This window comes from Novosphingobium sp. (assembly GCF_031417815.1).
Classification (GTDB): Bacteria; Pseudomonadota; Alphaproteobacteria; order Sphingomonadales; family Sphingomonadaceae; genus Novosphingobium.
In genome coordinates this window covers 1-54,254 of sequence record NZ_JANOWI010000037.1, presented here as the reverse complement: position 1 = coordinate 54,254, position 54,254 = coordinate 1, and the positions used below count along the sequence as shown (strand labels likewise).

The window sequence follows — 54,254 nt, the reverse complement described above, 5'->3', positions numbered from 1 at the left end:
ATCACCTGCCCGCCATTGGCTTCGACCAGGGCTTTGGCGGCGATGATGCTGTCCACCCAGAAATAGTGAGACCAGGCCGAAACCGGAGCCGCATCGGGCTTTTTCATCATGGCGCCGACCATCACTTCGTCGTGCGCGATGAACTGGTATTTGCCCATCGGCCCCATGTCCATGGCATCGGGCAGAGTCCACCCGAACTGGCCGGTGTAAAAGGCCAGCGCCTTGTCGAGATCGCCCGCGTAAAGCTCGTTCCAGCCGCAATGGCCGGGGTTGGGCAAAGGGGCAAAGGCGGTGCTTTGCCCGCCGCCGGGGGGCGGGGTGGGGGCCATGATATAGAACGGTGCGCCGCAGCAATCGGCCACCATCGCGATCCGGCCGGCCATTGGCACATCGCGCGGCGGCATCAGCATGGTGCCGCCCGCCGCAGTGATCGCGGCAAGGCTGGCATCGACATCATCGACCCCGACATAGCCCACCCAGCACGGCCGCGCACCGTGATCGGTCATGTCGCTGGTGAGCCGCAGCAGTCCGCCCACCATCGCGCCATCGGCCGCGGTGATGAAACCGTAGTCGGTGCTTTCGCCGTGCCCGGTGGTCATCGTCCAGCCCAACACCGTATCGTAAAAGGCCTTCGAGCCTTCGGGATCGGGGCTCATCAAATCGTACCAGAGCCAGCTGCCTTGCACGGTTGTCATTTTTTCTCTCCTTCCGCAGTCAGCTCAAACACCGGAACAAACCCGCCGAAGATCATCCGTTTGCCGTCAAACGGCGGCGGATTTTTGGCCATGTCCATGCGCGGATCGGTGTTGGCCGGGTCGATCATTTTGGCATAGGCGGCATCACGTGTCGTCTTGTCGGGCCACTCGATCCAGCTGAATACCACGCTTTCATCGGCCTCGGCCTTCACCGCCATAGGAAAATCGGTGAGCTTACCTTGGGGGACATCATCGCCCCAGCATTCAACCACCCGGATCGCACCCCATTCGATAAACATCGAATCGGCCGTGCGGGCATGATCGATGAAGGCCCGCTTCTTGGCGGTCGGCACCGCAATGATGAACCCGTCGATATAGCTCATGATGTATGCTCCTTGGCGTCAACGCTGCCCAATGCTGCAGCCTGATCCATCCAGAACGGTTCCCACACATGGTCGTCAGGATCGCAGATCGTGCGCTGGAACATGAAGCCGTGATCTTCGGGCGGATTGACATCGGCAGTGCCGCCGGCTGCCGCGCCGGCTTCGACCAGGCGGTTGACTTCGTCCTTGCTGCCAACAGTCAACGCCAGCGAAACCTCGCTTGATCCGGGCGGGCAGATCGGCCGGGTGGTGAAGCCCTGCCACTTGGCGTGGGTCAGCAGCATGACGTGGATCGTTTCGGACAGGACCATGCAGGCCCCCGTTTCATCGCTGAACTGCGGATTGTTGGTGAAGCCCAGTGCTTCGTAGAATTTCATCGCGCGGGGCAGGTCGGCCACCGGCAGGTTGACGAAGATCATTGGCGACATGGCGGGACTCCTTGGTATCAGGCGGGGACGGGATCGGGATCGAAATCGGCCAATTGCGCAGCCATTGCCGCCTGAAACGCCGGGCGCGCGGTGGCGCGCGCAACATAAGCGGCGAGGTTTTCGTGAGCATTGACCAGCGCCGGTTCGCTGATCGCGCGCAGCACGTCGGCCATCACCAGATCGCCGATGGTAAAGCGGTCTTCCAGCCATTCGCGGCCACCCAGCGCGTGCGAAAGCTGTTCAAGCCGCGTCTTGGCAAAGGGCCGCATGGCATCCTGCGCGGCGTCTTTCCAGGGCTGGCCTTCGCCGACCATCCCGGCCACGAAAACCATCTGGGTCGTCGGCTCGACACTGTTGAGCGCGGCGATCATCCAGCCAACCGCCCGGGCGCGCGCAGCGCCATCGCGCGGCAGCAGCCGGTCGTCGTGTTCGCCGATATGGATCAGGATCGCGCCCGATTCAAACAGTGTCAGCCCGGCCTCCTTGTAGACCGGGACCTGGCCAAACGGCTGGTCGGCCAGATGCGCGGGCTCTTTCTGGCCGAACACCCCGCCAACCCGGCGCACGCGGTAAGGTCGGCCAATTTCCTCAAGCGCCCAGCGCACCCGCATATCCTTGACGAAACCGCGCGCCATTGGCGGCACCCAGCGATAGGCGGTGACTTCGACTTGCGCGTTGGGGTCAACCGGCATCACGCCTCTCCCGGTGTGAGTAAAAGTTGAAAATAGCGGCGCAGGTGCTGCAATTCCTCGCGCGCGAGGCCAGCCGCTTCAGCACCGCCCTCGGCCTTGGCCAGAATGAACGCGCCTTGGATAACCGCCTGAACATGGCGGGCGAGACCGGTCGCCGTGACCCCTTTTGCGCCGCTTTGCGCCAGGGCTGCGGCAAGGTCATCCTCCAGCGCGCGGGCATTGCCGGTGATGCTGTCATGGCAGGCTGCGCGGATCGCGTCGCTGGACAGGAACACCTCTTGAACCATGGTTCCGGCCACGCAGCTGAAACTTTCGGCCGGGCCCGCCAGCAGCGCGATCCGAAGGTCGATATAGCCCAGCACCCGGTCAATCGGATCCGCCGCGTGATGGAACGGCGCGGCCGCAAAGAACGCGCCGGTCGAGCTGGACCAATAGTCCGCCAGCGCCACCCCCAGGGCTTCCTTCGAAGCGAAGTGGTGAAAGAACGCGCCCTTGGTCACCCCGGCGGCTTGGCACAGCTGATCGACCGAAGTGGCGGCATAACCCTGTTCGCGCACCAGCTTCACCCCGGCCTCCAGCAACTTGTCGCGGGCCGAGACGGGGGCGGGGCGGAAGGGTTGATTCGGGATCATGAATCGAATCATACCAACCGGTTGGTATGGTGGTCAAGCCGGTTCGGTGCAGAGCCTTTCCCTTTTGGGTCGCGCTTTGAAACGCAATCCATATTGCGCCGCCGCGCCGCGCCGTATAGGCGGGGCCGGTCATGAGCGATATTCCCAACATCCAGCTGGATACCAGCGGCAACACAGTCCTTTCTGCGCCCGACATCGAAATTGATGTCCGCGAAGCCTTTGGTATCGATATCGACATGAAGGTCCCGGCCTTCAGTCAGCCAGACGAGCGCACCCCCGATGTCGATGACGCCTATGTTTTCGATGGCGATACGACGCTGGCGATCCTGGCGGGCTTTGCCTTCAACCGCCGGGTGATCGTGCAGGGCTATCACGGTACCGGCAAATCGACTCACATCGAACAGGTCGCGGCGCGGCTCAACTGGCCGACCGTGCGGATCAACCTTGATGCGCACATCAGCCGGATCGATCTGATCGGGCGCGATGCGATCGTGTTGCGCGATGGGTTGCAGGTTACCGAATTTCGCGAAGGCCTGTTGCCCTGGGCGCTGCAGCACCCGGTGGCGCTGGTTTTCGACGAATACGATGCCGGCCGGCCGGACGTGATGTTCGTGATCCAGCGCGTACTCGAAACCGAGGGCAAGCTGACCTTGCTCGATCAGAACCGGGTGATCCGCCCCAGCAAATGGTTCCGCCTGTTCGCCACCGCCAACACGGTTGGCCTGGGCGATACCTCGGGCCTCTATCACGGCACACAGGCGATCAACCAGGCGCAGATGGACCGCTGGAACATCGTCGTTGCGCTCAACTATCTGCCAGCGCTGGTCGAGTGCGAGATCGTGCTCAAGAAGGTGACCGATGCCGCGCCCGAAATGGTCGGCCAGATGGTCAAGGTTGCAGACCTGACCCGTCAGGGCTTCATCAATGGCGATATCTCGACCGTGATGAGCCCGCGCACGGTAATCACCTGGGCGCAGAACACCGCGATTTTCAAGGACCCCGGCTTCGCCTTCCGCCTCAGCTTCCTCAACAAGTGTGACGAGACCGAGCGGATGCTGGTGGCTGAATACTACCAGCGCGTGTTCGGTACCGAACTGCCCGAAAGCGTAGTGGCCAAGGGATGATGCGGCGGTTGCGGATTGCGGCTGCCTTGCTTGCCGCCCTGCCGCTGCTCGGTGCGGTTGATCCGGTTCCGGCTGACCTTGCACCAGCGGATAAAAAACTGGTTCAGCGCAAATTCTTCGTCGAAACGGCAGACGACGCGGCGATGCTCGACACCGCGCTGGCCAAGGCCAAGGCCGAGGGCAAGCTGGCGGTAATCGTGTTTGGCGGCGATTGGTGCCACGATAGCCGGGCCTTGGCCCAAACACTTACCTCCGGAACATTTGCCCGCGAATTCGGTCCGCGCTTTGCCGTGACCTTCATCGATGTCGGAGTCCCGCAGGCCGGGCAAGGCCGCAATATCGATCTCGTGAAGCGGTTCGGGATCAAAAAGCTGGACAGCACGCCCGCGCTGTTCGTGATTTCGCCCAAGGGCAAGCGGCTCAATTCGAAAAAGGATGCGCTCGGCTGGCGCAACGCGGATAGCCGCGGTGAAGCCGCGATCCTCGCATGGTTTCGCGCCTTCAAGGCTGATTGACGGCGCCTATTCGCCTTCCCAGCCGTCGAGCAGGTCGCTGAATTCGTCGGCGTGCTCTTCTTCCTGCTCAAGGATGTGCTCGACCAGCTTGCGCGTGGTCGGATCGCGTTCACCCAGATAGTGGATCAGTTCGCGGTAAGCCTGGATGGCAATCCGTTCGGCAATCAGATCTTCGGTGACCATCTCTTTCAAGGTCTTGCCTTCACGGTATTCGGCGTGGCTCTTTTTGGTCAGGTTATCGGGGTTGAGGTCGGGCTCGCCTCCCAGCTGCACGATCCGTTCGGCCAGGGCCGTGGCGTGGGCCTGTTCCTCTTTGGCATGTTCAAGGAAGTGCGCCTTGATCGGTTCGGAGACCAGCCCCGAAGCGGTGTGGTAATGCCGCATATAGCGCAGTACGCAGACCCATTCCGTGGCCAGCGATTCGTTCAGCTTTTCGATGATCGTTTCGCGGTCAGCCGGAAAATCCTTGGTCACCGCGCCATCGCCCACGTTCTTGCGGGCGTTGGCGCGCAGCGTCCGGGTGTCGGTGAAGGCGGCGGTGATTGACGGCGTTTTGGCGGCGCTGGCCATGATGCGGCTCCCTGCTGGTCCAGGATTGGAAAGACACAGCTGGAACGTTCAGCCGGCGTTCTGGTTCCGAGCCATCGGGCAGTTCCGGGTAACGCTACCCTAAATGCTATATCCGCATTGCAGGCAGGCACGCCTGGGCGATCGCGTCGATGTGGCGGTGATCGGTGCCGCAGCATCCACCCAACACGCACAGACCCGGCAGCGCGCCGAGCATGGCGCGATATTCGCCGCCAAGTTCATCCGGGTTGCCTTCGTCCAGCTCCGCCGCTTCATCCAGTTCGGCGTGGCTCATCCGCGATGCATTGGCGCGGATGCCGCCGATCCGCGCTGCCAGTTCAGCGTCGTCGAGGACAGCAGCGAAATGTGATGGGTGCGCGCAATTGATCATATGATAAGCGACATCGCCCGCCGTATCGTCGGTTCGCTTGACCGCCTCGGCCAGCGACATGCCGGTGGGCAAGCGGCCATCGGTTTCGACCGTGAAAGAGACCACCGCCGGAAGCCCGGCGTCGGCTGCGGCCAAGGCAATTCCTTGCGCCTCTTCAAGATAGGTCATGGTCAGCGCGGTGATCATTTCGGCCCCGGCATCCGCCGCCACACCAATCTGCCAGGCGTGATAAGCGCGCGCTTCGGCCGCCGTCATCATCGTGCCGGGACTATACCCATCTCCGCGCGGTCCCACCGGCAGATTGAGCACAACGGGATTTGAATGGCCCTGTTCGCGCCGCAGTTCCGCGATCAGTTCGATCCCGCGCGCGTTTACGTCGCCAAGTTGTGCTCGGTCATAACCGATTGCCGCCCCCCAATCGGGACTTGCCCGCCAGCTTGGTGCATCAAGCACGAAGCCGGCCTGGTGCTGGTCCGCCAGCGCCAGGAATTTGCGGTAGTAGGCGCAAAGCCCTTCGGTTCCGGCTGGATCATCAAGCAGCGTGAAAGAGGCGAACTGCGGAAGCTCAAACCCGTCGTGAAAGATCAGGCAGGTTTCAAGCCCCGCGTCGGTCAGGAAAGGGGCGCCGCCAAGCTTGGGCAAAGTGGTCATAACATCCTCCGTTCCCGCCAGTGCGGGATCGATTTGCGGGATGCGACCATCGTTTTGCCAAGCGTAGCGGGCAGCTGCTCAGCCGTCAATCTGACGCCAGATCTGACGGTTTAGTTTGGTACAACCAGATATTTTTCCCCAGTCCGCCGCGCGTTATACATGCTTACCGCGTCCTTGGTCAGCATGTCGTCAAGGTTGCCCTTTTTGGCGTAGTGGCTGGCAAAGGTGGTGGTCAGGTCTTTCATCACCCGCGCGCGCATCCGGCCCATCACCTCCATCCCGGCCTTGGCCATGAACGGGGTGAGCAGCCAGCCGGCGAGGTCCCAGGTGAGGCCAAAGGCGCGATTGAGGATCGTCGGCCCGATATCGAGCGCGCCGTAGATATAGACCTTCTTGGCCTCGCTCGAACCATAGCGGCTGAACGCAGCGCCGCGGCTGGCGGCGGCTTCCATCGCGGTCAGGATCTGGCCCGACAGCGTGCCGCCGCCGATCGGATCGAACCCGATCATAGCCTTCGTTTCGGCAATCGCATCGATCAGCCTGGGCATGAAATCGGGCGCGGTCATATCCAGCACGTGGGTCGCGCCAAGGCCCTTGAGCAGTTGCACCTGATCTTCGCTGCGTACGATGTTGACCAGCGGAATGCCGTCTTCAAGGCAGATCTTGACCAACATCTGGCCCAGGTTCGATGCCGCTGCAGCGTGGACGATCCCGGTGAAGCCTTCAAGCTTCATCGTTTCAGTAAAACCCAGCGCGGTCATCGGGTTGACGAACGAACTCGCGGCCTGTTCTGCAGAGACACTGTCATCCACCGCAAAGCCCATATTGGCATCGGCATAGGCATAGCTGGCATAAGCGCTGCCCGGAACGCAGGCATAACGCTTGCCAATCAGGGCCTGCGCGGCGGGATCATCGCCCGCGGCGACCACGGTGCCGGCGCATTCGTTTCCGGCCGGCATTGCCATGCCGTGGCGCGCTTTCATCGCGCGGGTCGCGTTGGCGGGCATTTGCGCGACGATCTTGCCCGGCGAATACTGGGCATTTGCGGTATCGGCGCTGGCGAACAGCAGGCCCAGGTCGGACGGATTGATCGGGCTCGCCTCAACCTTGACCAGCACTTGCGTGCCTTTGGGTGCATCCCAGGTCTTGTCATTGAGTTGCAGCGTCAAGGTGCCGTCTGCATCGAGCTGGGTGGTGAGCTGCTTGCCAGTAAAGGTCATTTGTTGTCTCCCGAATCCTTCGTTTCACATTGCAACCTAGTCGCTCAGGCGGCGGGGTAAAGCGCCCTGACGAAATACAGTCCCTCACTGGGCGCATTGAGCCCCAGCGTGGTCCGGTCGCGCGCGGCCAAAGCCTCGGCAATCTGCTCCCCGCGCCACCGGCCCATCCCGACCAGCGCGAGGCAGCCGACCATCGAGCGGACCTGGTGGTGCAGGAAGCTGCGCGCGGCGGCGTGGATGAAAATTTCCTCGCCACTGCGCACCACATCTAGCCGGTCGAGCGTTTTAACCGGGCTGACCGACTGGCAATGGACCGAGCGGAAAGTAGTAAAATCATGATGCCCGACCAGGCTTTGCGCGGCGCGGTGCATCAGATCGGCATCGAGCGGCTGCGCCAGCTGCCAGGCCCGGCTTGCATCGAGGGTGAGCGGCGCACGGCGATTGGCGATCCGATAGCGGTATTCGCGGCCAATGCAGGAATAGCGAGCGTGCCAATCATCCGGCTTGACCTGACAATCGAGCACCGCAACCGGATCGGGCCGAAGATAGTGGTTGAGCGCCTCCATTAGCCGGAACGCTTCGATGTCCTTCGCAATATCGACGTGTGCCTGCATCGCGAGGGCATGGACCCCGGCATCGGTGCGGCCCGCAGCGTGGAGCGTCACTGCCTCGCCGGTCGTGGCAAAGATTGCTTTTTCGATCGCCTGCTGAACCGACGGCCCGTTGCTCTGGCGCTGGAACCCGAAGAACGGCGTGCCGTCAAATTCAAGGGTGAGGGCGAAGCGGGTCACAGAACCACACTCTCAGCTTCGTCGCCCCGGACTTGATCCGGGGCTTGGTTTTTCTTCTCCGTCGGCGCAGCTAGTCGAAACCGAGCAAAGGCAGCCAAGCCCCGGGTCAAGCCCGAGGCGACGATGGATTTAAGGAATGAAGGCTCAGTCAAGCTGGGTTCCCTTTGGGATCGGGAATCCCCTCAACAGCTCAAGGCAACTCATAACACCGCGTCCTGCTCGCTGGACATCAACCGGTCTAATGGCCCCTGTCCCGCAGCCGACGCCCAGTTGATCATCTAACACCAACCCGGCTGGCGAATTGAATTTGATCGAGAAGTCGTCAGGGCTTGCAGTCAGGACTGCTGCCGTATGCACGCGAATTCGCTCTCCACCATGTTCGAAAAATGCCCCAGGCATGGGATTGAAAGCCCGAATTTGGAGATCAACTGCCAAGCTGCCACAACTCCAGTCGATCCGCGCTTCGGCTTTGTCGATCTTACGGGCATAAGTCACGCCGTCCGTAGGCTGGATTTGCGGCGCGTTGTCCGGTAGATCGGCTAAGACTTGAACCATCAGCTCAGCCCCCAAAAGCGAGAGGCGATGGGTCAGTATCCCTGCAGTATCGTGGTCTAGGATTGACGTCTCCTTTGTCGCCAGCATCGGCCCGGTATCAAGCCCCGCCTCCATCTGCATGATCGTAACGCCGGTCTCTGCATCGCCTGCCAAAATCGCGCGCTGAATCGGCGCCGCGCCGCGCCAGCGCGGCAGCAGGCTGGCGTGGACGTTGAGGCAGCCCAGCTTTGGCGCATCCAGCACGGCCTGCGGAAGGATCAGGCCATAGGCGGCCACCACCGCGGCATCGGCATGCAGCGCTGCGAACGCCGACTGCTCTTCGGCACCTTTGAGCGAAACCGGATGGCGCACTGTGATCCCCAGCACCTCGGCTGCCTTGTGCACCGGCGTTGGCGTCAATTCCTTGCCGCGCCGACCGCCGGGCCGGGGCGGCTGGGTATAGGCGGCCACCACATCGTGCCCGGCGGCCACCAGCGCCCGCAGCGCCGGGACAGCGAAATCCGGGGTTCCCATGAAAATGATCCGCAACAGTCTGCCCCTTGTAGCTCCCCTCCCCGGCGGGGAGCGGTTGGGGGTGGGGACACCGCGCTGGAAGGCAAGCGCCCGAACCCCCATCCCAACCCTTCCCCAGGGGGAAGGGCTTTTCAGTTCAATTGTCTCGCAAATGCCCCTATCTGTCCCCCCATGGCATCGCAAGAGATCGAAGCACTGACCACCGCGCTCTCGCGCTTGCCGGGCCTCGGCCCGCGCTCGGCGCGGCGCGCGGTGCTGTGGCTGATCAAGCGGCGCGAAACCTCGCTGGTGGCGCTGCTTTCCGCGCTGGACGCGGTGCGCGAAGGGTTGGTCGAATGCACCACCTGCGGCAATGTCGATACCGCGAATCCTTGCGCCATCTGCGCCGATCCGCGCCGCGATCCGCGCGCGCTGTGCGTGGTGGAGGACATCGCTGATCTGTGGGCGCTTGACCGGGCCAAGCTGTTTGCGGGCAAATATCACGTGCTCGGCGGGCGGCTTTCCGCGCTCGAAGGCGTGCGGCCCGAAGATCTGACGATCGGCACCTTGATCGAGCGGGTCTCTCAAGGCGGGATCGACGAAGTGGTCCTCGCCATGAACGCCACGCTGGAAGGCCAGACCACCGCGCATTACATCGCCGAGCGGCTGGAAAACTACCCGATCCGCATCACCCAACTGGCGCACGGATTGCCGGTGGGCGGCGAACTCGATTACCTCGACGAAGGCACTCTGGCGCAGGCTTTGCGCGCGCGGCGACCGATGGGTTGAGATTCGCAAGCAACCGCACTATCTGACCCTCCATGGCTATCCGCGAAATCCTCGAAGTTCCAGATCCCCGCCTCAAGGTGGTGTCCGAACGCGTCACCAAATTCGATGCCGCGCTCAAGACGCTGGTCGATGACATGTTCGAGACGATGTACGATGCCCCCGGCATCGGCCTTGCCGCCGTCCAAGTCGCGGTGCCGCTGCGGGTGCTGGTGATCGATCTCCAGCCCGAGGATGAGGATGCAGAGCCCGAAGCCTGCAATCATGATGGCCACCACCATCACCACCAGCCGACCAGGCGCGAACCGCGGGTGTTCATCAACCCGGAAATCCTCGATCCCTCGGATGACCACGCGGTCTATTCCGAAGGTTGCCTTTCGGTGCCCGAAATCTACGCCGACGTCGAACGCCCGGCCCGGATCCGCGCGCGCTGGCAGGATATTGACGGGAAAGCCCACGAAGAGGACTTGGACGGGCTGATGGCGACGTGCCTGCAGCACGAAATGGACCACCTCGAAGGGATCCTGTTCATCGATCACCTGTCGCGCCTGAAACGGCAGATGGCGCTCAAGAAGTTGGACAAGCTGCGCAAGGCGGCGTGATTTTGGACATAGGTCGCTTCGATCCCAAGCCAGATCCATCACCCTGAACTTGTTTCAGGGTCCATTTTTCGGAACAGACTGAAGCGGAGTTTGGCAGCAATGTCGCACCGGTTGGCTGATCCCCGCCTACACCGCGCTTCAGGCACAATGGACCCTGAAACAAGTTCAGGGTGACGGTTGTGGAAATTCGCAAAGAGGGCTGGCGTTCTTGCTCCGTTCCGATTAGCATCGCGAAATGGACGGACCGATTTTTACGATTGTGATCGCGCTGATCGCGTTAGCCGGCGGGGCGTTGCTTGGCTGGCTGTTCGGCTCGCGTCCGGCCACTGACTTGCGGGCGCGGCTGTCGCAGAGCGAGGGCGAAGCCCGCGAACTGGATGAGCGGTTCAAGGCGGCGATTCGTGATCTCGCCGGGGCGAGCGAGCGGGCTGAGCGGGCCGATGCGCTGGCGGATGAATTGGCCGCGGCGCGTCAGGCGCGCGAGATGTTGAGCGCCGAACTGGCCACGCTGCGGGCCAATGCTGCCAATTTTGAGGAACAGAAACGCCTGCTGCTGACCGCGCAGGATGGCCTCAAGAAAGAATTCGAGAACGCCGGAGCCAAAGTGCTGGCGCAGGCCCAGGAAGTGCTGCTTGAGCGCGCCCAGCAACGCTTCACCCAGTCCGAAGAGAAGAACGAGGCGCGGATCAAGGCGCTGCTTGAACCGGTTGGCCAGCGGCTGGCCTCTTATGAAGCACAGGTCGGCAAGCTGGAGAAGGAGCGCGTCGATGCTTTCGGCCAGCTGGGCGGGTTGATCCAGTCGCTGCGCGAAGGGCAGGAACAGGTCCGGGCCGAAGCCGCGCGGCTGGGCAATTCGTTGACCAATGCGCCCAAGGCGCGCGGACGCTGGGGCGAACGTGCGCTGCAGAACGTGCTCGAGCAGTGCGGGCTGAGTGAACACACCGACTTCGAACTGGAGCATTCGCTCGATACCGAAGAAGGCCGACTGCGGCCTGATGCGATTGTCCATGTGCCGGGGCAGAAGAAGCTGGTGATCGACGCCAAGGTCTCGCTCAATGCCTATCAGGCGGCGTTCGAATGCGCCGACGATGCGGAGCGAAAACGCCACCTCGATCTGCATGCGCGCTCAATGCGCAATCACGTTCAGTCGCTCGGCGCGAAAAGCTATCAAAGCCAGTTTGCCGAAGCGCCGGACTATGTGGTGATGTTCGTGCCGGGCGAACACTTTGTTGCCGCGGCGCTCGAACACGATCCAGAACTGTGGGATTTCGCCTTCCACAACAAGGTTTTGCTGGCAACACCGACCAATCTGGTGGCGATCGCCCGGACCGTCGCAATGGTCTGGAAACAGGATCAGCTGGCGCGCGAGGCGGTGGAAATTGGCAAGGCCGGGGCGGAGCTTTATGACCGCTTGGCGGTGGCTGCAGATCACCTCAAGGGCATGGGCGCGGGGCTCGACCGGGCGGTGCGCAAATATAACGATTTCGTCGGCAGCTTCGAACGCAATGTCCTCACCTCGGGCAAGCGCCTGCGCGACAAAGGCATCGAGATCGGCAAGCGCGAGATCGAGGAGGTGCCACTAGTCGAAACGCTGGTGCGCCACGCTGATGCGGCGGACGATAGCCTGATGTTGCCCGACGCCTCGAACGATGATCCGGCTGAAGCGGCGGAATAGCGGCTTAGTTGACCCGCTTCAGTTCGGCGCGGTGGCCGCCGCCTTCGAGCACCAATTTGTCGCCCTTCAGCGCATAGACCGGATCGGCATCGAGCAGGCCGGCCACGGCGCGCTCTTGTTCCATCACCCCGTCGCAGTACATCTGCGTCGAAATGATCGGCCCGGTCACCAGTTTGTCCTCGGTCAGCCGCAGATCGCCGCCCATGCCGTTGCACCCCGCATTCGCGCCGACCCGCTCGGCTTCGATGCTCAGCGATGCTTTGCTTGAAACTGGCGCCTTGCCGTCGATGCTGGTGAAGGCCCAGCGGGTGTCTTGCAATTGTGCGGGAGACGCCCCGGCAGTGGCGCAGGCGGCCAGCAAGGGCAGGGTGAACAGGATGGTGCGCTTGATCATTATGCAGACGCTAGGGCTGGCAAGCTTATCGCAGACTGAACGCACGGCACATCCGGGCGAAAGGTTGTTCAGCCCAGCGAGTCGAGCACCTCGTAAGCCAGCACCGCGGCAGCGACCGCAGCGTTGAGGCTGTCGGCGCGCCCGTGCATCGGCATGGTCACGCGCAGATCGCAGGCCAGTTCGTAGTCTTCGGGCAGCCCGCGCGATTCGTTACCGACGAGGATGAAGCACGGCGCAGCATAGGGCGCCCCGCGATAAGGCACCGCATCGCGCAGACTTGCCGCCACGAGTTGCGCTTCGCCGCCGCGCAGCCACGGCAGGAATTCATCCCAGCGCGCCTGGGCAATGCCTTGCGTGAAAACCGCGCCCATGCTGGCCCGCACCGCCTCGACGCTGAACGGATCGGCGCAATCGTCGATCAGGATCAGCCCGCCTGCGCCCACCGCATCGCCCGTGCGCAGCAAAGTGCCAAGGTTGCCCGGATCGCGCAGCGCCTGCGCCACCAGCCAGATCTTCGCGCGCGAACGATCAAGTGCTGCAAGGCCGGTGTCAAATTCGGCATAGACCCCACAAACCGCCTGCGGATTATCCTTGCCGGTAATTTTGGAGAGGATATCGCCCGACGTCTCGATCACTTCGCCGCCGGCCGCCCAGACCGCGCATTCGAGCTGCGCCAGCAGCGGATGGGGATCGCGCCCGGCAGCCAATACCAGCACTTCGGGAACATGGCCGGACTCGCGCGCATCGGTCAGCAGCCTAAGCCCTTCGGCCAGGAACTTGCCGGCAACCTTGCGGTGCTTCTTTTCGCGCAGGCTGCGCAAGTATTTGACCGTTGGGTTGGAAAATCCGGTGATCTGGCGGCGCTCAGCCACGCATCAATCCTCGCCGAAGCCGTCCATGACCAAGCCGACGAGTTTGAGCAGGGCCACCTCGGCACATTCGCCGCTGACTTCGATCTCGATCGTATCGCCCTTGGCCGCGCCCAGCATCATCAGGCCCAGGATCGATGCGCCGACGGCTTCGTTGCCATCCTTCATCACCTTGACCAGCACCCCGTCACCCAGCTTGGCAACCGCGTTGACGAATTTGGCGCTGGCCCGGGCGTGAAGACCGCGATTGTTGACAACTTCGACGCTTTGGCTGGCCTGGGCCATCGTTCCCCCACTCAATCGCCTGGTCAGGCGTCCTGCCCCAGAAATTCCGATGCAACCGTGATATAGTTTCGCCCAGCATCGCGCGCAGTGGACACCGCTTTTTCCAGTTCCATGCAGCCGCGCGCCTTGGCCAACCGGATCAGCATCGGCAGGTTGATCCCGGCGATAACCTCGATCCGGCCCTTCTTCATCAGCGAGATCGCCAGATTCGAAGGGGTGCCGCCGAACAGGTCGGTCAGGATGATCACCCCTTGGCCCGCATCGACAGCTTTAACCGCCGCGCCGATTTCGGCCCGGCGGGCTTCCATGTCGTCATTGGGCCCGATGCACACGGTGGCAACAGCTTCCTGCTTGCCGACGACATGCTGCATCGCGTTGACGAACTCTTCCGCCAGCCGCCCGTGGGTAACCAGGATCAAACCGATCATGCTGGGAACGCGCTCCGATTGCCCCTAGCGGCGACTCGCTGTGCCGCAAGGACCGGGGCCATGACGCCACAAGCGCACATGGTCAATGCTTTCCTTCAACCATATCCACCGCGCGGGCGGACAGGTTGCGATGAACAACGCTGGGGGCATAGCCCGCTGCGCGCAAGGCGGCGGCCAGCTGCTCGGCCGAAAAGACCGACCGGTGCCGTCCCCCGGTGCAGCCGAACGCGATGTTCACATAGGCTTTGCCCTGCGCCCGGTAGCGCGGCAACAGCATCAGCACGAGATCGCGGATCCGGCCAAAAGCCTCGTCCCAGGCCTCATCCTGGCGGATATGATCGGCCACCGCCTGATCCTTGCCGGTCTGTTCGCGCAGCAGCGAATCCCAGTGCGGATTATCGAGGAAACGCATGTCGAAGACCAGATCGGCGATCGGCGGCATGCCGCGGGCAAAGCCGAACGAAGTGATGCTGATCGTGGTTTCCTGCGCGCCGGTTTCATCACCGAAGCGTTCGCGCACCGCCTGCTGCAAATCGTTGCTGGTAAAATCGGTGGTCGAAATGACCATATCCGCCCAGCGCCGCAGCGGTTCCATCAATTCGCGCTCAGCCGCGATCCCGCTGGCCACCGGCAGATCCTGCGCCAGCGGATGTCGGCGGCGGGTTTCGTTGTAACGCCGCTCAAGCTCACGCCCGGCGCAATCGAGGAACAGCGTGGTGATCTCCAGATCGGCGCGCGCGGCAAGCTGTTTGACCCGCTGGATCACCTTGTTCGGATCGAAGCCTCTTGTGCGCGAATCGAACCCGATCGCCAGGGGGCTGCGCGGATCGGATGCGGGGCTATCGGCCTTGTCGATCAACCGGTCGAGCAGGCGGATCGGGAAGTTGTCGATCACTTCCCAGCCCAGGTCTTCCAGCACCTTCAGCGCAGTGGTCTTGCCCGCGCCAAGCAGGCCGGTGACCAGAAGCAGGCGTTGACGCGCGGGCGGGCGTGACTCGGTCATTTGGGTGCATCATAAATGGCGCTGGATAAACGCGAAGTGAAGGGCCGTGATCGCAGTGTCCCCGGATCAGACACCAAAGTGCTTCAGGGCCAACTCCGCCTTGATCGGATCGCTGTGCGGCCAGATCCGCAGCATTGGCACAACAGCCCGCAAAATATCGACCTTTTCAGCGGTTTCGGTGAAGCGCGGTGCCTCGGAATCGAGGCGCAACACCAGCGCAACCGGCACCTGGCTCAGCACCGGGAACTGCAGCAGGCCAAGATTGCGCACTTCAAGCAGGCCGGCGATCGCCGGAGCGGGGCTGGCATAGAGCCGGTTCCCCCGCACCGCGAGGCTGACCCCGTCATCGCCGACCAGAACCGCGCCGCGATCGATCAGGCCAAGCGCCAGGCTGGACTTTCCGGTGCCCGGATCCCCTTCGATCAGGATCGCGCGGTTGCCGATCGCAACGCAGCTGGCCTGATGAAGCACGCTCATTCGCTGTCCCCATGCGCGTTCTCGGCCACCGGCAGATCGAGCACCAGCCGTGCGCCGCTCTTGCCGTCCTCGCGGTCGTGCGCGGTCAGCGTACCATCGTGTGCGGCGGCGACGGTGCGGGCGATGGCAAGGCCGAGGCCGGAATGGCTGCCGAACTGTTCGCCTTCGGGGCGCAGCGAGTGAAACCGGTCGAATATCTTTTCGCGCGCATGCACGGGAATGCCCGGGCCATGATCGCTGACCGCCAGCGAAACGTGATCCTCGTGCCGCGTGATTTCCACCTCGACCGCGCCATCGGCTGGCGAGAAGGAAGCGGCATTGTCGATCAGGTTTTCGAGCACGCGCTCCAGCCGCGCAGCATCGCCCTTGACCGTCCAGGGCCCGGCGTCTTGCGGTTCAACCCTGATCTGGCGGCCGGCATTGTCACCGCGTGCGTTGCGGGCGTGGACCAGCGTTTCGGCCAGCGTCATCAGATCGACATCATCGAACTGCGTGCGGCTGAGCTCGGCATCGATGCGGCTGGCTTCGGCAATCTCGGTAACCAGCCGGTCGATCCGCCTGACATCGTGCGCGGCGATCGCGGTCAGTTCGGTGCGCAGCCCATTGTCCGTAACCTTTTCCAGGCTTTCGAGCGCAGAGCGCAGCGAGGCGAGCGGGTTTTTGATTTCGTGCGCAACATCGGCGGCGAAGGTTTCCACCGCGTCGATCCGCTGGCGCAGCGCTCCGGTCATGTCGGACAGCGCCCGGGCGAGCAGGCCGATCTCGTCGCCGCGGCCGGGGAGCCGGGGCACTTCCACCGCACGGTCGCGGCCGAGTCTTACCCGGATCGCGGCGCGCACCAGCGCGCGCAGCGGCTGGACGATGGTGCGAGCCAGGAACAGCGAGAGCTGGATTGAAATGATCAGCGTGATCGCCAGCACGATCACCAGCGTCTGGCGGGCGTCGCGCACACGCTGGGTAATATCGCGGGCATTGCGCGTGGTCAGCAGCAGATCGCCGCGCGCACCGACTTTGGCGGCGGCGGTAATCACCGGGGTTTCATCGGGCGCGGCGCGTTGCTGGACAATCGTTTCGCCGCTCGCCCGGGTGCGGACCAGCTCGGGCCATGCCGCAGCATTGTCGGGGTGCGGATCGGCATAGGTTGGCACGTCGGCAGACCCGAGGATCCAGTTCATCGACCGGTCGAGCCCGCGCGCAGTGTTGAGGTACCAGGGATCGGCAGCGGGATCGGTAAAGGCATAGGCCGGGCCGGTGATTGCGAAACTGTCATGGACCAGCTTGCCCTGGGCGTCGTAGAGCCGCAGCCGCAGGTGCTGGTCGGCTCCGATCAGGCCAATCAGGTTGCGCCGTTCGCGCGGGGTGCTGGCGGCGATCCCGGCGGCGGCGATCTGCGCTTCGCTGCGGGCCAGCTGGAAACGTTCACCCAGCAGCTGCTTGCGGTAGGAATCGATGTAGAACAGGCTGCCCGCCATCAGCCCAAGCGCGATGATGTTGACCGCCAGAATGCGCACCGTCAGCGAAGTGCGCCGGGTCCATTGGCGGCGCAGCGGCCAGCGCGGGGGCAGGGCAGCCGGTTCAGCCATCAGAGAACGAATAGCCCGCGCCGTAAAGCGTCTCGATTGCGGAAAATTCGGGATCGACCGCCCGGAACTTGCGGCGCAGGCGCTTGATGTGGCTGTCGATCGTGCGGTCATCGACGAAGACATCGTCGCTGTAGGCTGCGTCCATCAGCTGGTTGCGGGTCTTGATTACCCCGGGGCGGGCAGCCAGTGCCTCAAGGATCAGAAATTCGGTGACGGTGAGCGATACCGGCGCGCCATCCCAGCTGACCTGGTGGCGCGCCGGATCCATCTGCAGGCGGCCGCGGATCAGATCATCGCTCGCCGCGCCGGCGCTTTCCGCTTCGGTTTCGCTGCGAACCAGTTCGGCGCGGCGCAGGATCGCGCGGATCCGGGCCACCAACAGGCGCTGGCTGAACGGCTTGGTGATGTAATCGTCGGCGCCCAGCGCCAGCCCCATCGCCTCGTCGGGCTCCTCGTCCTTGCTGGTCAGGAAAATCAGCGGCAGCGCGCTCTTCTCGCGCAGGCGGCGCAGCAGCTCGAACCCGTCCATCTGCGGCATCTTGATATCGCAAACGGCCAGATCAGGCGGATTTTCGAGCATGGCCTTCAAGGCCGCCGCGCCATCCGAATAGACCCGGGTGATGAACCCTTCGGCCTGCAGCCCGATCGAAACCGTGGTCAGGATGTTGCGATCGTCGTCCACCAGCGCGATCACTTGCGGTTCGCCTGGATCGGTCGGTGAAAAATCTGGGTCAGCCATGCGACAGTCAGCGCTTTACCGGCGGGATTGCACAGGAGCCACGGGGTAGCGGTTAACTCAGCTGGGCGCAAATGATCCAGTTTTCGGCATCAAACCATTGAAATAAAGCCAACTAATGCAAGATATCAGCCCGTTTGACGGAATCGGCTGGTGCCGCTATGCGCGCCTCACAGCCCCGGCGCATTCGTATGCAAGGCTTGCATCCATTGCGCGCTGCCACGGAGAATACCTTGACCACGCTTTCCTTCCCGCTCGCTTCGCAGGGCATCGCCACGTCTGCCAATGTTCACGCCAATCTCGGCACTGCGCCGCTGGTGGAACATGCCGTGCGCAAGGATGAGGGGCGGCTTACCAAGGATGGCGCACTGTTGGTTGATACCGGCAGGTTTACCGGGCGCAGCGTCAAGGACAAGTACGTGGTGCGCGATGCCACCACAGAAAATGCGATTAACTGGGGCCCGATCAACCAGCCAATGGCGGCGCAGCACTGGGCCAACCTGAAAGCCGATTTCATGGCCGCGCTGGAAGACCAGAGCGAGCTTTATGTCGCTGACCTGTTCGGCGGCAGCCAGCCCGAATACCGCGTGAACGTTCGTGTGATCACCCAGATGGCCTGGCACAGCCTGTTCGTGCGCACCTTGCTGGTGCGCCCCACAGCCGAAGAACTGGACAGTTTTGCGCCCGAATACACCATCGTCAATCTGCCCAGCTTCAAGTCTGACCCGGAGCGCCATGGCTGCCGCAGCGATACGGTGATCGCAGTCAACTTTACCGAGAAGCTGATCCTGATCGGCAACACCGAATATTCGGGCGAGATGAAAAAGGGCGTGTTCGGCCTTCTGAACTTCTTGTTGCCGCCGCAGGGCGTGATGCCGATGCACTGTTCGGCCAACGTAGGCGCCGATGGCAAGAGCGCGATCTTCTTCGGCCTGTCGGGCACCGGCAAGACCACGCTTTCCGCCGACGCCAGCCGCACCCTGATCGGTGACGATGAGCACGGCTGGTCGGACACCGCGGTGTTCAATTTCGAAGGTGGCTGCTACGCCAAGATGATCAACCTGTCGGCCGAGGGCGAGCCGGAGATCTACGCAACGACCAAGATGTTCGGCACGATCCTTGAGAACGTGGCGATGGACGAAGCAACCCGCGAGCTTGACTTCACCGACGCCAGCAAGACCGAGAATACCCGCGGTGCCTATCCGATCGAGTTCATCCCCAACACCAGCGCGAAGAACCTCGGCCCGCCGCCATCGAACATTATCCTTCTGACTGCGGACGCATTTGGGGTTCTGCCGCCAATTGCACGGCTCACGCCCGATCAGGCGATGTACCACTTCCTCTCGGGTTACACGGCCAAGGTCGCTGGCACCGAGATCGGCGTGACTGAACCGGAAGCGACTTTCAGCACCTGCTTCGGTGCCGCCTTCATGCCGCGCCACCCCAGCGTCTATGGTAATCTGCTCAAGACGCGGATTGCCGAAGGCGGGGCGCAATGCTGGCTGGTCAATACCGGCTGGTCGGGCGGCAAGGCAACCGAACCTGGCATCAAGCGGATGCCGATCAAGGCCACGCGCGCTTTGCTCAATGCCGCACTCGACGGCAGCCTCAATAACGCCGAATTCGTGCGCGATCCGAACTTTGGTTTCGAAGTTCCGGTGGCCGTGCCGGGTGTGGACACCGCGCTGCTGAACCCGCGCGGCGCTTGGGCCGACGGCCAAGCCTACGATCAAAACGCCAAGGAACTGGTCGCCAAGTTTGTCGAGAACTTCGCCCAGTTCGCCGAATACGTCGATCAAGGCGTGCTTGATTCGGCCCCCAAGGCTGCCTGACCCGGAAGGCTCCGGGTCGCCATTGACCCGGAGTTTCTGTTTCATGACTAACCATTCAATCCGGCTGTTTGAAAGCGAAGAAGCCATTCGCCGTGCGGGCGAAGGACTGCTTTCGCGCACCTTGCCCAAGGCCGAATGGACCCACGAAGCGCATTTGGCCGCCTGTCTGTGGGTGGTGCTCGAACGCGGCGACATCGCTCCCGAAATCCAGTTGCCGGACATCATCCGCAGCTACAACGTGGCGATAGGGGGAGAGAACACCGACAGCGCTGGCTATCACGAAACGCTGACCCAGCTTTACATCATCGGCGTGCGGCGGTTTCTGGCGGGCTCTGCGCAGAACGGCCTGCTCGCCCAGGTCAACGCGCTGCTGACCAGCGAACTTGGCCCACGCGATTGGCCGCTGCGGTTCTATTCGCGCGAATGGCTGTTTTCGGTCGCGGCCCGCCGCGGCTGGACCGAACCCGATCTGGCACCGATTTAGCTTGGCCCGCGCGCACCGCAGGTCCATCATCAAAGCTTCTGATTAAAGGAGTCGCTCATGGGTATTTTTGACAGCATTCTGGGCCAGCTTGGCGGCCATGCCGACGTTGGCAACATGGCGGCGAAGCTGGGCATCCCGGCCGAAATGGCCGAAAAGGCGATTGCCGCGCTGGGCCAGTCGCATGGCGAAGACGGCGATACGATCCAGGGCGCTGCGGCCAAGACCGGGCTCGATGCTGGCGTGCTCAGCCAGATTGTCGACCAGATCGGCGGCGAAGGTTCGCTCGGCCAATATGCCCAGGCGCTGAAGGACAATCCGGCCGCGTCGGGGATCCTGGGCATGCTGGACCGCGATGGTGACGGCAATCCGCTTAACGATCTGGCTGGTCTGGCCAGCGGGCTGTTCGGCAAGAAATAAGCGCTGCTGCGCAAACGAAAAGGCCGGGTTGCCCTGGGGCAGCCCGGCCTTTCATTTTGCTGAGCGCAGACTTAATCGAGCAGTTCGGCCGGCACCATGCCGCCATTGTCGGCCAGTGCCTGCAGCACTTGCTTCTGCAGCGCGATATTGTCTTCGGCGCTGCCCGAATAATCGGCATTGCCCAATTCGTGAGCCAGCGCCTTGCGGTTGTCGTACGAAGCGTCGATCCCGACCAGCTTCATCAAATCAACCACCGATCCCTGCCAGTTGAGGCCATCGGCCCCGGGCATTGCGCCCAGCACGGCGGCAACATCGACCGGAGCGGCGGGCGCGGCTTCCGCCATCGGGATCGCCGAGGCTTCGGGTGCGGGCGCGGCTTCGGCGGGCTTGCCAAAAATGGCATTCTTGATCGAACTGAAAATAGACATGACAAGCGACTCCTTGAACGGCGGCGACTCGAGAGTGAGGCCGCATCCCCTGATTGCCTTGGCCTAGCAGGTCTGTGTGACAGTTGAAGCGGTTTGTGGCGCGCCTAGCCTGCTTTCTTTTCAGCGATATAGCGCGATACGTTGCTGCCCAGCACATCGAGCGGGACATTGCCCCCGCCGACCACAGCATCATCGAAATCGCGCAAATCATAGCGCGCGGCCAGTTCGCCTTTGGCCCGCGCGCGCTGCGCCAGGATTTCGCTGTGGCCAACCTTGTAGCCGCAGGCCTGCCCCGGCCACGAACAATACCGATCAACCTCGGGAGTCACTTCAGACAGGCCCGAACCGTTGGTTTCGGCAAACCACTGGATCGCCTGTTCGCGGCTCCAGCCTTTGGCGTGCAAGCCGGTATCGACCACCAAGCGGCAGGCGCGAAACGCGATCGACTGAAGATAGCCCAGCCGCCCGACCGGATCGCCTTCATAGGCCCCCAATTCATCGCCCAGCGTTTCGGCATAGAGCGCCCAGCCTTCGCTATAGGCGTTGAAGGCAAGCAGGGTTCGGATCAGCGGCAGGGCATTGGCATATTCGCCTTGCCAGACGTGCCCCGGAATGCCCTCGTGGAACGCCAGCGTGGCCAGCGAATAACGGCTGTGGCGGTTTACATCGCCGAGGTTGAGCCAGATCTTGCCGGGAACCGTGCCGTCCTTCGATCCTGCCCCGCCATAGGCACCCGGCGCGCCGTCTTCCTCTGCCAGCGGGAGGCGGCGGATTTCAAGCTTGCCCGGCATCAGCTTGCCAAAGGCTTGCGGCAGGCGGGTGCGGATGAAGGCGATCTTGTCCTGCATCAGCTTGATGATCTCGGCGCGGCCCGCGTCGTCGTTGGTAAAGCCGAAGCGGGGATCGTTGCCCAGCGCGGTCATCCGCTGGCCGACCGTCCCCTTGGTATAACCGATCGAACGCAGGATCGGGTCCATCTGGCCCTGCAGGTCTTTAAGTGAGTCCAGCCCCATCGCGTGGATTTCTTCGGGGCTGTGGCGCGTGGTGGTGCTGGCGCGAAGGCCCCAGGCGTACCATTCCTCACCATGCGGGCGTCTGAGCAGCCCGGCGTCCATCGTCGCAATGGCACGCTGGGCTTTGAGTTCTACCAGTTGGCGCGACAAGGCCGCTGCAACCGGGCCAGTCGCCAGGGTTCGGGCGCGCACATCCCAGTTGCCCGGGATGTCCTTGGTGCGGCGCACCAGCGAATTGACCAACCCGCCACCGGTGCTGGCATCCTTCAACGTCAGTTCCATCTGGCGGATCGCTTTGTCGAGCAGGAAGGCGGGCGGCACCAGACCCTTGCTGCGCGCATCCCTGATCCGCCCAAGTTCGCCATCAAGCAGGGCCGGGAATTGTGCGAGCCGGGCGAGATAGGCTTCGGCATCGGCGGCATTTTCGACGCGGTGTTCGCTATCGAGGAACCGCGGAGTATCGATGTATCCGCCCACGTTCTGAATCACCACGTAAGGCGTGTTGCGCCAGCCGCCCACCGCGACATCGCCATAGGGCAGGGCAAAACCATCAATCGCGGCCGAAAACGCGCTCTTCACAACAGCGATGCTGGTGCCGGTGGCGGCGTCCAGTCTGCCCGGGTCAATCTGGTTGGCCTGTTGCAGCCCCAGGCGGAGCAGGGCAGCGATTTGCGCCTGGCCCTGCGGCGAACGATTGCCAAGCCGCGCGCGCAAGTGCGCATTGGCGCCGGTATCGACCCCCAGTGAGCTTGCCTGTTCAGGGTTAAGCGCGATTATGCTGTTCGCCAGCAGTTCGAGCAAGGCTGCAGCCTTCGTCGCTTCGGCGGTGGCGGGCGCGGCGGCACGGGCGGACAGAGTCTGGCATCCGGTCAAGGCCAAAGACGAAGCCGCACCGCCCAGCAGGGCAAGCGACTGGCGGCGCGAAATGTAGTGCGGATTGTCCATCGTGCAGTGATGCGGTTGCGCGCCGCCGGTGTCAAACCTGCAAACAAATGCTCTGGCCCGCTGCGAGCAGCTTGGCTAAGTCCTTGTCCATACGCGGCCAAATCCGGCCGCAGGAGGGTTTACACCATGGCCGCAGCCGATCTCATTTCAATCCTACAACAAACCGGCGGCATTGCCGCCATTGCCAATCAGCTTGGCATTCCCCCGCAAATGGCCGAAGCTGGCGCAGGCGCACTGCTGCCGGCGATTGTCGGCGGGATGAGCAAGCAGGCCGATGCCGCTGGCGGCGGCGCAGGCGGACTGGGCAGCCTGATCGGGATCCTCGGCTCGCTGGGCGGGGCAGGCCTCGCCAACAATGTGCTGAGCGATGAGCCGACCAATGTCGATGCGGGCAATTCGGTGCTGGGCACGATCTTTGGTTCGAAGGACGTCAGCCGCACCGTGGCCGATCACGCGTCGGGCCAGACCGGGATCGATCCCGCGATCCTCAAGAAGATGCTGCCGATCCTTGCCATGCTGGTTGCCGGATACTTTTCGCACCAGGCTGACGGCGGGCAGCAGCAGGAAGGCCAGGGCGGGATTCTGGGCTCGGTGCTCGGTTCGGTCCTGGGCGGCGGGCAGGGCGGCGCAGGCGGGATTCTGGGTTCGGTGCTGGGTTCGGTCCTCGGCGGGGGTCAGGCGTCGGCCGCACCTGCGGGCGGCGGACTGGGCGGACTGGGTTCGCTGCTTGACCTTAACCACGATGGCAACCCGCTTGACGACATCCTCGGTATGGCGGGCAAGCTGGTGCGATGATCGCTGCTGATACCGTCTTGTCGCTGCTGGTGTTGGTGTGCCTGGCAATGCTGCTGGGCGCCTATGTGCTGTGGCGGCGGCAGCGCGGCAGCAAGCAGGCGGCCTTGATGCTGGTGCTGGCGGCGGTTGTCGCCGCCAACATCGCGATCTGGGTCGTGCCGGGAAGCGGCGGCAAGGCGCTGGTCAGCGCCAAGCCGGACTAGCGCACCCGGTTCAGCGGATCGGGCAATCCGGCGCGAGGCGGAAGTCGAGGTAATTGTCGACCGAGCCCATCAGGTCTTCCATCTCGTTCTCAAAGAAATGGTTCGCCCGGGGAATTTCCTCGTGGTGGATGGTGATGTGCTTTTGCGTGCGCAGCTTTTCGACCAGCTTCACCACCGAATTGGGCGTCACCACCGTATCGGCCGCGCCCTGGATCAGGATGCCCGATGCGGGGCACGGGGCGAGGAAGGAAAAATCGTACATGTTGGCCGGCGGCGCGACCGAGATAAAGCCGCGGATTTCCGGGCGGCGCATCAGCAGTTGCATGCCGATCAGCGCGCCAAAGCTGAAGCCCGCAACCCAGGTGGTGCTGGCTTCGGGGTGGATCGACTGAACCCAATCGAGCGCTGCGGCAGCGTCAGAAAGCTCGCCGATCCCGTTGTCGAAGCTGCCCTGGCTGCGGCCGACGCCGCGAAAGTTGAAGCGCAGTGTGGCGAAACCACGGTTGGCGAAGGTCTTGTAGAGGTGCTGCGTGATCCGCTCGTTCATCGTGCCGCCGGCCTGCGGGTGCGGATGAAGGATCATCGCGACCGGTGCGCGCGGCCGTCCGGCGGGCTGGAAACGGCCTTCAAGGCGGCCTTCGGGTCCGGGAAAGATCACTGCGGGCATAATATCGGTGCCTGTTCTTGCTGGCCCATGGCGCGGCGTCCGGGGAATTATCGGATGCCGGACCGCTTTGGGCTAGGATCGGGAAGCAGGCGCTATATAGAAACGAGTGACTGAAAAGCAACGATTGTGAACATGCCCGCCCAATTCATCTATCTTGACCATCAGGCGACCACCCCGCTCGCGCCCGAAGCGCGCGATGCGATGTTGCCGTGGCTGTCGGGCCCAGAATCGATTGGCTTTGCCAATCCGCACTCGATGCACCGGGCGGGGAGGGCTGCAGCGGCGGCGGTCGAGGTGGCGCGCGAGCAGGTCGCCGGGTTGTTGCCCAAAGACGGCCGGGTGATCTTTACCAGCGGCGCGACAGAGGCGCTCAACCAGGCGCTGCGCACCGTTCCGCGCGGCGGCATTGCGGTTTCGGCGATCGAGCATTCGGCTGTGGTCAATGCGGCCTTGGCGAGCGGCGCGGCGGTGCAGGAATTGCCGGTCAGCGCCGACGGCCTGGTCGATCCCGAGGTGGACTTTGCCGAGGGCACCGGCTTGGTCGCGGTGATGCAGGTCAACAACGAAATCGGCACGGTCCAGCCGGTCGCGCGGCTGGCCGAACGGGCGCACGCCGCCGGGGCGCTGTTCCTGTGCGATGCGGTGCAGGGCGCGGGCAAGCTGGCCCCGCCTGAGGAGGCCGACCTGATCGCGATCACTGCGCACAAACTCTACGGGCCCAAGGGTATCGGCGCGCTGTGGGTGCGTAACGGAGTGAAGATCGGCGAAATGATCCATGGCGGCGGGCAGGAAGGCGGGCTGCGATCGGGCACGCTCAGCCCCGCACTGTGCGCCGGGTTCGGCGCCGCGGCGGCCCTGGCGAATACGCGGATGGACGTCGATTTCCAGCATCTGTCCGGGCTAGCCGCGCTGGCCCGTTCGATCCTGGCGCGCTGGACGGTCAACGGTAGCGAGACCGCACGCTGGCCCGGCAACCTCAACCTGCGGCTGGATGGGCTGAACTTCCCGCGGCTGCTCAGCGATTGCCGCACCATCGCCTTTTCGGCCGGATCGGCTTGCGGCAGCGGCACCGGTGCGCCCAGCCGGGTGCTGAGCGCGATCGGTCTCGATGCGAAGACCGCGCGCAATTCGATCCGGCTGGGCTTTGGTCGCTACACCACCCGCGACGAAGTTGAACAGGCTTGCCGCGCGATCGAAGCGGCGGCGGCAGCGCAGGGGGTGTGATGGTCAAAGTGACATTCATCACCGCCAAGGGCGAGCGGTGCGATACCGAGGGGCAGGCCGGGGTATCGCTACTTGAAGCAGGGCAGGCAGCGGGCATGCCGCTTGAAGGCACCTGCGAGGGCCAGATGGCCTGTTCGACTTGCCATGTGGTAGTCACCAAGGAGTGGTTCGAGCGGCTGCCGCGCGCCAGTGAGGACGAGGAAGACATGCTCGACCTCGCCGCCGGGGTGATGCGCACCAGCCGCCTGTCGTGCCAGATCGAATTGACCGATCAGCTCGACGGGCTGGTGGTGCACATCCCCGGGGAAAGCCACGACATGCAGCGCCGCTAATTCCTCACCCAAGAGGGAGGAATTAGGCTGCGCAAAACCGGTAGGGCCGCATGGAATCACGCGAGTCCCCCTGCTAGGGCCTGCGGACAATGACCACCGACACAACCGAACCCGATCCCTTCGATGCCATCGTCGATGCGCCGTTCGATAGCGCGCTGTCCGAACGTTACCTGGTCTATGCGCTCTCGACGATCACCGCGCGTTCGCTGCCCGATCTGCGCGATGGATTGAAGCCGGTGCACCGCCGCTTGCTGTGGGCGATGCGGCAGTTGAAGCTCAACCCCACCGATGCCTTCAAGAAATCGGCGCGCGTGGTCGGCGATGTGATCGGCAAGTATCACCCGCATGGCGATCAGTCGGTTTATGATGCGATGGTCCGCCTCGCGCAGGATTTCTCGCTGCGCTATCCGCTGGTCGAAGGGCAGGGCAATTTCGGCAATATCGATGGCGATAATGCTGCTGCCTATCGCTATACCGAAGCGCGGCTGACCAAGACCGCGGTGCAGCTGATGGCCGGGCTGGATGAAGGCACAGTCAATTTCATTCCGACCTATAACGGCGAGGAGGAAGAGCCCGAGATCTTCCCCGGCATCTTTCCCAACCTGCTGGCCAATGGTTCCAGCGGGATCGCAGTGGGGATGGCCACCAATATCCCCAGCCACAACGTTGCCGAGATCATCGACGCGACGCTGATGCTGATCGACAATCCCACCGCCGAACATGACGAGCTGATGCAGATCTTCCACGGGCCGGATTTTGCGACTGGCGGCCTGGTGGTCGATAGCCCGGCGGCAATTTCGCGCGCCTATGAAACCGGCAAGGGTGCGTTGCGCGTGCGCGGGCGGTTCTCGGCCGGGCGCGAGGCGGATGGTGCATGGGAAGCCAGCGGGATCGAGCGGCTGGGCGGCGGGCAGTGGCAGCTGGTCATTTCCGAAATCCCCTACCAGCTCGCCAAGGGCAAGCTGATCGAGCAGGTGGCGCAGCTGATCGCCGACAAGAAGCTGCCGATCCTGGAAGACGTGCGCGATGAAAGCGACACGCAGATCCGCATCGTCTTCGTGCCCAAAAGCCGCAACGTCGATCCCGAACTGCTTAAAGAATCGCTGTTCAAGCTGACCGATCTGGAAACCCGGTTCGGCCTCAACCTCAACGTGCTGGATGATACCCGCACGCCCGGCGTTCTCTCGCTGCGGCTGTTGCTGCTTGAATGGGTCAAAAGCCAGATCGACATCCTGCTGCGCCGCACCCAGCACCGGCTGGACAAGATCGCGGCCCGGCTCGAACTGCTTGGCGGCTACATCATCGCCTTCCTCAACTTGGACCGGATCATCGAGATTATCCGCACCCAGGACGAGCCCAAGGTGCTGATGATGGCAGAGTTCGAACTGACCGACCGGCAGGCCGAGGCAATCCTCAACATGCGGCTGCGCAGCCTGCGCCGGTTGGAGGAAATGGAGCTGCGGCGCGAACAGGGCGATCTGCTGGGCGAACAGGACGAGCTCAACAAGCTACTTGAAAGCCCCGCCCGTCAGCGTACCCGGCTGAAGCGTGATCTGGCCGCGCTGCGCAAGGACTACGGCGAGGAAACCGCGCTTGGCCGCCGCCGCACGACCATTGCCGAAGCCGCCCCGACGGTCGAATTCTCCATGGATGCGATGATCGAAAAGGCGCCGGTCACGGTCAACCTTTCGGCCAAGGGCTGGGTGCGCGGCGCATCGGGCCACGTCCCGATTGGCGCAGACGGATTTGGCGATTTCAAATACAAGGAAGGCGATGGTCCAGCCTTTGCCGCCCATGCCCAGACCACCGACAAGCTGCTGATCGCCTGCGATAACGGGCGGTTCTATACCCTGGGGGCCGACAAGCTGCCCTCGGCACGCGGCTTTGGCGAACCGATCCGCACCATGCTGGATATCGATGCCGGGGCAGAGATTATCGCGCTGCTGGTTTATCGGCCCGGCGCGCAGCTGCTGCTGGCCAGCAATACCGGGCGCGGCTTTGCCGCCGAAGCGGGCGAACTGCTGGCCGAAACCCGCAAGGGGCGCGGGGTGGTGAACACCAAGCCCGGCGTGAAGCTGTCAGTGGTGCGCGAAATTCCGGCCGAGCACGATCACATCGCGGTGGTGGGCGACAACCGCAAGCTGGTGATCTTCAGCCTTGAGGAACTGCCGGTGCTGGCCAAGGGGCAGGGGGTGACGCTGCAGCGCTACCGCGATGGCGGGCTGGCCGATGCCACCACGCTCAAACTTGAAGATGGGCTGAGCTGGAAAATGGGCGGCGAAACCGGCCGCACCCGCACCGAAAGCGACATGCGGCTGTGGAAGGTCGCCCGCGGCGCCGCCGGCCGGCTGCCGCCCGGCGGCTTCCCGCGGGATAACAAGTTCTAGTTCTGCGGCTGCGGGTTTTTCGGAACCAGGATCAGTGTCTGCCCCTCGACCCGCCATGACGCGAGACGCGACAGCAGGTTCATGCCGATCACGTTTGTTTCGCCGATCCCCGGCGCGATCACCGCATCAAGATCGCGGGCAACGACGTTGCCGAAGCGGATCTGGCTGATCGAAGCCAGCTTGGCAGGGGCAGCACCGTTGGCGGTTTGCAGCATGATCGTGCGGCCCAGCTCGGCGGGCTCGATTCCCGCTTCGCGCGCGGTGGAGACGGAGAGCGCTGTGAGTGTGGCGCCGGTATCGACCAGGAAACGCCGCTCCTGCCCGTTGACCTCGGCGTTGACCCAGAAATGCCCGTCGGGGCCCATCGGGATGCGGGTTTCGCCGCCTTCGACGCGCTGCTGCTTGAGCCCTGCAATGGCCAGCGAAAAATCGCTGTTGCTGGAAAACCGGGCGGCCTGCGCGATAGTCAGCAGCAATGTGACGAGCAGGCCAAGGTTGCCAAGCGAGCGCAGCAGCCTGCTGAACTTGGGCAAAGGCCGCGCAATCATCGAGCCGAGCACTGAGACGAAAATTGCCACCAGCGCCAGCAGCAGGAGCGGCTGCTGGGCAAGAAAAGGGATCAGTTCCGTAAGGTCCATCGGGGGCTTCCTAGCACGCTACGGCTTGCTGCGCGATGCGCGCCGCATCAACCGCGCAGCACTTCGCCGAGCACTTCGTGCACCCGGTCCGCCGCAGGGAAGCCTTCAGCCAGCCAGCGCGCCTCGACCGCCCGCAGCGTGCGCGCCACGTCCGGCCCGGCCTTGACCCCGCGCGCGACGATTTCGCCGCCCTTGAGCGGGAAGACCGGGATGTCCCAACCTTCGAGCGGGGCGATGGACTGGCCGGTCAGCAGCAGCCGATCAAGCGCGGTGTTTCGGCCGAGGCGATAGGCGAGGATGCGGGCGGCTTGTTCCTCCCCGGCACGGGGAGGGGGACCGCCGCGCAGCGCGGGTGGAGGGGCACCCTCGTGGTCGCGTGAGCCTTCGGCACCAGGAATAACGGCCCGTGCCCCTCCACCAGCGTCGCTGGGCCCCCTCCCCGTGCCGGGGAGGAATTCACGCCCTGCCGCGAGGACCAACCGCTTTTTGTGTGCGCCGGATAAACGGAACCGTGCTGCGACTTGCCCGGCGAGGTCCGCATCAGGCGGCAGCAGCGCTGCCAGGCGGCGCAGCGCATCTGGCGCAGCGCCTTGCCTGACTTCTTCAGCCACCAGCGCGGCCAGTGCGCCGACATCAGCCTCGGGCAGCACCACCTGCAGCACGCCAAGTTCGGCCATCCGCGCTGCAGTAGGGGCGGGATCGGGCAGGCCCAGCAGGGTCATCATCTCCATCCCCACCCGCTCGCGCGACAGGCCTTTGAGCGTCGCGGCCAATTCCGCACAGGCAGTTTCTGACTCCGGATCAGCCGGCTGCGATCCGAACTTCGCCTGGAAGCGGAAGTAGCGCAGGATCCGCAGGTGATCCTCGCGGATGCGGCTGCGGGCATCGCCGATGAAGCGCACTTTGCGCGCCTTCAGGTCATCCAGCCCGCCAAACCAGTCAAACACCTCGCCTGTTACCGGATCGGCATAGAGCGCGTTGATGGTGAAATCGCGCCGCGCAGCATCGTCCTGCCAGTCTTGCGCGAAGGCCACCGTGGCGCGGCGGCCATCGGTGGTAACGTCATGGCGCAGCGTGGTGATTTCCACCGCCCCGCCGGGCAAGATCGCGGTGACGGTGCCGTGATCGATCCCGGTCGGCACGACCTGGATGCCTTGCGCTTTGAGCCGCCGCATCACTTCGCGCGGTTCATGCGGGGTGGCAATGTCGATGTCCTTCACCGCCTGCGCCAGCAGCGTATCGCGCACCGCACCGCCAACGTAGCGCGCATTCTTCTGCCCCAGCGCGGCGATCAGGCGCGCCAGATCCTCGCGCTGCAGCCACGGCGTATCGGGCGCAAGTCTGGTCACCACGCGATCCGCTTCGCCAGGTTGGCGATGATCCCCGCGGTAACGCCCCAGATCCGGTGTTCCTGCCACATGATCTCGATATAGCTTCTTGTCCGGCCTTGCCAAACGGCAGAATGACGGGTGTGGTTGGCAGAATCGAAAACGAAGTCGACCGGGGCTTCGAACCACTGCGCCACCTCGGTCGGGCTGGGATTGAGTTCAAGATCCGGCGGCACAACGGCAATCACCGGGGTGATCGCATAGCCCGATCCAGTGCGGTAAGTGTCGCTGACGCCGATCACATGGACATCGCGCGGATGGATTCCCAGTTCCTCATAGGCCTCACGCAAGGCGGCTTCTTCCGGGGTTTCACCCGGATCGATCTTGCCGCCGGGGAAAGCGACCTGGCCCGGGTGCGAGCGCATGTTGGATGGCCGGTGGATGAGCAGGAAGCCGGGCCGCTCGCGCTCGGTCATGGCCGCCAGTACGGCGGCCGGGCGCAAGTCCGCTGCAGCAAAGGCTGCCTCATCGCGGTGATCGATCGCATCAGCGTGGCCTTCGGCGTGGAGACGGGCCAGCCGCGTCTTGAGGCTCATGCCGGCACCAGCGAAAACCGCATGCCCTGACTGGTAACCGCCAGATCGGCATCGGCCAGATCAACCAGTTGCAACCAGGTGCTGCGGTTGATCCGTGCTTCGGTGCCGTGCCGAACCGCAAGGTAGAGCGCTGGCATATCCGGATCGCCGCGCGCGACGAGCGGATGTTCAGGCCCGGCCAGTACGACCTCGTCGGTATTAAGCCGCAAGGCCAATGAGTCGCCAGTGCGCACCACATCGACGGCGATGAAGGCGGCATCCTCGACCACGATCGATTGTTTTTCGGCCGGGGTGACCAGCCAGTTCGATCCATCCCCCTCGCGCCGCAGCAGCCCGGCAAAGGCGCGGATCATCGCCGGACGTTTGATTTCGCCGCCATCGTGAAACCAGCGACCATCGGCCTTGATCACCATCAGGCTGTCGCCACTGGCGGCCGGGTTCCATTGCTCCACCGGCGGCAATTTGCGCGCGGCGTTCAGCGCGGCAATTTCGGCAAGGCTCAGCGTTGCAAGATCGGGAAGGGGATCATAAGGCATCGGTGCTGCGATGCCAGCATCATTCCTCCCCTGCAAGGGGAGGGGAACCAGCGAAGCTGGTGAAGGGGCACGGGCGGGTTTGCCAGTCGTTGCAGCGAGGTTGTGGTTACCGGCCCGTACCCCTCCACCATCCTGCGGATGGTCCCCCTCCCCCAAGGGGGAGAACCTAGCCCCGCCAAGGGCCCAAGGTGCCTTCCTTTGGCAAAACCGCTGGATTGTCGCAGCGCACCAGCAGACGGCTGGGCTCCCATGGCCCGGGCAGCTGCCACCCGCCGGTGGGCTCGGCGCTAAAGCCCCAGAACCGGCCGTAATACTCGGCGTCGCCGATCATCACCTGCGGCAGCGGCGCTTTGGGCGATTGCGCGGCGATTGTGGCGGTCATCAGCGCCTTGCCATAGCCACCGCCCTGCGCCTCGGGCAGAACGGCTACCGGGCCGACCAGGATCAGCGGATGTTTGCGCCCGTCCGGATCGGTCAGCGCCACCGGCCAGCACTGGATCGTACCGACCAGATGCTGCTCTGGATCAAGCGCGGCGAACGATAGCACGGGCAGCCAGTCCACCCCTTCGCGCAGCTTGTAGGCGGTGCGCTGGCGGCGTTCCGGCTCAAACGCACGGTCAAGCAGGTCCTCGACCATGGCGGGATCAATGGAATCGAGCGGGATCAGGGTGGCGTCCGACATGGCGCGCGTCGCTAGGGCGATGCGCGCGGCTTGTCGAACTTATTTGTGCCCAACCTATTTGCGCGAAAGCCGCAGCAGGCGGCCGTCTGCGCCGTCTTCAAGCACCAGCAGCGCGCCATCGGCATCCTGGGTTATGGCCCGGATGCGGCGCGCCATCGGATAGCGCGCCTGCTCTGCGGCCGTATCGCCAGCGATCTTTACCCGGACCACCGCGGTCGGGCTCATCGCGCCGATCAGCACCTGGCCCTGCCATTCGGGCCACATCTTGCCGGTGTAGAACATCATCCCGCCCGGCGCGATCACCGGGTTCCAGTAAATCGCCGGGGCCGCAAGATCGGGCCGGGTGTCGTGATGCGGTATGAATACGCCGTCATAATGGCGGCCTTCCGAAACCAGCGGCCAACCATAGTTTGCGCCCTGCCGGACCAGGTTGAGCTCGTCGCCGCCAGCCGGGCCGTGCTCCAGATCCCACAGCCGCCCATCGGGCGCGAAGGCCAGACCCAGAATGTTGCGGTGGCCCAGCGAATAGCGTTCGGCCGGACCTGCCGGTTTGCCCGCGGCATCGATCGGCAGACGGATGATCTTACCAAGATCGCTGCCGGGATCCTGCGCCGGGGTGAACTTCTGCCGCTCGCCCGAGGCGATGAACAGGTATTTGCCATCGGGCGAGAAGGCGAGCCGGTGCGAAAAGTGCCCGCGGCCGGTGACCTTGGGGGTCTGCCGCCAGATCACTTCGAGGCCTGAAATCTGGCAGGCATCCGCCGCATCGCAGGTCAGCGCCCCGCGCCCCACAGCGACCCCGCGCGTGTCATCGGGCCCGGCCTCGACCCAAGTCAGGAATATCGTGCGGCGGCCGATGCTGGCAGACTGCTCAGACGGCAGAAACGCAATGTCGCCCAGCCCGCCCTGACCGCCGTAATCGACTTTGGGCGCGCCGGTGACGGTGCCCGATTTCCCGGTCTTCACGTCCTGCATTGCGATCGTACCGGCCCTTTCCGTGATCAACAGCATCGACGTGCCTGGTGCGAATGCCATCGCCCACGGCTCTAAGTAAGTGCCAAGTTCGGCGATCGTGAAGGCCCCGTCGATCTTTGTTTGCACACGGGGGCTATCCCCAGATGCAGCGCCGCTGCAGCTTGCAGCGAGAAAGACGAAAGGCGAAAAGACGGCAAGGAGTTTGGTGCGCATGAAGGTCGTTATTGGCACATTTTCTTCTGATGCCAAGTGCCTGCAAGGTCAGGTGGTGATCGGCGTCGATGAAGCGGGGCGCGGGCCGCTGGCGGGGCCGGTGGTGGCGGCGGCCTGCGTGCTGGGAACGGCGGTGCTGGCAGGGCTCGACGATTCCAAGAAACTCTCGGCCAAGCGCCGCGCCGTGCTGGAACCGCAGATCCAGGCATCGTGCCGCTGGGCGCTGGGGGTGGTCGATGCCGCCGAGATCGACCGGATCAACATTTTCGCCGCGACCATGCTGGCGATGACCCGGGCGGTTGCGGCACTGGTGACCGAACTGGGGGCAGAGCCCGGCCAGGTTCTGATCGATGGCAACAAGACCCCGCACGGACGCGTCGCCGAATGGCGCTGGAATGCCCGCGCGATCGTTGGCGGGGACGCGCTGGAACCGTGCATTTCGGCCGCATCGATCCTCGCCAAGGAATATCGCGACCGGCTGATGCGCGCCGCTGCGCTAGATTATCCGCACTACGGTTGGGAGCGCAACATGGGCTATGGCACGGCTGAGCACATGGCAGCGCTGCAGGTGCATGGACCGACGCCGCTCCACCGCCGGAGCTTCGCCCCGGTGGCACTACTCTAAATCCTCCCGGTGCCGGGAGGATTTTTTATCCGCGAGTCCGCCGGGCCACACCACCAGATGTTGAGTCCACGGTGATTCCCGGGACTCCACATCGTGTGTCGGCCCCGTTTCGTTCCGCCGTTCGTTAACCCTTCAGTTACCACGAATCTCTATGATTCCAGCGACATTCCGCTTGACGTGGACTCCGCGAGGACTCACCCTGTGGATAACTTTGAGGGGTTTGACGAACGAACATGGGCCAGATGCTGGTAGGCGAAAAGGCGCGTTTGCGCGCCGCAAAGGAGGTCGTTCGGCCTGATCTGCCGTTGGGGCGGATCCTTGATGGTGATTGCATCGCAGCGATGCGGAGCCTGCCAAGTGCCTCGGTCGACATGGTTTTTGCCGATCCGCCCTACAACCTGCAGCTCGGCGGAGACCTCTCGCGCCCCGATGGCAGCCATGTCGATGCGGTGACCGATCACTGGGACCAGTTCGACAGTTTTGCCGCCTATGACAAATTCAGCCGCCTCTGGCTGACCGAGGCGCGCCGGGTTTTGAAGCCCAATGGCGCGCTCTGGGTGATCGGTTCCTATCATAACATCTTCCGCCTTGGCGCGATGATGCAGGACATGGGCTTCTGGATCCTCAACGACGTGGTCTGGCGCAAGGCCAACCCGATGCCCAATTTCAAGGGCACGCGGTTCACCAATGCGCACGAAACACTGATCTGGGCAAGCATGGGCGAGAAGGCCAGATACACCTTCAACTACCGCCTTATGAAGACCTTGAACGACGAACTTCAGATGCGCTCGGACTGGGTTCTGCCGATCTGTTCGGGCCAGGAACGGCTCAAGAAGGGCGGCACCAAGGTCCACCCGACGCAAAAGCCCGAGGCGCTGCTTTACCGGGTGATGCTGGCCACCACCAACAAGGGTGATGTGGTGCTCGATCCGTTTTTCGGCACCGGCACCACCGGCGCGGTGGCCAAGCGGCTGGGCCGCGAGTGGATCGGCTGCGAGCGTGAGAGCGTCTACCGCGAAGCCGCGCTGGAACGGATCGAACTGGCGCTGCCGCTTGATGAAAGCGCGCTGACCACCATGCAGAGCCACAAGGCCCCGCCCAAGGTGGCCTTTGGCACGCTGATCGAAACCGGCTGGATCGAGGCAGGGGCCATGCTGACCGACAAGAAGCGCAAGATGAAGGCGCTGGTCCGCGCCGATGGCTCGCTGATTTCGGGCAGTGAAACCGGTTCGATCCACAGCCTTGGCGCCAGGTTGCAAGCTGCGCCCAGCTGCAACGGCTGGACCTTCTGGCACATCGAGCACCAGGGCGAAGTGAAGCCAATCGATGCGATCCGGCAGCTGTATTTGCTGGCGACGGAAGATTGAACGGACAACAAAACCCGCACGTATCGTCACCCAGAACTCGTTTCAGGGTCCATTTCCCGGCACGACTCGAGCTCAAAAATGCGCAAGCTTGCTTCCCGGTTTACTGACAGAAGCTATGGGATGGGCATGGGGCACCATGGACCCTGAAACAAGTTCAGGGTGACGACTTTGGTTGGTAAGGTGCTTCGATGACAATGACCCACTACCTCCGCCCAATCGCCCTATGTGAATCGCCGCAAAGCGAGGAGGGCGCGGCGCTGCGGCTGGCTGGCGGGCTGGTCTATGCCAGCCGGTTCGCGTTGATCGAACGGCAGGGCGGCAAGGTTTCTGCCCGCACCCGCTATGCGCTTCCCGAACTGCGCGCAGCGCTTCCTGGGCTGCCGCCAGCGGTGCAGGCGCAGTTCGAAAATCTTCAGCGGGTGCATGCACCGTTGCAATGCGGCGCGCGCACGGTCCGGCTCGATCAACCGCAGGTCGTGGGGATCCTCAACCTGACCCCCGACAGCTTTTCCGACGGCGGACAGTTCATGGACGACCCCGAGGTAGCGAACGCCCACGCTTCCACCATGCTCGAGGCCGGAGCAGCGATGATCGACGTCGGCGGCGAAAGCACCCGGCCCGGCGCCGCAGCGGTGTGGGAAGGTGACGAGATCAAGCGCGTGGTCCCGGCGATCGAGCGGCTGGCGGCGGCCGGTGCAGCAATCAGCATCGACACCCGTCGCACCGCCGTAATGGAAGCAGCGCTCGGGGCTGGTGCGCATGTCATCAACGATGTCTCCGGCCTGCGCCACGATCCGCGCAGCCTCGAATTCGCCGCGCGATCGGGGGTGCCGGTGGTGCTGATGCATGCACCGGGCGAGGGCGAAGACCTGCACGCAGGCGCCAGCTATGGCGACGTCGTGCTCGACGTGTTCGACTGGCTGGCGGCGCGGTGCGACGCGGCGCTGGATGCTGGCATCGCGCAAGACCGGATCGTGCTTGATCCGGGCATTGGTTTCGGCAAGTCGGTCGCGGATAATCTGGCGCTGCTCAACGCGCTGCCGCTGTTCCACGCGCTGGGCCAGCCGTTGATGCTGGGGGCCAGCCGCAAGCGGATGATCGGCGCGCTATCGAACGAGGCAGCGGCGCACCAACGCCTTGGCGGCAGCGTGATGCTGGCGGTCAAGGGCATGGAAGCAGGCGTGCAGCTTTTGCGGGTCCACGATGTGGCGGAAACTGTTCAGGCGGTGCGCGTGTGGCGGGGCCTGAAGGATGCAGCGCTGACCGATTTCAGTCAGTTGGCTTAACGCGAGACTGCCGCAGCAGGCGCAGCGCGAGGAAAGCGAGCAGTGCGGTTGCCGCCAGCAGCGCCGCCCACAGCGCCAGCTTGCGCGGCGAGAACAGGCCAGCGCCGGCCGGTTCGATCTTGAGGATTTGCGCCGGACCCGCCGTCACTTGCGCTCCGGGCAGGGTCGCATCGCTGCGCGGGCGGCCAAGCAGCTCGGCGCGTTCGAAAAAGGCCGAAGGCGCTCCCGCGTTGCCCAGTGCCAGGGTATAGGGCGGCTTGGCGTTGAAGGCGGCCAGCAGAACGATCGGCGCGGTCAGCAATTCCACCCGCGGCATGGCGGCAAAGCCCGGACTGCGCGGATCGGCAATCACCCGGTATTCGGCAAGGTGGATGGTGGGAAAATCGAGCTGCGCACTGCTGCCGTTGCGCAGCGCGCCTTGTGCCAATTGCTGCCACGGCTCCTCGGCCGAATTGCGGCCTGCCAGCGTCAGCGGCACCACCCCTTCGCCGCTTTGTCCGGTGATGCGCACGCCGATCAGGGTAACCCCCAGCAGAACGTCGAACCGCAGCGTGTGATCATCGTCCAGGTTCGCGCCGCGCGTTGCGAACATCATCGGCCGAGGCGGGGGGATCCGCGCGGTGATAGCCTTGGCGCCGCTGATCTTGACGCCATTGGTCAATTGCCAGCTGAGCCGCACGTAACGATCGGTCAGCGGCAGGCCCGGCATCGCCAGCCGCAGATCGGGTGCGGTTCCCTCTTCAGTGCCCAGCAGAACCTTGCTGGCCAGCGGTTCCCACGATTTGAGATCGCCGCTGGCCGCCACCGAAACTTCGATCAGCATGCCTTTGGGCAGCTTGGCATCGAGTTCGAGCGCGAGCACCGGATCGTCGAGCTTGCGGGTGTCGAACAAGAGCGCTGCTTCGGGCGTGGTTTGCGCAGCGGCCTGCGGGTCCACCGCATCGACCGTGACCGATTGCTGATCCTGATCGACGCGCACCGAAACCGAGCCCTTGGCAGCGGGCCTGGGCATAGCGATCGGCACTGCTTTCAGTGCCACGGTGCGCTGGCCTTCGAGGCGGCTTGCGGTGTCGGCGAGAGCCAGCGAAAGCGGCCGGCCTTCGCCATCAAAAATGCGGACATCGCCGGCATCGTCGCGCTGCAGCGCGGCCACCGCGCGTGGCGGCAGATCGACCCGGTGGACCCCATTTTCGCCGCTTGGGGTAACGGGCAGGACCATCGCATAGCCTTCGGGCGTGGCGGGATCGAGGGCGGGCTTGGAACAGGCCGCCAATAGTGCGAACGCGGCAATTGCCAGCTTGCGCATCATGGCCGCGCGCCTTCGTGCAGCGCAGCGTCCTGCCCTTTGCGCGGGGGCAGGGGCACGAAATAGCCGATCAGCAACATCAACACGCCCACTCCGATAAAGGCCACGATCCGGCCGATCCCATCGGCCCGGTCCATATCGACGAACAGCAGCTTCGCGACCACCAGCGCCAGCAGACCCGCACCGGCCAGCCACGGCAGCCGATCGGCGCGGCGCTGGGCGAACAGCATCAGGCCCATGGCGAGCAATGTCCACAGGATCGAGAAGCCGGTGGTCACAATCTGGCTTTGCAGCAGGGTATCGGGATACCATTCCACGCCCAGATAATGGTGCGCGGTGCGGGTCCAGATCGTGTTGATCCACACGAACGCCAGCAGCGCCGCCGCAGCCTGCGCAATGCGTCCGGTGAACAGCGCAGCGCCGCGCGGCATGGGATCGGCCTGCTGCAGCATTTGCCGCCACAGGCCGAGCGCAACCAGCGCCAGCGCAATCGCCAGATCGACCGGGTTGAGCAGCGGAATGTAGGGCAGTGGAGCGGTGATCCCTTCGGCCAGCATCGTACCGAACAGTGCGCCCAGCCACAGCGTAATCGCCAGCGGCGCGGCCGCGCGCCACCAGTAGGCGCGGCTATGGACATTGTGCGGCCAGCCCATCGTCAAGGACCGCTCGGCCTTCACCGCAGGCCCAGCCCAGCGAACGATCCCCAGCAGCACTGCGGTGCCCGCGACCATAAAGACCACGCCCGCCCACGAACTGTCCCACAGGTCCGCCTGATCTATCAGGTAGAACAGCGCATCGGCCAGCATCGCGGTCAGCACCAGCACCGTGCAGGCATGGATAAACCCGTTCCAGCGCGGTGCGGCGGTATCGGGGGCGCGGTCGGCGCGCCAGAGCATCCAGTAGTGCAGGCCGAATGCTGCGATCCAGCAGGAAAAGTCTGGCATATTGAGCACGTAACGGCCCATGAACAGCGTTGCCAAAAAGGCCCATCCGATCAACAGCAGGCTGACCCTGCCGGGCCAGCTTGCCACCGCCCAATCGCGCTTGCGACCAAACCAGTCAGCCAATGCCATCAGGCCCAGAACACCGAGCTCGAAGCCGAATAGCTGGGTTCTGCTGGCATAGGCACCGGTGCCGTAGTCGAAGCCAAAGGCCGGAACATTTCGGCTCATCTCTTCCATTACCGCCACGCACGCCATCCCAAAGCCGGCCAAAAACCATGGTTTACCGAGGAACGCTTCAACGCGCTGCCAGCTACGCGCCGGTGCGGACCCGCTGTGCAGCAAAGGTTCGCGCAATATCCATGCTGAAAACACCAGCGCGGCGGCAATCAGCAGCGGTTCGAGGAAGCCGGGATTGGCGAACGGGATCGCCGCGATATTGAGTTCCGTCCCATTAAGCGCGATACCCGCACCGAACGCCTGCAAGCCAAGCCCGAATGTGCGCGGCATCCAGCGTTCCTGGCGTGCACCGACCCACAGCGCCGCTGCACCTTCAAGCGCCCAGGCGACGCTGACCCATTTGAGTTCCAGCGCCAGCGGGATCGCCATTGTGACAAAACCGACGCCGATCGCCAGCAGGCTTTCGCTGAGCAGCGCCATGCCCTGCTTGCGCCGCTGGAACGCCCAGCTGGCGACGCCAAGGTAGGCTGCGCCAAATACCAGCGCCGACCAGGCCGAGGCATAGGGCTTGTCATGCACCAGCCCGGCCTGCAATCCGAAGCCCGCGATGGCGGTGCCGAACAGCAGCGTTGAATCCGCGAAATTGCCCAGCTTGCCCGGGGTGTTGTGCGCATAGAGCAGCGCAGTGCCGAGGTAGATCCCGATGTTGAGCGCCAGGAAAACCTCGCAGATCCAGAAATGCCGGTCCTGATAGGCGTCAAAACCCCATAATCCGGCCAGCGCGAACGTGCCGAAGAAACCCAGCAGGTTGAGCGGCCGCCAGCTCTTCTTCCACGCGATCCCCATGATTGCTGCGCCCAGCACAGTAATATAGCCGAACAGGCCCAGCGGCGTTTCAGCGCTGCCGCCCAGCAGGACTGGCACGGCAAAGCCGCCCGCGAAACTCGCCAGCGCAAGCGTCTGCGAATTTTGCAGCACGGCCAGCGCCGCGCCAAATCCGGCGATGACGACCATGAACGCAAAGGCCAGCCCCGGCGGCATGACATCATAGATCCGCGCCGCCGCGAAGACGGTGAGATAGAGCACGGCAACGCCCGCGCCTTGCAGGTGCAGGCCGAATTCGGGCCGGGCGAGCCGTTTCCAGTAGCCCACCCCCAGCAGCGCAGCCCCGGCGGCGGCGACCGTTGCCAGCCGCAGCTCGATCGGAAACAGCCCGGCCTGCGCCACCAGCCGGGCGAGGAACACCAGCCCAAGGAACAGCACCACTAGCCCGACCCGCAGGATCGTGTTGCCGCCCAGCAGCCAGTCACGCGCGCGGCCGATCAGCATCGCCGCTGGGCCGTGCCAGTCAGGGCCGTCGGACTGTGCTTGCGGGATGGTGCTGGGTGCTTCGGCAATGGCATGGGGCGGCGGCGTATCGGCGCGCGGCAAGGGTATTGTGGTTGCGGCTGCCACGTCTGGAGCAGCTTCGGGCATCGCGCTGGCGGGGGCTTCGGGCAGCGGTGCGGAAAAATCGAACCGCGCCAGTTGGTCTGCGACCGCACGCTCGATCTCGAGGCGGTGCACCCGCAAGAACCACAGCCCCATCGGCACGCTGAAAATGACGCCGAGAACGAAGCCGTACATTTCAAATCCGGCGCTGGCCCAACCGATCAGGGCACCCGCCGTCAAAATCCACCAGAACATCACCCCTCCACCGCCAATGGCGCTGGTGCCAGCTTGGCAGATTGGACCGAAATGGAAAGGGGTAGAGGGACTTATCCCGGTTGGCGGCCGATCAGCAGGGTTAGCGCGCCTAGCCCGCTTCGCCGATTCCCAGTTCGGTGAGTTTGCGATAAAGCGTTGAGCGGCCGATGCCGAGCCGGCGCGCCACTTCGGTCATGCGCCCGCGGTAGTGGCCGATGGCAAGGCGGATCACGTCGGCCTCGATCTCTTCGAGCGGACGCAGGTTGCCGTCGGGCGAATAGAGCATCACGCCCACGCCTTCCTGGTGCGGGGTCTGGGTATGACCCGAACCGCCCAGCATATCGGACAGTTGCGGAAAATCCTCGGCGGTCAACGCGTCGCCATCGCAGAACACTGCGGCGCGGAACAGCACCGCCTGAAGCTGACGGACATTGCCGGGCCAGTTGTAAGCACCCAGCAACGCCAGCGCGCTGTCGGTAATGCCCAGCGGGCGCAGCCCCGGCTGATCGCCGATCCGGGCCAGAAAATGGCGCGCCAGTGCAGGGATATCGCCGCTGCGCTCACGCAAAGGCGGCAGGAAAACCGTCGCGCCAGCGAGCGTCTGATGCAAGTCTGCGGCAAAGTGCCCGCTTTCGGCCATTTCCTTCAACGGCAGATTGCTGGCCGCAATGATCCGCACATCGATCCGGAACGAATGGCGCGCACCGATCGGGCGGACATCGCCCTTGCGGATGCTTTCGAGCAGACGCTCCTGCACGGGCAGCGGCAGCCGATCGACCTCATCTAGCGCAAGGGTGCCGCCATCGGCATGCTGGAGCGCGCCGATATGGCGTTCAAAGGCGCCGGGGAAGGCACCTTTTTCATGCCCGAACAGTGCAGATTCAACCGAATTGGCGGGGATCGCGCCAATATTGAGCAGACGGAACGGGGCCTTGGCGCGCGGGCTGGCGGCCTGGATCGCGCGGACCAGCGTTTCCTTGCCGCTGCCGCTTTCACCCTCGATCAGCACCGGGCTGTGACCGCGCGCTGCCTTTGCGGCAACCGCCAGCGCGGAGCGAAAGGCCGGAGACGCGCCGATCATCGCTTCGAAATCGGTGGTGCCAGACATTTTTTCGGTCAGCGGCTGCAATTCGTCACGCGGCGCTTCGCGGGTGGTGGCCATCCGCAGCGCCTGCATCAGCCGGTCCGGCGCGACCGGCTTGACCAGATAGTCGGTTGCCCCGGCGCGCATTGCCTCAACCGCCAGCAACGGCGAGGCACTGGTGGTCAGCATCAGGATCGGCAGGGCGGGGCGGCGGCTGCGCAGTTCGGCAATCAACGTGCAGGCCTCGTCGCCCGGAACCCATTGATCGAGAATGATTGCGTTTAGCGCCATGCCCTGGCGGGTGCCGAGCGTGGCAATCGCGGTTTCCGAATCGCGCACCACCAGCGTGCGCCAGCCTTCGCGCGCAGCCAGCGCCGTGATTAGCCGGCTTTGGGCCGGCTCATCATCGATCAGCATTAGCAGTCGCGTTTCGATCTCGGCCATTGGCGCTTGTGGTTTCCCTGCAGAAGTGCGGACCTTCCCTTAAGCAGATTGGGTAAAGACCCGATTAAGGTTGGGGATTGAGGCTAAACCGGGCCAACCCCCTTGAGCCGCACGGCATGCGGCGATAGGACTGCGCGCGGACCAACCCAATTCAGTGATACAGGAAGATCAAATGGCCAGCGGCAACGACATGAAGACGCACGAAGGAACCTACACCGGCTTCATCGGACTGGTGAAGTGGGGGATCATCGTCACGGCGCTGATCGCTACTTTCACCGTCTACATGATCTCCAAGTAAGCACGGCCCCGCCGATGCGCATCGCGGTGATGAAAGAGACCGCACCCGGCGAAAACCGGGTCGCGGCCAGCCCGGAAACGGTGAAGAAATTCATCGCGCTAGGCGCGCAGGTGACGGTTCAGCCCGGAGCCGGCGATGCGGCCTCGATTGCCGATGCAGACTATGCCGCGGCGGGCGCCGAAGTGGCCAAGGATGCGCTGAAAGGCGCGGATATCGTGCTGGCCGTGCAGGGGCCTGAAGCTGCCGCGCTGAAGGCTGCCAATAAAGGCGCGTGGATCGTCGCCGGGCTCGATCCGTTCGGCCAGCGCGACAGGATTGCTGCCTATGCCAAGGCCGGCTTCGAAGCACTGGCGATGGAATTCATGCCGCGCATCACCCGCGCGCAAAGCATGGACATCCTCTCCAGCCAATCGAACCTCTCGGGCTACAAGGCGGTAATCGAAGCCGCCAATGCCTATGGCCGCGCCTTCCCGATGATGATGACCGCGGCGGGCACCGTCTCCGCCGCCAAGGCCTTCATCATGGGCGTCGGCGTCGCTGGCCTTCAAGCGATCGCCACCGCGCGGCGGCTGGGTGCCCAGGTTTCCGCAACCGACGTGCGCTCTGCGACCAAGGAACAGATCCTCAGCCTCGGTGCCAAGCCGATCTTCGTGGAAAGCGTGGCCGGAATCGAAGGCGAAGGCGCGGGCGGCTATGCCACCGAAATGAGTGCGGAATACCAGGCGGCGCAGGCTGAACTGGTGAGCGCCCACATCGCCAAGCAGGATATCGTCATCACCACCGCGCTGATCCCGGGCCGCGCCGCGCCGCGCCTTGTGACGGATGCGCAGATCGCGACGATGAAGCCCGGCAGTGTGGTGTTCGATCTCGCAGTGGCGCAGGGCGGTAATGTTGAGGGCAGCAAGCCTGATCAGACCGTGGTCAAACACGGGGTCAAGATCATCGGCTACTCGAACACCCCGGCGCATCTGGCCGCCGATGCCTCGGCGTTGTTTTCGCGCAATCTCTACAATTTCCTGAGCGCGTTCTGGGACAAGGACGCCGGCCGGCCCGTGCTCGATGAGGAAATCGGCAACGCGGTGCGGTTGACCCAGGGCGGGAAGGTTGTGAACGAGAGGCTGCTTGGGTGAGGGGTGTCGGCACTCCTGTTCCTCCCCGAAACGGGGAGGGGGACCGCGCGAAGCGTGGTGGAGGGGACTCGCGATTTGTCGCAAGACCAGCGGTCAAGCGCGCGCGCCAACTGCGCAGGTCCATGACCTATCCGGAAATTCTGTTGTGGCAGCGGTTCAGGCAGCGCCCGCTTGGTTTGAAGTTCCGCCGCCAGCATGCGATCGGGGACTACATCGTCGATTTTTACTGTGCAGAGAAACGCTACATCGTTGAAGTCGATGGGATAGTTCACGATATCGGCGACCAGCCGCAACGCGATGAATTTCGGACAATATTTTTGAAAGACAACGGGTACAGGGTTCTAAGGGTAGCGGCACAGCGCGTGCTAGCCGATGCGGATGGGACCGCTGAAGCAATCGCCGCGCGGGTGGCGAGTCCCCTCCACCGTCCTGCGGACGGTCCCCCTCCCCGTACCGGGGAGGAACACAACTAAAATGGACTTCATCTCAATCCTCTCGATCTTCGTGATGGCCTGCTTCGTGGGCTATTACGTGGTCTGGTCGGTCACTCCGGCGCTGCATACGCCGTTGATGGCGGTGACCAATGCGATCTCATCGGTGATCATCGTCGGCGCGCTGATAGCCAGCGCGGCGGCGGGTAGTGCGAGCTCGAAGTGGTTGGGGCTGCTGGCGGTGGTGCTGGCCAGCGTCAACATCTTCGGCGGGTTTGCCGTCACCGCACGGATGCTGGCGATGTACAAAAAGAAGGATCGCCCGGCTTCCAAGGGCGAGGGGCAGGCCTGATGGAACACGTCGCTCCTCCCGCCTGGGTCATGCTCGCCTACCTGATCGCAGGGGTGTGCTTCATTTTCGCGCTGCGCGGTCTGTCCTCGCCCGCCACCTCGCAGCGCGGCAACCGGTTCGGCATGTTCGGCATGGCGCTGGCGGTGGGGACAACCCTGCTGCTGCGCGCACCGGTACCCGCTGGCAGCTTCCTGCCGCAACCGACCCCGGAAGACGTGGTGATCCTGCTCCAGATCCTCGCCGCGATCGGGATTGGCGGCGCGATCGGGATCGTCACTGCGCGCCGGATCGCGATGACCGATATGCCGCAACTGGTTGCAGCGTTCCACAGCCTCGTCGGCCTTGCCGCGGTGCTGGTCGGCTGGGCGGCTTACCTTAATCCGGAGGCGTTCGGCATTCTGGACGCCGACGGCCTGATCAATCCGGTCAGCCGCGTTGAGGCGGGCCTAGGCATCGCCATCGGTGCGATCACGTTCAGCGGCTCGGTGATCGCGTTCCTCAAGCTGGCCGGCAAGATGAGCGGCGCGCCGATTATGCTGCCGGGGCGGCACGTGATCAACCTCGGCTCGCTCGCCGCGATCATTGGTCTGACCGCTTACTTCACTATTGATCAGAGCCTGTGGGTGGTCGCCGCGATCACTGCGCTGGCTTTCCTGATCGGCTTCCTGCTGATCATCCCGATCGGCGGGGCGGATATGCCGGTGGTGGTCTCGATGCTCAATTCGTATTCGGGCTGGGCGGCGGCGGCGATGGGATTTACGCTGCACAACACTGCGATGATCATCACCGGGGCGTTGGTTGGCTCGTCGGGCGCGATCCTGTCCTACATCATGTGCAAGGCGATGAACCGCAGCTTCATTTCGGTGATCGCGGGCGGATTTGGCGCGGTGGCATCAAGCGGCGATGGTGCCAAGACCGATCGTCCATGGAAGCGCGGCAGCGCCGAGGATGCCGCGTTCCTGCTGGGTGAGGCCGAGCAGGTGATCATCATCCCCGGCTACGGCATGGCGGTGGCGCAGGCCCAGCACGTGTTGCGCGAAATGGGCGATCAGTTGAAAGCCAGGGGCGTGCGGGTCAAATACGCGATCCACCCGGTTGCGGGCCGCATGCCGGGCCACATGAACGTGCTGCTGGCCGAAGCCAACGTGCCCTATGACGAAGTGTTCGAGCTGGAAGACATCAACGGCGAATTCGCGCAGACCGACGTGGCCTTCATCATTGGCGCCAACGATGTGGTCAACCCGGCCGCCAAGACCGACAAGTCATCGCCGATCTATGGCATGCCGGTGTTCGATGTCGAAAAGGCCAAGACCATCATGTTCATCAAGCGCAGCATGGGCGGGGTGGGCTATGCCGGGGTCGATAACGATGTGTTCTATATGGACCAAACCATGATGCTGCTGGCCGATGCCAAGAAGATGGTCGAGGATATCATCAAGGCGCTGGCGCACTAGGATCTTGCGGCACGTATTGCTGGTGCTGGATCGCGTCGTATTCGCTTTTGAAATAGCCGCTGAGCGTTGCCACCGCGATGAACAGGACCACGACCAGCCAGAAAATGCCGAAGATGCCCAGCAAGAGCAGTGCGGCCACCCCGATAGCGATGGTCGCGCCGGTGTCGTCTTTCACACCAAGAACGCCGATCATCGCCTGCTGCCGCGGGGTCAGGTAATGCAGGTCATCGCCCCGCGCGGTTAGCTTGACCGTGCTGGCCAACTGGCCGGCAGTCAGCAGCGCGCGTCCGTCTTCGGTGGTTTCGAAAGTGTGGCGGCGGCCCAGCAGCTTTTGCCCAAGCGCGATCCAGTCAAGCCGCAGCGACGGCTGCTTTGGCAAGCTCCAGCCGCGCAACGCGGGCTTGTGCGGCGCTTCGCCCGTCTTTTCGACCACCAGCCGGCCTTCGCGCTCAACGATGTTGTATTCCGGCTTGGGTGGCTCGATCATGGCGCAAAGGTATGCCCCAAAAGCGCCGATTGACAAGCATCAGTTCAGCCCTGTGTAAGCGCGTGATCGCTATCGTCTGCGCACATGACGCTGGGCGTGAAGAGGGGCAACAATGACGTACCGCGCACGAGTGCATACCGCCGCCGGCTTGGCCATCGTTCTGGCCGCCTGCGCACCGAGCAAGCTGGCCTTCGGACAAGTCAAAAGCGCGCTGACGGAAGCCGGCCTTTCGGACAGCACGGCCAATTGCATGGCCGGGCGGATGACCGACAAGCTCTCGCTGCGCCAACTGGTCAAGCTCAAGCAGCTCAAGGGCGCGAACCGTTCGCTGGGCGAATTTGTCGATGCGGTGCGCAAGATTGGCGATGCCGAAGCGCTGCAGGTGACGATGAGTTCGGCCGCGCTGTGTGCCACCGGGCTGGCCGGGTGAATTAGCAAGAAGGGGTTCACGCAGAGGCCGCAGAGTAGACAATGAGGCGCAGAGATAAATCGCTTTCGGCGAAGCCGCGCTCAGTCTGCGTCGGTTCCGTTTTGAAGGAAGTTCCAATGTTGAAGCGGCTTCGCCGCGAATGCTCCGTCTCTGCGTCTCCGTCGCTTCTCTGCGACCTCTGCGTGAACCCATTTAACTTCTCGCTCCCGGTTGACTTGATCCGATCTCCGTCCATCATCGCACGCATGAAGATGCCCATAACCATCATCGCTGCGGCCTCGGCGCTTGCCCTGGCTGCTCCGCTTCACGCCAAGACCATTGCAGTGGGCGCAGGGGAGGGCGCGCAAACCCGCTTGCAGGAGGCGCTGATCCTGGCTGAGCCGGGTGATGTGGTCGAATTGGGCGCTGGCCGTTTCGTGTTGACTGACGGGCTGTCGCTTGACGTCAAGGGCGTCACCGTGCGCGGGCAGGGGATGGACGCCACCGTGCTCGATTTCAGCGGGCAGAAGGGCGCGGGCGAGGGGCTGCTGGTCACCTCGGACGAAGTCACCATGCGCGATTTCGCGGTGGAAAACACGCACGGCGATGGAATCAAGAGCAAGGGCGCCGACAACGTGGTCTACTACCGCGTCCGCGTCACCTGGACCGGCGGGCCGAAGGAGAGCAATGGCGCTTACGGGATCTATCCGGTGTCCTCCACCGGGGTGCTGATCGATGGCTGCAAGGTTTCGGGCGCGAGCGACGCCGGGATCTATGTCGGCCAGTCCAAGGCGATCACGGTTCGGTACAACTTCGTCGAAAACAACGTCGCCGGGATTGAGATCGAGAACAGCCGCGATGCCTTGGTGACGGGCAATTTCGTGACGCGCAACACCGGGGGAATTCTGGTGTTCGATCTGCCGGGGCTGCCGGTGATGGGCGGCGGGAATACGGTAATTGATGGCAATATAGTGGTTGGTAACGATACGCCGAATTTTGCCCCCAAGGGCAATATCGTCGCCGGCGTCCCGCGCGGAACCGGGATCATGGTGATGGCCAATGAGATGATCGACGTGACCAACAACACGCTGGTGAACAATTCCACCGCGCAGATTCTGGTGGTCGCCTATCCCAATGCTTTCACAGACAAGACCTACAATCCGCTACCACGTGAAATCCGAATTGGCTGGAACACGGTTGTCGGCGGCGGTGACGACCCGCAATTGCCCGGCGGCGACCAGCTCGCCAAGGCATTCGGCGGGTCGCTGCCCCCGGTCCTTTGGGACGGGCTCGGCGATGCACCCACCGCGATGTCCGATGACAATACGAAAGCGTTGACCCTCGGGCTGCCAAGCCAGGGCGCGGGGCTCGGGGCTGCCAAGCCCGCGCCGCTGACGCTTGTCCGCTTCAGGCCAAAGATTATGCCGATGGCGCCGGGCATGACGATGAACCATCCTCCCAAGCCCGGTGCCCCCGCCGCGCTGGACGCCCGCGCCCGGCCATGAGGCTGCTCGCCGCCGCGGTGGTGTTGATGGGCGCGGCGGTGGCGGCGAAGCCTGCGCCAATCCTGCCAGTCAACGACGCGACGTTATCCGGCACCGCCTTTCCGCAGAGCCTGGCCGAGTTTGGCTTCTTTGCCGACGCCGCAGGCACCAAGCCTGTCCCCGGCGTCACCCCCTACCGGCTCAATACGCCGCTGTGGTCGGATGGTGCTGAGAAGAGCCGGTTCCTCTACCTGCCGCCCGGGACCAAGGCCAAAGCGCAAGGCGATGGCCTGCTTGACCTCCCGGTTGGCGCGGCGCTGATCAAGAGCTTTGCCTTCGGTGGAAAGCTGGTTGAAACTAGGGTGCTGCTCCACCGCGCCGATGGCTGGGTGGCGCTGCCCTATGTCTGGAATGCCGAGCAGACCGAGGCGAAGTTGGCGCTGGCTGGCAAGCGGATCGATCTGACCACTCCGGCGGGTCAGGCGATTTCCTATGCGGTGCCCAACAAGAACCAGTGCAAGGAATGCCACGGGCGGGCGGGTCAGGTCACCCCGATCGGGCCCAAGGCTTACAACTTATCGCCGGAGTGGCTGGCTGGCATGGCCAGGGCGGGCAAGCTTGACCGGGTACCGCAAGTGGCGCGGCGCATCCCGCTGTGGGAGGATCGCGCCAGGGTTCCCGTGGCCGCTGCCGCACGCGGCTATCTCGATGCCAACTGCGCGCATTGCCATAATCCCGATGGCGCGGCCTCCAATTCGGGGCTCTACCTTGGCTGGCTGGAAAGCGATCCCTACCGCCTTGGCGTGATGAAGCGTCCGGTGGCGGCGGGGCGCGGGGCGGGGGTGTTCGAATTCGCCGTGGTGCCCGGTGATCCCGCCCACTCGATCCTGATGTTCCGCATGGCCAGCCTCGAAGGCGGAGTAGCCATGCCTGAACTGGGCCGCGAGACCCGCGACCCGGCGGGCGAGGCTGTGGTCCGGGGCTGGATTAGGGGGATGCGTTAAGGCTTGGTCTAGACCTTGCTGTCATGCTCCCGTAAGTGGCGGGCAAACGGGGGTTTGATCCCAGGGAGTTTAGACTTTGCGCAAAATCGGCCTGATCGGCGGCATGAGCTGGCTGTCGACCCGTACTTACTACGAACACGTCAACCGGCTGGTCCAGGCGCGCGCCGGGATGGATCACAGCGCGCCGTTGCTGATCGAAAGCCTCGACTATGCAAACCTGTCGCGGCTTTCGAGCGCGGAGGAATGGAAGCGCGCCGCGAGCGTGCTGTCGGCCAGCGCCAAACGGCTTGAAAAGGCCGGTGCCACGGCAATCCTGATCGGCGCCAATGCAATGCACAAGGTTTATGATCCGGTCGCCGCTGCGGTCAAAGTGCCGGTGATCCACATCGCCGATTGCGTCGCCCAGCGGATGGAGCGCGACGGCGTCAAGAAAGCGGCGCTGATCGGTACTCGCAACGTGATGCTGGAAAGCTTCTATCGCCAGAAGCTGATCGCGCGCGATATCGAACTGCTGCCGCCCGAAATGCAATTCGTCGAGGCGCTTGACCGGATCATTTATGACGAACTGCTGCTGGGCAAGGCCAGCCGCCAGGCCGAACGCGAATTGAAGACGATCATCACCAATCTGGAGCAGGACGGTGCCGAAGCGGTGGTGCTGGGTTGCACCGAGCTGGAAATGGTGGTCGATGTCGATGCCAACGTGCTGCCGATCTACGATTGCACCCGGATCCATGCCGAGGCCGCGGTCGACTGGATTTTGGACGAAGGGTGAGGAGCCACCTCGCCTCGGATCCCGCCGCCAGCCGGGGCCGGGAATTCGCGATCGAGCAGTCGCTGGCGCGGGGGCCGCGCAGCGCCTTCCAGCGCGACCGTGACCGGATCGTCCATTCGATCGCGTTCCGGCGGCTGCGCCACAAGACCCAGGTGTTCATCGCGCCCGATGGCGATCATTACCGCGTGCGCCTTACCCACAGCCTTGAAGTGGCGCAGGTCGGGCGGGTGGTGGCGCGCGCGTTGGGGCTTGATGAGGATCTGACCGAGGCGCTGTGCCTGGCCCACGATATCGGCCATCCGCCGTTCGGCCACGCGGGCGAGGATGCGCTGGATGCGGCGCTCGAAAAGTGGGGCGGGTTCGATCACAACGCCCAGTGCCTGCGGGTGCTGATGCGGCTGGAGAGCCCCTACCCCGAACACGACGGGCTCAACCTCTCATGGGAAGTGCTTGAAGGACTGGCCAAGCACAACGGCCCGCCAGGAGAGATCAACTGGGCGCTGGCGCAGCTCGATGCGGCCTATGCGCTCGATCTGGCGCGGTGGCCGAGCCTTGAGGCACAGGTCGCGGCGCTGGCCGATGACATCGCCTATGACAATCACGATATCGATGATGGCCTGCGCGCCGGGTTCCTGACCCTCGATGAAATGCTCACGCTCGATTTCGTGGCGGATCAGTGGCGCGCGATCGAAGCCAGGTTCCCCAATGCGCCGCAGGACCGGCGCTTACGCGAACTGGTGCGCAACCAGATCGGCCTGATGGTCAACGATCTGATCGATGAAACCGCGCGGCGCAGCGAAGGCCTTGGTTCGGTGGCTGATGTGCGCGCCGCAGGAAGCCCGCTGGCGGCGTTTTCCGCAGAAATGGCCGAACACGAACGGAGCCTCAAACGCTTCATGTATGCGCGACTTTACCACCATCCCCAGCAGATCGAGACCGCCGAACGCGCCCGCGCGGTTACAGCCGAACTCTATGCCGCCTATGCGCAGGATCCCACGCTGATCGGCGCGGAATGGTTGGCGACGCTGCCCGCTGAAGAGCCCGCACGCAGCCGTCATCTGGCCGATTATATCGCTGGCATGACGGACCGGTTCGCGATTGCGGCGCATGCGGCGATCTATGGCCGTACGCCCGAGGGGCTGCGCAATGTCTGACCCGACCCGCATTGCCCTCGTCGGCGCAACCGGGCTGGTGGGCATGAGCCTGATCCGGCTGGCGGTGGGCCGCAGCGACATCCGGATCATCGGCATCGCCCGGCGCGAGGCCCCCCTGCCGCCGGGTGCGCGAATGGAAATGCTGATCGCGCCACCCGAAGGCTGGAGCGACGCGATTGCTGCGGCGCGCGCCGATGTGCTGGTCTCGGCGCTGGGCACCACGTGGAAAAAGGTCGGCCAGGACGAAGCCGCGTTTCGCGCGGTCGACCAGGATCTGGTGCTGGACTGCGCCAAGGCGGCCAAGGAATGCGGGATCCGCCAGATGATCGCGGTCTCCTCGGTCGGCGCGGACCCTTATGCGAAGAATTTCTACCTCCGCGTCAAAGGCGAAACCGAGCAGCAACTGGGCAAGGTGGGCGTGTCGCGGCTTGATATTCTGCGCCCCGGACTGCTGCGCGGTCCGCGCGATGAAATGCGCCCGGCCGAACGCGCCGGGATGATCGCCAGTCCGCTGATCGATCTGGTCCTCCACGGAAAGTATGCGAAATACCGCTCAATCCGCAGCGACGTGGTGGCCAGGGCGATTGTCGGGCTGACCCGCGAGAAGATGGCCGGGCGCTTCGTGTTCGAACACGATGCAATAATGCGGGCGGCCAGCCGGGCGTAGTTTCAGTCTCTGCATTTGAGGATAGAACGAGGTCCTCTCCATTTTTGGCGAATGCCACAAATGGGGAGGTGGCAGCGGCGCCAGCCGCTGACGGAGGGGTAATGGCGCGAGGGTCGATACCCCTCCGTCATTTGCTGCGCAAATGCCACCTCCCCATTTGCACTTCGTGAAAATGGAGAGGATCGTTCTGATTCGAACCCTCCCGCCATTGACACCATAAGTCCGCCCGGTCATGACCATAAGCGTCGCTGATCGCGCGGGAGAGCTCTGGTGATTCTTCACCGGGCGCCGAAGGAGCAACCGCCCCGGAATCTCTCAGGCAAAAGGACCGCGTGGGTCGATAGCGATACTCTGGAAAGAGGTGCGGCCTGGACCGCACCCGCCGAAGGGGTAACCCTGCATCTCGCAGGGGAAAGCTCTCAGGCTTCCGTGACAGAGGGGGCACAGAATGCGCGTTTGAAGCGGAGCTGTGCCTGTGACTGATCACGATGATGCCGAATATGAAGTTCCGCTCGAAGTTCTGACCCTGCCGCTCGATGGCTGGCACCGCGCGCGCGGCGGGCGGATGGTCGAATTTGCGGGCTACTGGATGCCGGTTCAGTTTGAAGGAATTCTGGCCGAACACGAATGGACCCGCACCAGTGCCGGGCTGTTCGATGTGTCGCACATGGGGCAGCTGTTTGTTTCGGGCGAGGGCGTCGAAGCCGCGCTTGAGGCTGTGTTGCCGATCGACCTTTCGACACTGAAGCCGTTTGCCCCGCGCTATTCGATGCTGCTCGATGAGCAGGGCGGAGTGCTTGACGATCTGATGGTCACGCGCTGGACCTCCGGATTTTACCTGGTGGTCAATGGCGCGACCAAGTGGGACGATATGGCGCATTTGCGCGAAAATCTGCCCGATGAGGTCAATCTGACACACCTGGAAGATAGCGCTCTGCTGGCACTGCAGGGCCCCAAGGCCGCTGCTGCGCTGGAACGGATCGCCACGGGTGAGACGCCGATTTCCGAACTTACCTTCATGAAGGGCGGCGAATTCAAGATCGCCGGGATCGACGCCTGGATCAGCCGCTCTGGCTATACCGGCGAGGACGGGTTTGAGCTGGCCATTCCGGGCGAAGATGCCGCCGAGATAGCCGACCTGATCTGTGCCCAACCTGAGGTGAAGCCGATCGGCCTTGGTGCGCGCGACAGCTTGCGGCTTGAAGCCGGGCTGCCGCTTTACGGTCATGATCTTTCGCCCGATCACTCGCCGATTGATGGCCAGCTTTTGTTCGCGGTCAACAAACGCCGCCGGACAGAGGGCGGGTTCCTTGGCGCTAAGCGCGTGCTGCGCGAGCTGGCCGAAGGAACGCCGCAAAAGCTGGTCGGCTTGTCGCTCGAAGGCCGTCAGGCTGCGCGCGAAGGAGCCGAGGTTTATCAGGGAAACCAGAAGGTTGGCGTGCTGACTTCGGGTGGTTTCTCACCCACGCTCGGCCATCCGATCGCGATGGCCTATGTGGCAAGCGCGCTGGCCGCAGCGGGCACCGCGCTGGAAATCGACGTGCGCGGCAAACGCCTTGCCGCCGTGGTCACTGCAATGCCTTTCGTTCCCCATCGCTATCACCGTTAAGGAGCCTCTCGATGCCCCGTTATTATTCCCAGGACCACGAATGGATCGACGTTGACGGTGACACCGGGACCGTCGGCATCACCGATTACGCGCAAGGCCAGCTTGGCGACATCACCTTCGTCGAACTGCCCGCAGCCGGATCGAACCAGGGCAAGGGCGATGCCGCCTGCGTGGTCGACAGCGTCAAGGCCGCGAGCGACGTTTACGCGCCGGTCGGCGGCGAGGTCACCGAAGCCAATGCCGCGCTGGAAGGCGAGCCCGAGTTGGTCAACACCGATCCCGAAGGTGCGGGCTGGCTGTTCAAGTTGACCTTGGCTGATGCGGGCGAGCTGGACGAGCTGATGGACAAGGCCGCCTACGACGCATTCGTGGCGGGGCTGTAAGCCAAAGATCCTCCCCCTGTGGGGGAGGTGGC

Annotated in this window: 59 protein-coding genes, 1 pseudogene and 2 riboswitches (1 of these 62 running past the window's edge); of the genes and pseudogenes, 29 read left to right on the top strand and 31 right to left on the bottom strand. The window is 63.8% G+C overall.

The genetic code is table 11. The features are described 5' to 3' along the window. The 5 genes and pseudogenes from RMN99_RS09275 to RMN99_RS09255 form a co-directional block, all read right to left on the bottom strand. Positions 1–695, bottom strand: the 5' portion of a protein-coding gene (locus RMN99_RS09275) for a VOC family protein (RefSeq protein ID WP_309623030.1). 91 nt of this gene lie to the left of the window's left edge; only the first 695 of its 786 coding nucleotides appear in the window; the start codon lies at positions 693–695; its stop codon lies off the left edge, out of view. Then, on the bottom strand, positions 692–1,078 hold the full coding sequence (locus tag RMN99_RS09270; RefSeq protein ID WP_309623029.1) for a DUF1428 domain-containing protein: 387 nt from the start codon (positions 1,076–1,078) through the stop codon (positions 692–694). Before RMN99_RS09270 ends, RMN99_RS09275 begins: the two co-directional genes overlap by 4 nt. Further along, the gene (locus tag RMN99_RS09265) at positions 1,075–1,506 is read right to left on the bottom strand and encodes a VOC family protein (protein WP_309623028.1); all 432 of its coding nucleotides are present in this window, start codon (positions 1,504–1,506) and stop codon (positions 1,075–1,077) included. The genes RMN99_RS09270 and RMN99_RS09265 overlap by 4 nt, the downstream gene beginning before the upstream one ends. A gap of 437 nt (positions 1,507–1,943) precedes the next feature. Continuing rightward, positions 1,944–2,117: pseudogene (locus RMN99_RS14385) on the bottom strand (glutathione S-transferase N-terminal domain-containing protein); the annotation flags it as partial. An 80-nt stretch (positions 2,118–2,197) separates the two neighbouring features. Continuing rightward, the gene (locus tag RMN99_RS09255; protein ID WP_309623026.1) at positions 2,198–2,830 is read right to left on the bottom strand and encodes a TetR/AcrR family transcriptional regulator; all 633 of its coding nucleotides are present in this window, start codon (positions 2,828–2,830) and stop codon (positions 2,198–2,200) included. 131 nt (positions 2,831–2,961) lie between these two features. Here RMN99_RS09255 and RMN99_RS09250 point away from each other — a divergent pair, with 131 nt between their 5' ends. Next, the gene (locus RMN99_RS09250) at positions 2,962–3,954 is read left to right on the top strand and encodes an AAA family ATPase (protein WP_309623025.1); all 993 of its coding nucleotides are present in this window, start codon (positions 2,962–2,964) and stop codon (positions 3,952–3,954) included. Then, positions 3,951–4,469, top strand: a complete 519-nt coding sequence (locus RMN99_RS09245) for a thioredoxin family protein (protein ID WP_309623024.1) — start codon at positions 3,951–3,953, stop codon at positions 4,467–4,469. The genes RMN99_RS09250 and RMN99_RS09245 overlap by 4 nt, the downstream gene beginning before the upstream one ends. A 6-nt stretch (positions 4,470–4,475) precedes the next feature. Here the strand turns inward: RMN99_RS09245 and RMN99_RS09240 are convergent, their stop codons facing one another. From RMN99_RS09240 to fmt, 5 genes are all read right to left on the bottom strand, one after another. After that, positions 4,476–5,039, bottom strand: coding sequence for a ferritin-like domain-containing protein (locus tag RMN99_RS09240; RefSeq protein ID WP_309623023.1), 564 nt, complete (start codon positions 5,037–5,039; stop codon positions 4,476–4,478). Positions 5,040–5,145: 106 nt separating this feature from the next. Next, positions 5,146–6,078, bottom strand: coding sequence for a homocysteine S-methyltransferase family protein (locus RMN99_RS09235; protein WP_309623022.1), 933 nt, complete (start codon positions 6,076–6,078; stop codon positions 5,146–5,148). Positions 6,079–6,188: 110 nt separating this feature from the next. Further along, positions 6,189–7,298, bottom strand: coding sequence for an NADH oxidase (locus RMN99_RS09230; RefSeq protein ID WP_309623021.1), 1,110 nt, complete (start codon positions 7,296–7,298; stop codon positions 6,189–6,191). Between the two features lie 44 nt (positions 7,299–7,342). Next, positions 7,343–8,089, bottom strand: coding sequence for a tRNA pseudouridine(38-40) synthase TruA (gene truA / locus RMN99_RS09225; protein WP_309623020.1), 747 nt, complete (start codon positions 8,087–8,089; stop codon positions 7,343–7,345). Between the two features lie 144 nt (positions 8,090–8,233). Further along, a complete protein-coding gene (gene fmt, locus RMN99_RS09220; RefSeq protein ID WP_309623019.1) occupies positions 8,234–9,172 on the bottom strand; it encodes a methionyl-tRNA formyltransferase in 939 nt (312 codons plus the stop codon). A gap of 156 nt (positions 9,173–9,328) precedes the next feature. Between fmt and recR the strand changes: the two genes are divergently transcribed. From recR to RMN99_RS09205, 3 genes are all read left to right on the top strand, one after another. Then, positions 9,329–9,925: a recombination mediator RecR gene (gene recR, locus RMN99_RS09215; RefSeq protein ID WP_309623018.1), complete on the top strand. Its 597-nt coding sequence runs from the start codon at positions 9,329–9,331 to the stop codon at positions 9,923–9,925. 32 nt (positions 9,926–9,957) lie between these two features. Continuing rightward, a complete protein-coding gene (gene def / locus RMN99_RS09210) occupies positions 9,958–10,524 on the top strand; it encodes a peptide deformylase (RefSeq protein WP_309623017.1) in 567 nt (188 codons plus the stop codon). A 235-nt stretch (positions 10,525–10,759) separates the two neighbouring features. After that, positions 10,760–12,199 (top strand): DNA recombination protein RmuC, encoded by a 1,440-nt coding sequence (locus tag RMN99_RS09205; RefSeq protein ID WP_309623016.1) that lies wholly within the window; start codon positions 10,760–10,762, stop codon positions 12,197–12,199. Positions 12,200–12,203: 4 nt separating this feature from the next. On the opposite strand, the gene RMN99_RS09200 is transcribed toward RMN99_RS09205, so the two are convergent. The 8 genes from RMN99_RS09200 to RMN99_RS09165 all read right to left on the bottom strand — a co-directional run bounded on the left by RMN99_RS09200 (position 12,204) and on the right by RMN99_RS09165 (position 17,977). Further along, positions 12,204–12,593 (bottom strand): META domain-containing protein, encoded by a 390-nt coding sequence (locus tag RMN99_RS09200; protein WP_309623015.1) that lies wholly within the window; start codon positions 12,591–12,593, stop codon positions 12,204–12,206. Positions 12,594–12,661: 68 nt separating this feature from the next. After that, entirely contained in the window at positions 12,662–13,465 is an 804-nt protein-coding gene (locus RMN99_RS09195) for an RNA methyltransferase (RefSeq protein WP_309623014.1), read from the bottom strand. Positions 13,466–13,468: 3 nt separating this feature from the next. Further along, the gene (locus tag RMN99_RS09190) at positions 13,469–13,747 is read right to left on the bottom strand and encodes an HPr family phosphocarrier protein (protein WP_309623013.1); all 279 of its coding nucleotides are present in this window, start codon (positions 13,745–13,747) and stop codon (positions 13,469–13,471) included. 23 nt (positions 13,748–13,770) lie between these two features. Further along, entirely contained in the window at positions 13,771–14,175 is a 405-nt protein-coding gene (locus RMN99_RS09185; RefSeq protein WP_309623012.1) for a PTS sugar transporter subunit IIA, read from the bottom strand. Between the two features lie 82 nt (positions 14,176–14,257). Beyond that, positions 14,258–15,178, bottom strand: coding sequence for an RNase adapter RapZ (gene rapZ, locus RMN99_RS09180; protein WP_309623011.1), 921 nt, complete (start codon positions 15,176–15,178; stop codon positions 14,258–14,260). Positions 15,179–15,244: 66 nt separating this feature from the next. Next, entirely contained in the window at positions 15,245–15,655 is a 411-nt protein-coding gene (locus RMN99_RS09175; protein ID WP_309623010.1) for an HPr kinase/phosphatase C-terminal domain-containing protein, read from the bottom strand. Next, positions 15,652–17,238 carry a stimulus-sensing domain-containing protein gene (locus RMN99_RS09170; protein ID WP_309623009.1) on the bottom strand — a complete coding sequence of 529 codons (1,587 nt, stop codon included), beginning with the start codon at positions 17,236–17,238 and terminating at the stop codon, positions 15,652–15,654. Before RMN99_RS09170 ends, RMN99_RS09175 begins: the two co-directional genes overlap by 4 nt. Beyond that, positions 17,231–17,977 carry a response regulator transcription factor gene (locus tag RMN99_RS09165; RefSeq protein WP_309623008.1) on the bottom strand — a complete coding sequence of 249 codons (747 nt, stop codon included), beginning with the start codon at positions 17,975–17,977 and terminating at the stop codon, positions 17,231–17,233. Before RMN99_RS09165 ends, RMN99_RS09170 begins: the two co-directional genes overlap by 8 nt. Before the next feature lie 188 nt (positions 17,978–18,165). Between RMN99_RS09165 and RMN99_RS09160 the strand changes: the two genes are divergently transcribed. The 3 genes from RMN99_RS09160 to RMN99_RS09150 are packed head-to-tail and all read left to right on the top strand — an operon-like array spanning position 18,166 to position 20,707. Next, on the top strand, positions 18,166–19,806 hold the full coding sequence (locus RMN99_RS09160; protein WP_309623007.1) for a phosphoenolpyruvate carboxykinase: 1,641 nt from the start codon (positions 18,166–18,168) through the stop codon (positions 19,804–19,806). A gap of 43 nt (positions 19,807–19,849) precedes the next feature. Next, positions 19,850–20,290: a hypothetical protein gene (locus RMN99_RS09155; protein ID WP_309623006.1), complete on the top strand. Its 441-nt coding sequence runs from the start codon at positions 19,850–19,852 to the stop codon at positions 20,288–20,290. 57 nt (positions 20,291–20,347) lie between these two features. Next, positions 20,348–20,707, top strand: coding sequence for a hypothetical protein (locus RMN99_RS09150; protein WP_309623005.1), 360 nt, complete (start codon positions 20,348–20,350; stop codon positions 20,705–20,707). Positions 20,708–20,778: 71 nt separating this feature from the next. On the opposite strand, the gene RMN99_RS09145 is transcribed toward RMN99_RS09150, so the two are convergent. Together RMN99_RS09145 and RMN99_RS09140 are read right to left on the bottom strand one after the other, a co-directional pair. After that, complete coding sequence (locus RMN99_RS09145; protein WP_309623004.1) at positions 20,779–21,135, bottom strand: DUF3597 family protein; 357 nt, start codon at positions 21,133–21,135, stop codon at positions 20,779–20,781. Between the two features lie 104 nt (positions 21,136–21,239). Further along, complete coding sequence (locus RMN99_RS09140) at positions 21,240–23,093, bottom strand: DUF885 domain-containing protein (protein WP_309623003.1); 1,854 nt, start codon at positions 23,091–23,093, stop codon at positions 21,240–21,242. 126 nt (positions 23,094–23,219) lie between these two features. Here RMN99_RS09140 and RMN99_RS09135 point away from each other — a divergent pair, with 126 nt between their 5' ends. Together RMN99_RS09135 and RMN99_RS09130 are read left to right on the top strand one after the other, a co-directional pair. Beyond that, positions 23,220–23,888: a DUF937 domain-containing protein gene (locus tag RMN99_RS09135; protein ID WP_309623002.1), complete on the top strand. Its 669-nt coding sequence runs from the start codon at positions 23,220–23,222 to the stop codon at positions 23,886–23,888. Further along, complete coding sequence (locus RMN99_RS09130) at positions 23,885–24,091, top strand: hypothetical protein (protein WP_309623001.1); 207 nt, start codon at positions 23,885–23,887, stop codon at positions 24,089–24,091. The genes RMN99_RS09135 and RMN99_RS09130 overlap by 4 nt, the downstream gene beginning before the upstream one ends. A 10-nt stretch (positions 24,092–24,101) precedes the next feature. Here the strand turns inward: RMN99_RS09130 and RMN99_RS09125 are convergent, their stop codons facing one another. Continuing rightward, positions 24,102–24,758 (bottom strand): alpha/beta hydrolase, encoded by a 657-nt coding sequence (locus RMN99_RS09125; RefSeq protein ID WP_309623000.1) that lies wholly within the window; start codon positions 24,756–24,758, stop codon positions 24,102–24,104. 132 nt (positions 24,759–24,890) lie between these two features. On the opposite strand from RMN99_RS09125, the gene RMN99_RS09120 reads away from it, so the two are divergent. The 3 genes from RMN99_RS09120 (at position 24,891) to parC (ending at position 28,701) form a co-directional block, all read left to right on the top strand. Further along, positions 24,891–25,982 carry an aminotransferase class V-fold PLP-dependent enzyme gene (locus RMN99_RS09120; RefSeq protein WP_309622999.1) on the top strand — a complete coding sequence of 364 codons (1,092 nt, stop codon included), beginning with the start codon at positions 24,891–24,893 and terminating at the stop codon, positions 25,980–25,982. Beyond that, positions 25,982–26,314, top strand: coding sequence for a 2Fe-2S iron-sulfur cluster-binding protein (locus RMN99_RS09115; RefSeq protein ID WP_309622998.1), 333 nt, complete (start codon positions 25,982–25,984; stop codon positions 26,312–26,314). Before RMN99_RS09120 ends, RMN99_RS09115 begins: the two co-directional genes overlap by 1 nt. An 89-nt stretch (positions 26,315–26,403) precedes the next feature. After that, positions 26,404–28,701 carry a DNA topoisomerase IV subunit A gene (gene parC, locus RMN99_RS09110; protein ID WP_309622997.1) on the top strand — a complete coding sequence of 766 codons (2,298 nt, stop codon included), beginning with the start codon at positions 26,404–26,406 and terminating at the stop codon, positions 28,699–28,701. Here parC and RMN99_RS09105 read toward each other — a convergent pair. The 6 genes from RMN99_RS09105 to RMN99_RS09080 all read right to left on the bottom strand — a co-directional run bounded on the left by RMN99_RS09105 (position 28,698) and on the right by RMN99_RS09080 (position 33,516). Then, entirely contained in the window at positions 28,698–29,339 is a 642-nt protein-coding gene (locus RMN99_RS09105) for a TIGR02281 family clan AA aspartic protease (protein WP_309622996.1), read from the bottom strand. The genes parC and RMN99_RS09105 overlap by 4 nt on opposite strands. A gap of 47 nt (positions 29,340–29,386) precedes the next feature. Beyond that, the gene (locus tag RMN99_RS09100) at positions 29,387–30,688 is read right to left on the bottom strand and encodes a CCA tRNA nucleotidyltransferase (protein ID WP_409035246.1); all 1,302 of its coding nucleotides are present in this window, start codon (positions 30,686–30,688) and stop codon (positions 29,387–29,389) included. Continuing rightward, positions 30,685–31,263, bottom strand: a complete 579-nt coding sequence (locus tag RMN99_RS09095) for a CoA pyrophosphatase (RefSeq protein ID WP_309622995.1) — start codon at positions 31,261–31,263, stop codon at positions 30,685–30,687. Before RMN99_RS09095 ends, RMN99_RS09100 begins: the two co-directional genes overlap by 4 nt. Then, positions 31,260–31,799, bottom strand: coding sequence for a DUF1285 domain-containing protein (locus RMN99_RS09090; protein ID WP_309622994.1), 540 nt, complete (start codon positions 31,797–31,799; stop codon positions 31,260–31,262). Before RMN99_RS09090 ends, RMN99_RS09095 begins: the two co-directional genes overlap by 4 nt. A gap of 166 nt (positions 31,800–31,965) precedes the next feature. Then, on the bottom strand, positions 31,966–32,481 hold the full coding sequence (locus tag RMN99_RS09085) for an N-acetyltransferase (RefSeq protein ID WP_309622993.1): 516 nt from the start codon (positions 32,479–32,481) through the stop codon (positions 31,966–31,968). Positions 32,482–32,535: 54 nt separating this feature from the next. After that, positions 32,536–33,516 carry a PQQ-dependent sugar dehydrogenase gene (locus tag RMN99_RS09080; protein WP_309622992.1) on the bottom strand — a complete coding sequence of 327 codons (981 nt, stop codon included), beginning with the start codon at positions 33,514–33,516 and terminating at the stop codon, positions 32,536–32,538. Between the two features lie 151 nt (positions 33,517–33,667). Between RMN99_RS09080 and RMN99_RS09075 the strand changes: the two genes are divergently transcribed. From RMN99_RS09075 to folP, 3 genes are all read left to right on the top strand, one after another. Next, positions 33,668–34,294, top strand: coding sequence for a ribonuclease HII (locus RMN99_RS09075; RefSeq protein ID WP_309622991.1), 627 nt, complete (start codon positions 33,668–33,670; stop codon positions 34,292–34,294). 233 nt (positions 34,295–34,527) lie between these two features. After that, positions 34,528–35,661: a site-specific DNA-methyltransferase gene (locus RMN99_RS09070; RefSeq protein WP_309622990.1), complete on the top strand. Its 1,134-nt coding sequence runs from the start codon at positions 34,528–34,530 to the stop codon at positions 35,659–35,661. A 188-nt stretch (positions 35,662–35,849) separates the two neighbouring features. Further along, entirely contained in the window at positions 35,850–36,947 is a 1,098-nt protein-coding gene (gene folP / locus RMN99_RS09065; protein WP_309622989.1) for a dihydropteroate synthase, read from the top strand. On the opposite strand, the gene RMN99_RS09060 is transcribed toward folP, so the two are convergent. The 3 genes from RMN99_RS09060 to RMN99_RS09050 all read right to left on the bottom strand — a co-directional run bounded on the left by RMN99_RS09060 (position 36,931) and on the right by RMN99_RS09050 (position 42,588). Then, complete coding sequence (locus RMN99_RS09060) at positions 36,931–38,256, bottom strand: DUF3999 family protein (RefSeq protein WP_309622988.1); 1,326 nt, start codon at positions 38,254–38,256, stop codon at positions 36,931–36,933. The two genes, folP and RMN99_RS09060, sit on opposite strands and share 17 nt — an antisense overlap. Beyond that, positions 38,253–41,060 carry a DUF2339 domain-containing protein gene (locus RMN99_RS09055; RefSeq protein ID WP_309622987.1) on the bottom strand — a complete coding sequence of 936 codons (2,808 nt, stop codon included), beginning with the start codon at positions 41,058–41,060 and terminating at the stop codon, positions 38,253–38,255. Before RMN99_RS09055 ends, RMN99_RS09060 begins: the two co-directional genes overlap by 4 nt. A gap of 109 nt (positions 41,061–41,169) precedes the next feature. Next, positions 41,170–42,588 carry a sigma-54 dependent transcriptional regulator gene (locus RMN99_RS09050; protein ID WP_309622986.1) on the bottom strand — a complete coding sequence of 473 codons (1,419 nt, stop codon included), beginning with the start codon at positions 42,586–42,588 and terminating at the stop codon, positions 41,170–41,172. A 172-nt stretch (positions 42,589–42,760) separates the two neighbouring features. Here RMN99_RS09050 and RMN99_RS09045 point away from each other — a divergent pair, with 172 nt between their 5' ends. From RMN99_RS09045 to RMN99_RS09025, 5 genes are read left to right on the top strand one after another with little or no spacing between them, the layout of a single operon-like run. Beyond that, entirely contained in the window at positions 42,761–42,886 is a 126-nt protein-coding gene (locus RMN99_RS09045; protein ID WP_309622985.1) for an aa3-type cytochrome c oxidase subunit IV, read from the top strand. A gap of 14 nt (positions 42,887–42,900) precedes the next feature. Next, positions 42,901–44,016, top strand: a complete 1,116-nt coding sequence (locus RMN99_RS09040; RefSeq protein WP_309622984.1) for an NAD(P) transhydrogenase subunit alpha — start codon at positions 42,901–42,903, stop codon at positions 44,014–44,016. After that, a complete protein-coding gene (locus RMN99_RS09035) occupies positions 44,013–44,489 on the top strand; it encodes an endonuclease domain-containing protein (protein ID WP_309622983.1) in 477 nt (158 codons plus the stop codon). The genes RMN99_RS09040 and RMN99_RS09035 overlap by 4 nt, the downstream gene beginning before the upstream one ends. Before the next feature lies 1 nt (position 44,490). Then, positions 44,491–44,799, top strand: a complete 309-nt coding sequence (locus tag RMN99_RS09030) for an NAD(P) transhydrogenase subunit alpha (RefSeq protein WP_309622982.1) — start codon at positions 44,491–44,493, stop codon at positions 44,797–44,799. Then, a complete protein-coding gene (locus RMN99_RS09025; RefSeq protein ID WP_309622981.1) occupies positions 44,799–46,253 on the top strand; it encodes an NAD(P)(+) transhydrogenase (Re/Si-specific) subunit beta in 1,455 nt (484 codons plus the stop codon). Before RMN99_RS09030 ends, RMN99_RS09025 begins: the two co-directional genes overlap by 1 nt. Here RMN99_RS09025 and RMN99_RS09020 read toward each other — a convergent pair. Next, positions 46,234–46,740, bottom strand: coding sequence for a hypothetical protein (locus RMN99_RS09020; RefSeq protein ID WP_309622980.1), 507 nt, complete (start codon positions 46,738–46,740; stop codon positions 46,234–46,236). The two genes, RMN99_RS09025 and RMN99_RS09020, sit on opposite strands and share 20 nt — an antisense overlap. 148 nt (positions 46,741–46,888) lie before the next feature. Here RMN99_RS09020 and RMN99_RS09015 point away from each other — a divergent pair, with 148 nt between their 5' ends. From RMN99_RS09015 to gcvH, 8 genes are all read left to right on the top strand, one after another. Beyond that, a complete protein-coding gene (locus RMN99_RS09015) occupies positions 46,889–47,170 on the top strand; it encodes a hypothetical protein (protein WP_309622979.1) in 282 nt (93 codons plus the stop codon). 245 nt (positions 47,171–47,415) lie between these two features. Continuing rightward, positions 47,416–48,654: a parallel beta-helix domain-containing protein gene (locus RMN99_RS09010; RefSeq protein WP_309622978.1), complete on the top strand. Its 1,239-nt coding sequence runs from the start codon at positions 47,416–47,418 to the stop codon at positions 48,652–48,654. Continuing rightward, on the top strand, positions 48,651–49,637 hold the full coding sequence (locus RMN99_RS09005; RefSeq protein ID WP_309622977.1) for an SO2930 family diheme c-type cytochrome: 987 nt from the start codon (positions 48,651–48,653) through the stop codon (positions 49,635–49,637). The genes RMN99_RS09010 and RMN99_RS09005 overlap by 4 nt, the downstream gene beginning before the upstream one ends. A 76-nt stretch (positions 49,638–49,713) precedes the next feature. Next, entirely contained in the window at positions 49,714–50,409 is a 696-nt protein-coding gene (locus tag RMN99_RS09000; protein ID WP_309622976.1) for an amino acid racemase, read from the top strand. Next, complete coding sequence (locus tag RMN99_RS08995) at positions 50,406–51,563, top strand: deoxyguanosinetriphosphate triphosphohydrolase (RefSeq protein ID WP_309622975.1); 1,158 nt, start codon at positions 50,406–50,408, stop codon at positions 51,561–51,563. Before RMN99_RS09000 ends, RMN99_RS08995 begins: the two co-directional genes overlap by 4 nt. Further along, positions 51,556–52,230, top strand: a complete 675-nt coding sequence (locus RMN99_RS08990; RefSeq protein WP_309622974.1) for an NAD(P)H-binding protein — start codon at positions 51,556–51,558, stop codon at positions 52,228–52,230. The genes RMN99_RS08995 and RMN99_RS08990 overlap by 8 nt, the downstream gene beginning before the upstream one ends. Positions 52,231–52,477: 247 nt before the next feature. Continuing rightward, positions 52,478–52,571: riboswitch (glycine riboswitch) on the top strand. After that, a riboswitch (glycine riboswitch) is annotated at positions 52,572–52,676 on the top strand. A gap of 29 nt (positions 52,677–52,705) precedes the next feature. After that, positions 52,706–53,839, top strand: a complete 1,134-nt coding sequence (gcvT, locus tag RMN99_RS08985; protein ID WP_309622973.1) for a glycine cleavage system aminomethyltransferase GcvT — start codon at positions 52,706–52,708, stop codon at positions 53,837–53,839. 11 nt (positions 53,840–53,850) lie between these two features. Continuing rightward, on the top strand, positions 53,851–54,222 hold the full coding sequence (gene gcvH / locus RMN99_RS08980; protein WP_309622972.1) for a glycine cleavage system protein GcvH: 372 nt from the start codon (positions 53,851–53,853) through the stop codon (positions 54,220–54,222). Positions 54,223–54,254: the final 32 nt, after the last annotated feature.

Coding starts and splice junctions, on each gene's coding strand:
- RMN99_RS09270 (WP_309623029.1), bottom strand. CDS start 1,078: ATGAGCTATATCGACGGGTTCATCATTGCGGTGCCGACCGCCAAGAAG.
- RMN99_RS09265 (WP_309623028.1), bottom strand. CDS start 1,506: ATGTCGCCAATGATCTTCGTCAACCTGCCGGTGGCCGACCTGCCCCGC.
- RMN99_RS09255 (WP_309623026.1), bottom strand. CDS start 2,830: ATGATCCCGAATCAACCCTTCCGCCCCGCCCCCGTCTCGGCCCGCGAC.
- RMN99_RS09250 (WP_309623025.1), top strand. CDS start 2,962: ATGAGCGATATTCCCAACATCCAGCTGGATACCAGCGGCAACACAGTC.
- RMN99_RS09245 (WP_309623024.1), top strand. CDS start 3,951: ATGATGCGGCGGTTGCGGATTGCGGCTGCCTTGCTTGCCGCCCTGCCG.
- RMN99_RS09240 (WP_309623023.1), bottom strand. CDS start 5,039: ATGGCCAGCGCCGCCAAAACGCCGTCAATCACCGCCGCCTTCACCGAC.
- RMN99_RS09235 (WP_309623022.1), bottom strand. CDS start 6,078: ATGACCACTTTGCCCAAGCTTGGCGGCGCCCCTTTCCTGACCGACGCG.
- RMN99_RS09230 (WP_309623021.1), bottom strand. CDS start 7,298: ATGACCTTTACTGGCAAGCAGCTCACCACCCAGCTCGATGCAGACGGC.
- recR (WP_309623018.1), top strand. CDS start 9,329: ATGGCATCGCAAGAGATCGAAGCACTGACCACCGCGCTCTCGCGCTTG.
- def (WP_309623017.1), top strand. CDS start 9,958: ATGGCTATCCGCGAAATCCTCGAAGTTCCAGATCCCCGCCTCAAGGTG.
- RMN99_RS09205 (WP_309623016.1), top strand. CDS start 10,760: ATGGACGGACCGATTTTTACGATTGTGATCGCGCTGATCGCGTTAGCC.
- RMN99_RS09200 (WP_309623015.1), bottom strand. CDS start 12,593: ATGATCAAGCGCACCATCCTGTTCACCCTGCCCTTGCTGGCCGCCTGC.
- RMN99_RS09190 (WP_309623013.1), bottom strand. CDS start 13,747: ATGGCCCAGGCCAGCCAAAGCGTCGAAGTTGTCAACAATCGCGGTCTT.
- RMN99_RS09185 (WP_309623012.1), bottom strand. CDS start 14,175: ATGATCGGTTTGATCCTGGTTACCCACGGGCGGCTGGCGGAAGAGTTC.
- rapZ (WP_309623011.1), bottom strand. CDS start 15,178: ATGACCGAGTCACGCCCGCCCGCGCGTCAACGCCTGCTTCTGGTCACC.
- RMN99_RS09175 (WP_309623010.1), bottom strand. CDS start 15,655: ATGAGCGTGCTTCATCAGGCCAGCTGCGTTGCGATCGGCAACCGCGCG.
- RMN99_RS09170 (WP_309623009.1), bottom strand. CDS start 17,238: ATGGCTGAACCGGCTGCCCTGCCCCCGCGCTGGCCGCTGCGCCGCCAA.
- RMN99_RS09165 (WP_309623008.1), bottom strand. CDS start 17,977: ATGGCTGACCCAGATTTTTCACCGACCGATCCAGGCGAACCGCAAGTG.
- RMN99_RS09160 (WP_309623007.1), top strand. CDS start 18,166: ATGCAAGGCTTGCATCCATTGCGCGCTGCCACGGAGAATACCTTGACC.
- RMN99_RS09155 (WP_309623006.1), top strand. CDS start 19,850: ATGACTAACCATTCAATCCGGCTGTTTGAAAGCGAAGAAGCCATTCGC.
- RMN99_RS09150 (WP_309623005.1), top strand. CDS start 20,348: ATGGGTATTTTTGACAGCATTCTGGGCCAGCTTGGCGGCCATGCCGAC.
- RMN99_RS09145 (WP_309623004.1), bottom strand. CDS start 21,135: ATGTCTATTTTCAGTTCGATCAAGAATGCCATTTTTGGCAAGCCCGCC.
- RMN99_RS09140 (WP_309623003.1), bottom strand. CDS start 23,093: ATGGACAATCCGCACTACATTTCGCGCCGCCAGTCGCTTGCCCTGCTG.
- RMN99_RS09135 (WP_309623002.1), top strand. CDS start 23,220: ATGGCCGCAGCCGATCTCATTTCAATCCTACAACAAACCGGCGGCATT.
- RMN99_RS09130 (WP_309623001.1), top strand. CDS start 23,885: ATGATCGCTGCTGATACCGTCTTGTCGCTGCTGGTGTTGGTGTGCCTG.
- RMN99_RS09125 (WP_309623000.1), bottom strand. CDS start 24,758: ATGCCCGCAGTGATCTTTCCCGGACCCGAAGGCCGCCTTGAAGGCCGT.
- RMN99_RS09120 (WP_309622999.1), top strand. CDS start 24,891: ATGCCCGCCCAATTCATCTATCTTGACCATCAGGCGACCACCCCGCTC.
- RMN99_RS09115 (WP_309622998.1), top strand. CDS start 25,982: ATGGTCAAAGTGACATTCATCACCGCCAAGGGCGAGCGGTGCGATACC.
- parC (WP_309622997.1), top strand. CDS start 26,404: ATGACCACCGACACAACCGAACCCGATCCCTTCGATGCCATCGTCGAT.
- RMN99_RS09105 (WP_309622996.1), bottom strand. CDS start 29,339: ATGGACCTTACGGAACTGATCCCTTTTCTTGCCCAGCAGCCGCTCCTG.
- RMN99_RS09095 (WP_309622995.1), bottom strand. CDS start 31,263: ATGAGCCTCAAGACGCGGCTGGCCCGTCTCCACGCCGAAGGCCACGCT.
- RMN99_RS09090 (WP_309622994.1), bottom strand. CDS start 31,799: ATGCCTTATGATCCCCTTCCCGATCTTGCAACGCTGAGCCTTGCCGAA.
- RMN99_RS09085 (WP_309622993.1), bottom strand. CDS start 32,481: ATGTCGGACGCCACCCTGATCCCGCTCGATTCCATTGATCCCGCCATG.
- RMN99_RS09080 (WP_309622992.1), bottom strand. CDS start 33,516: ATGGCATTCGCACCAGGCACGTCGATGCTGTTGATCACGGAAAGGGCC.
- RMN99_RS09075 (WP_309622991.1), top strand. CDS start 33,668: ATGAAGGTCGTTATTGGCACATTTTCTTCTGATGCCAAGTGCCTGCAA.
- RMN99_RS09070 (WP_309622990.1), top strand. CDS start 34,528: ATGGGCCAGATGCTGGTAGGCGAAAAGGCGCGTTTGCGCGCCGCAAAG.
- folP (WP_309622989.1), top strand. CDS start 35,850: ATGACAATGACCCACTACCTCCGCCCAATCGCCCTATGTGAATCGCCG.
- RMN99_RS09060 (WP_309622988.1), bottom strand. CDS start 38,256: ATGATGCGCAAGCTGGCAATTGCCGCGTTCGCACTATTGGCGGCCTGT.
- RMN99_RS09055 (WP_309622987.1), bottom strand. CDS start 41,060: ATGTTCTGGTGGATTTTGACGGCGGGTGCCCTGATCGGTTGGGCCAGC.
- RMN99_RS09050 (WP_309622986.1), bottom strand. CDS start 42,588: ATGGCCGAGATCGAAACGCGACTGCTAATGCTGATCGATGATGAGCCG.
- RMN99_RS09045 (WP_309622985.1), top strand. CDS start 42,761: ATGGCCAGCGGCAACGACATGAAGACGCACGAAGGAACCTACACCGGC.
- RMN99_RS09040 (WP_309622984.1), top strand. CDS start 42,901: ATGCGCATCGCGGTGATGAAAGAGACCGCACCCGGCGAAAACCGGGTC.
- RMN99_RS09030 (WP_309622982.1), top strand. CDS start 44,491: ATGGACTTCATCTCAATCCTCTCGATCTTCGTGATGGCCTGCTTCGTG.
- RMN99_RS09025 (WP_309622981.1), top strand. CDS start 44,799: ATGGAACACGTCGCTCCTCCCGCCTGGGTCATGCTCGCCTACCTGATC.
- RMN99_RS09020 (WP_309622980.1), bottom strand. CDS start 46,740: ATGATCGAGCCACCCAAGCCGGAATACAACATCGTTGAGCGCGAAGGC.
- RMN99_RS09010 (WP_309622978.1), top strand. CDS start 47,416: ATGAAGATGCCCATAACCATCATCGCTGCGGCCTCGGCGCTTGCCCTG.
- RMN99_RS09005 (WP_309622977.1), top strand. CDS start 48,651: ATGAGGCTGCTCGCCGCCGCGGTGGTGTTGATGGGCGCGGCGGTGGCG.
- RMN99_RS08990 (WP_309622974.1), top strand. CDS start 51,556: ATGTCTGACCCGACCCGCATTGCCCTCGTCGGCGCAACCGGGCTGGTG.
- gcvH (WP_309622972.1), top strand. CDS start 53,851: ATGCCCCGTTATTATTCCCAGGACCACGAATGGATCGACGTTGACGGT.